Origin of the sequence: Caldimonas thermodepolymerans (assembly GCF_015476235.1) — a bacterium.
Lineage (GTDB): Bacteria > Pseudomonadota > Gammaproteobacteria > Burkholderiales > Burkholderiaceae_C > Caldimonas > Caldimonas thermodepolymerans.
In genome coordinates, this window is the sequence record NZ_CP064338.1 from 108,041 (window position 1) to 163,935 (window position 55,895).

At 70.2% G+C, this 55,895-nt stretch carries 52 protein-coding genes (2 of these 52 running past the window's edge); 25 read left to right on the top strand and 27 right to left on the bottom strand.

Annotated features, from left to right (window positions below; all coding sequences use genetic code 11):
* A protein-coding gene (locus IS481_RS00560; RefSeq protein WP_104357342.1) for a hemerythrin domain-containing protein crosses the window boundary here: on the bottom strand, nt 1-25 show its beginning. 461 nt of this gene lie to the left of the window's left edge; the window shows 25 of its 486 coding nt (coding positions 1-25); the start codon lies at nt 23-25; the stop codon falls past the left edge of the window.
* A gap of 79 nt (nt 26-104) precedes the next feature.
* Here IS481_RS00560 and IS481_RS00565 point away from each other — a divergent pair, with 79 nt between their 5' ends.
* On the top strand, nt 105-875 hold the full coding sequence (locus IS481_RS00565) for a hypothetical protein (protein WP_104357343.1): 771 nt from the start codon (nt 105-107) through the stop codon (nt 873-875).
* Between the two features lie 10 nt (nt 876-885).
* Here IS481_RS00565 and IS481_RS00570 read toward each other — a convergent pair whose 3' ends face one another.
* The 5 genes from IS481_RS00570 to IS481_RS00590 all read right to left on the bottom strand — a co-directional run bounded on the left by IS481_RS00570 (nt 886) and on the right by IS481_RS00590 (nt 5,543).
* A complete protein-coding gene (locus tag IS481_RS00570) occupies nt 886-2,103 on the bottom strand; it encodes an RtcB family protein (protein WP_104357344.1) in 1,218 nt (405 codons plus the stop codon).
* A gap of 91 nt (nt 2,104-2,194) precedes the next feature.
* Entirely contained in the window at nt 2,195-2,779 is a 585-nt protein-coding gene (gene metW / locus IS481_RS00575; protein ID WP_104357345.1) for a methionine biosynthesis protein MetW, read from the bottom strand.
* Nucleotides 2,776-3,918: a homoserine O-succinyltransferase MetX gene (gene metX, locus IS481_RS00580; protein ID WP_104357346.1), complete on the bottom strand. Its 1,143-nt coding sequence runs from the start codon at nt 3,916-3,918 to the stop codon at nt 2,776-2,778. Before metX ends, metW begins: the two co-directional genes overlap by 4 nt.
* 142 nt (nt 3,919-4,060) lie before the next feature.
* On the bottom strand, nt 4,061-4,810 hold the full coding sequence (locus IS481_RS00585) for a YecA/YgfB family protein (protein ID WP_165908728.1): 750 nt from the start codon (nt 4,808-4,810) through the stop codon (nt 4,061-4,063).
* A 112-nt stretch (nt 4,811-4,922) separates the two neighbouring features.
* On the bottom strand, nt 4,923-5,543 hold the full coding sequence (locus IS481_RS00590) for a glutathione S-transferase N-terminal domain-containing protein (protein WP_104357347.1): 621 nt from the start codon (nt 5,541-5,543) through the stop codon (nt 4,923-4,925).
* A 192-nt stretch (nt 5,544-5,735) separates the two neighbouring features.
* On the opposite strand from IS481_RS00590, the gene purB reads away from it, so the two are divergent.
* A complete protein-coding gene (gene purB, locus IS481_RS00595) occupies nt 5,736-7,109 on the top strand; it encodes an adenylosuccinate lyase (protein ID WP_104357478.1) in 1,374 nt (457 codons plus the stop codon).
* A gap of 10 nt (nt 7,110-7,119) precedes the next feature.
* Here the strand turns inward: purB and IS481_RS00600 are convergent, their stop codons facing one another.
* Nucleotides 7,120-7,842, bottom strand: coding sequence for a FadR/GntR family transcriptional regulator (locus tag IS481_RS00600; protein WP_104357348.1), 723 nt, complete (start codon nt 7,840-7,842; stop codon nt 7,120-7,122).
* Nucleotides 7,843-7,936: 94 nt separating this feature from the next.
* On the opposite strand from IS481_RS00600, the gene pyrF reads away from it, so the two are divergent.
* Nucleotides 7,937-8,782, top strand: a complete 846-nt coding sequence (gene pyrF, locus IS481_RS00605) for an orotidine-5'-phosphate decarboxylase (RefSeq protein WP_194963322.1) — start codon at nt 7,937-7,939, stop codon at nt 8,780-8,782.
* An 8-nt stretch (nt 8,783-8,790) separates the two neighbouring features.
* On the opposite strand, the gene IS481_RS00610 is transcribed toward pyrF, so the two are convergent.
* The 5 genes from IS481_RS00610 to IS481_RS00630 form a co-directional block, all read right to left on the bottom strand.
* Complete coding sequence (locus IS481_RS00610; protein WP_104357349.1) at nt 8,791-9,525, bottom strand: GntR family transcriptional regulator; 735 nt, start codon at nt 9,523-9,525, stop codon at nt 8,791-8,793.
* A 50-nt stretch (nt 9,526-9,575) separates the two neighbouring features.
* A complete protein-coding gene (locus IS481_RS00615; RefSeq protein ID WP_104357350.1) occupies nt 9,576-10,958 on the bottom strand; it encodes an NCS1 family transporter in 1,383 nt (460 codons plus the stop codon).
* An 80-nt stretch (nt 10,959-11,038) separates the two neighbouring features.
* Nucleotides 11,039-11,773 (bottom strand): aspartate/glutamate racemase family protein, encoded by a 735-nt coding sequence (locus IS481_RS00620; protein ID WP_104357351.1) that lies wholly within the window; start codon nt 11,771-11,773, stop codon nt 11,039-11,041.
* 156 nt (nt 11,774-11,929) lie between these two features.
* A complete protein-coding gene (locus tag IS481_RS00625) occupies nt 11,930-14,248 on the bottom strand; it encodes a xanthine dehydrogenase family protein molybdopterin-binding subunit (protein ID WP_104357352.1) in 2,319 nt (772 codons plus the stop codon).
* Nucleotides 14,245-14,745, bottom strand: a complete 501-nt coding sequence (locus IS481_RS00630) for a (2Fe-2S)-binding protein (protein ID WP_104357480.1) — start codon at nt 14,743-14,745, stop codon at nt 14,245-14,247. Before IS481_RS00630 ends, IS481_RS00625 begins: the two co-directional genes overlap by 4 nt.
* 213 nt (nt 14,746-14,958) lie before the next feature.
* Between IS481_RS00630 and IS481_RS00635 the strand changes: the two genes are divergently transcribed.
* Nucleotides 14,959-15,942 carry a porin gene (locus IS481_RS00635; protein WP_104357353.1) on the top strand — a complete coding sequence of 328 codons (984 nt, stop codon included), beginning with the start codon at nt 14,959-14,961 and terminating at the stop codon, nt 15,940-15,942.
* Nucleotides 15,943-16,077: 135 nt separating this feature from the next.
* Here the strand turns inward: IS481_RS00635 and IS481_RS00640 are convergent, their stop codons facing one another.
* The 4 genes from IS481_RS00640 to IS481_RS00655 form a co-directional block, all read right to left on the bottom strand.
* Nucleotides 16,078-16,836 (bottom strand): class II glutamine amidotransferase, encoded by a 759-nt coding sequence (locus IS481_RS00640; RefSeq protein ID WP_104357354.1) that lies wholly within the window; start codon nt 16,834-16,836, stop codon nt 16,078-16,080.
* 108 nt (nt 16,837-16,944) lie between these two features.
* Nucleotides 16,945-19,134 (bottom strand): malate synthase G, encoded by a 2,190-nt coding sequence (locus tag IS481_RS00645; protein WP_104357355.1) that lies wholly within the window; start codon nt 19,132-19,134, stop codon nt 16,945-16,947.
* Between the two features lie 46 nt (nt 19,135-19,180).
* Nucleotides 19,181-19,957, bottom strand: coding sequence for a sulfite exporter TauE/SafE family protein (locus IS481_RS00650; RefSeq protein WP_104357356.1), 777 nt, complete (start codon nt 19,955-19,957; stop codon nt 19,181-19,183).
* Nucleotides 19,954-20,673, bottom strand: a complete 720-nt coding sequence (locus IS481_RS00655; RefSeq protein WP_104357481.1) for a haloacid dehalogenase type II — start codon at nt 20,671-20,673, stop codon at nt 19,954-19,956. Before IS481_RS00655 ends, IS481_RS00650 begins: the two co-directional genes overlap by 4 nt.
* Before the next feature lie 213 nt (nt 20,674-20,886).
* On the opposite strand from IS481_RS00655, the gene IS481_RS00660 reads away from it, so the two are divergent.
* From IS481_RS00660 to IS481_RS00670, 3 genes are all read left to right on the top strand, one after another.
* Entirely contained in the window at nt 20,887-21,816 is a 930-nt protein-coding gene (locus tag IS481_RS00660; RefSeq protein WP_104357357.1) for a LysR family transcriptional regulator, read from the top strand.
* Between the two features lie 102 nt (nt 21,817-21,918).
* Nucleotides 21,919-22,374 (top strand): DUF2214 family protein, encoded by a 456-nt coding sequence (locus IS481_RS00665; RefSeq protein ID WP_104357358.1) that lies wholly within the window; start codon nt 21,919-21,921, stop codon nt 22,372-22,374.
* A 28-nt stretch (nt 22,375-22,402) separates the two neighbouring features.
* A complete protein-coding gene (locus IS481_RS00670; RefSeq protein WP_104357359.1) occupies nt 22,403-22,972 on the top strand; it encodes a DUF3617 domain-containing protein in 570 nt (189 codons plus the stop codon).
* Between the two features lie 69 nt (nt 22,973-23,041).
* On the opposite strand, the gene gatB is transcribed toward IS481_RS00670, so the two are convergent.
* Genes gatB through gatC form a run of 3 tightly spaced genes read right to left on the bottom strand, consistent with a single transcriptional unit; the run spans nt 23,042 to nt 26,291 of the window.
* On the bottom strand, nt 23,042-24,493 hold the full coding sequence (gene gatB / locus IS481_RS00675; RefSeq protein ID WP_104357360.1) for an Asp-tRNA(Asn)/Glu-tRNA(Gln) amidotransferase subunit GatB: 1,452 nt from the start codon (nt 24,491-24,493) through the stop codon (nt 23,042-23,044).
* 4 nt (nt 24,494-24,497) lie between these two features.
* On the bottom strand, nt 24,498-25,979 hold the full coding sequence (gatA, locus tag IS481_RS00680) for an Asp-tRNA(Asn)/Glu-tRNA(Gln) amidotransferase subunit GatA (RefSeq protein WP_104357361.1): 1,482 nt from the start codon (nt 25,977-25,979) through the stop codon (nt 24,498-24,500).
* Between the two features lie 12 nt (nt 25,980-25,991).
* Complete coding sequence (gene gatC / locus IS481_RS00685; protein WP_104357362.1) at nt 25,992-26,291, bottom strand: Asp-tRNA(Asn)/Glu-tRNA(Gln) amidotransferase subunit GatC; 300 nt, start codon at nt 26,289-26,291, stop codon at nt 25,992-25,994.
* Nucleotides 26,292-26,567: 276 nt separating this feature from the next.
* Here gatC and IS481_RS00690 point away from each other — a divergent pair, with 276 nt between their 5' ends.
* From IS481_RS00690 to rodA, 5 genes are all read left to right on the top strand, one after another.
* The gene (locus tag IS481_RS00690; protein WP_104357363.1) at nt 26,568-27,611 is read left to right on the top strand and encodes a rod shape-determining protein; all 1,044 of its coding nucleotides are present in this window, start codon (nt 26,568-26,570) and stop codon (nt 27,609-27,611) included.
* A 65-nt stretch (nt 27,612-27,676) separates the two neighbouring features.
* On the top strand, nt 27,677-28,597 hold the full coding sequence (gene mreC / locus IS481_RS00695; RefSeq protein ID WP_104357364.1) for a rod shape-determining protein MreC: 921 nt from the start codon (nt 27,677-27,679) through the stop codon (nt 28,595-28,597).
* Complete coding sequence (gene mreD / locus IS481_RS00700; RefSeq protein WP_104357365.1) at nt 28,594-29,112, top strand: rod shape-determining protein MreD; 519 nt, start codon at nt 28,594-28,596, stop codon at nt 29,110-29,112. Before mreC ends, mreD begins: the two co-directional genes overlap by 4 nt.
* A 36-nt stretch (nt 29,113-29,148) precedes the next feature.
* A complete protein-coding gene (gene mrdA / locus IS481_RS00705; protein WP_104357366.1) occupies nt 29,149-31,191 on the top strand; it encodes a penicillin-binding protein 2 in 2,043 nt (680 codons plus the stop codon).
* Nucleotides 31,188-32,345, top strand: a complete 1,158-nt coding sequence (gene rodA, locus IS481_RS00710) for a rod shape-determining protein RodA (protein ID WP_104357367.1) — start codon at nt 31,188-31,190, stop codon at nt 32,343-32,345. The genes mrdA and rodA overlap by 4 nt, the downstream gene beginning before the upstream one ends.
* Before the next feature lie 47 nt (nt 32,346-32,392).
* On the opposite strand, the gene IS481_RS00715 is transcribed toward rodA, so the two are convergent.
* The gene (locus tag IS481_RS00715; protein ID WP_194963323.1) at nt 32,393-33,055 is read right to left on the bottom strand and encodes an acyl-homoserine-lactone synthase; all 663 of its coding nucleotides are present in this window, start codon (nt 33,053-33,055) and stop codon (nt 32,393-32,395) included.
* A gap of 281 nt (nt 33,056-33,336) precedes the next feature.
* Between IS481_RS00715 and IS481_RS00720 the strand changes: the two genes are divergently transcribed.
* The gene (locus tag IS481_RS00720; protein ID WP_170067455.1) at nt 33,337-33,783 is read left to right on the top strand and encodes a DUF4902 domain-containing protein; all 447 of its coding nucleotides are present in this window, start codon (nt 33,337-33,339) and stop codon (nt 33,781-33,783) included.
* 20 nt (nt 33,784-33,803) lie between these two features.
* Here IS481_RS00720 and IS481_RS00725 read toward each other — a convergent pair whose 3' ends face one another.
* From IS481_RS00725 to IS481_RS00745, 5 genes are all read right to left on the bottom strand, one after another.
* Complete coding sequence (locus tag IS481_RS00725) at nt 33,804-34,514, bottom strand: autoinducer binding domain-containing protein (RefSeq protein ID WP_104357369.1); 711 nt, start codon at nt 34,512-34,514, stop codon at nt 33,804-33,806.
* A gap of 250 nt (nt 34,515-34,764) precedes the next feature.
* Nucleotides 34,765-35,547, bottom strand: a complete 783-nt coding sequence (locus IS481_RS00730) for a hypothetical protein (RefSeq protein WP_104357370.1) — start codon at nt 35,545-35,547, stop codon at nt 34,765-34,767.
* A gap of 43 nt (nt 35,548-35,590) precedes the next feature.
* Nucleotides 35,591-36,655, bottom strand: coding sequence for a TRAP transporter substrate-binding protein (locus tag IS481_RS00735; protein WP_104357371.1), 1,065 nt, complete (start codon nt 36,653-36,655; stop codon nt 35,591-35,593).
* Nucleotides 36,639-40,286 (bottom strand): hydantoinase B/oxoprolinase family protein, encoded by a 3,648-nt coding sequence (locus tag IS481_RS00740; RefSeq protein WP_104357372.1) that lies wholly within the window; start codon nt 40,284-40,286, stop codon nt 36,639-36,641. The genes IS481_RS00735 and IS481_RS00740 overlap by 17 nt, the downstream gene beginning before the upstream one ends.
* A gap of 40 nt (nt 40,287-40,326) precedes the next feature.
* A complete protein-coding gene (locus tag IS481_RS00745) occupies nt 40,327-40,866 on the bottom strand; it encodes a winged helix DNA-binding protein (protein WP_104357373.1) in 540 nt (179 codons plus the stop codon).
* 275 nt (nt 40,867-41,141) lie between these two features.
* Between IS481_RS00745 and IS481_RS00750 the strand changes: the two genes are divergently transcribed.
* From IS481_RS00750 to IS481_RS00760, 3 genes are read left to right on the top strand one after another with little or no spacing between them, the layout of a single operon-like run.
* On the top strand, nt 41,142-42,113 hold the full coding sequence (locus IS481_RS00750) for a TRAP transporter substrate-binding protein (protein ID WP_104357374.1): 972 nt from the start codon (nt 41,142-41,144) through the stop codon (nt 42,111-42,113).
* 2 nt (nt 42,114-42,115) lie between these two features.
* Complete coding sequence (locus IS481_RS00755; protein WP_104357375.1) at nt 42,116-42,625, top strand: TRAP transporter small permease; 510 nt, start codon at nt 42,116-42,118, stop codon at nt 42,623-42,625.
* Between the two features lie 10 nt (nt 42,626-42,635).
* Nucleotides 42,636-43,940, top strand: a complete 1,305-nt coding sequence (locus tag IS481_RS00760; RefSeq protein ID WP_104357376.1) for a TRAP transporter large permease — start codon at nt 42,636-42,638, stop codon at nt 43,938-43,940.
* Nucleotides 43,941-43,956: 16 nt separating this feature from the next.
* Here IS481_RS00760 and IS481_RS00765 read toward each other — a convergent pair whose 3' ends face one another.
* Together IS481_RS00765 and IS481_RS00770 are read right to left on the bottom strand one after the other, a co-directional pair.
* A complete protein-coding gene (locus tag IS481_RS00765) occupies nt 43,957-45,459 on the bottom strand; it encodes a sensor histidine kinase (protein WP_104357377.1) in 1,503 nt (500 codons plus the stop codon).
* A 27-nt stretch (nt 45,460-45,486) separates the two neighbouring features.
* Nucleotides 45,487-46,158, bottom strand: coding sequence for a response regulator (locus IS481_RS00770; protein WP_104357378.1), 672 nt, complete (start codon nt 46,156-46,158; stop codon nt 45,487-45,489).
* A gap of 192 nt (nt 46,159-46,350) precedes the next feature.
* Between IS481_RS00770 and recA the strand changes: the two genes are divergently transcribed.
* From recA to IS481_RS00815, 9 genes are all read left to right on the top strand, one after another.
* On the top strand, nt 46,351-47,466 hold the full coding sequence (gene recA / locus IS481_RS00775; RefSeq protein ID WP_104357379.1) for a recombinase RecA: 1,116 nt from the start codon (nt 46,351-46,353) through the stop codon (nt 47,464-47,466).
* Nucleotides 47,467-47,487: 21 nt separating this feature from the next.
* Complete coding sequence (gene recX / locus IS481_RS00780) at nt 47,488-47,937, top strand: recombination regulator RecX (RefSeq protein WP_104357380.1); 450 nt, start codon at nt 47,488-47,490, stop codon at nt 47,935-47,937.
* Nucleotides 47,938-48,030: 93 nt separating this feature from the next.
* Nucleotides 48,031-48,621: a DUF2889 domain-containing protein gene (locus IS481_RS00785; RefSeq protein WP_104357381.1), complete on the top strand. Its 591-nt coding sequence runs from the start codon at nt 48,031-48,033 to the stop codon at nt 48,619-48,621.
* Nucleotides 48,618-49,778, top strand: a complete 1,161-nt coding sequence (gene sucC, locus IS481_RS00790) for an ADP-forming succinate--CoA ligase subunit beta (protein WP_104357382.1) — start codon at nt 48,618-48,620, stop codon at nt 49,776-49,778. Before IS481_RS00785 ends, sucC begins: the two co-directional genes overlap by 4 nt.
* Before the next feature lie 21 nt (nt 49,779-49,799).
* On the top strand, nt 49,800-50,693 hold the full coding sequence (gene sucD / locus IS481_RS00795) for a succinate--CoA ligase subunit alpha (RefSeq protein WP_104357383.1): 894 nt from the start codon (nt 49,800-49,802) through the stop codon (nt 50,691-50,693).
* 184 nt (nt 50,694-50,877) lie between these two features.
* Nucleotides 50,878-51,597 carry a TerC family protein gene (locus tag IS481_RS00800; protein ID WP_104357384.1) on the top strand — a complete coding sequence of 240 codons (720 nt, stop codon included), beginning with the start codon at nt 50,878-50,880 and terminating at the stop codon, nt 51,595-51,597.
* Between the two features lie 133 nt (nt 51,598-51,730).
* The gene (locus IS481_RS00805; RefSeq protein WP_104357385.1) at nt 51,731-54,442 is read left to right on the top strand and encodes a CHASE2 domain-containing serine/threonine-protein kinase; all 2,712 of its coding nucleotides are present in this window, start codon (nt 51,731-51,733) and stop codon (nt 54,440-54,442) included.
* Between the two features lie 24 nt (nt 54,443-54,466).
* A complete protein-coding gene (locus IS481_RS00810) occupies nt 54,467-55,252 on the top strand; it encodes a Stp1/IreP family PP2C-type Ser/Thr phosphatase (protein ID WP_104357386.1) in 786 nt (261 codons plus the stop codon).
* Nucleotides 55,253-55,284: 32 nt separating this feature from the next.
* A protein-coding gene (locus IS481_RS00815; RefSeq protein WP_104357387.1) for an FHA domain-containing protein crosses the window boundary here: on the top strand, nt 55,285-55,895 show its 5' portion. Its footprint extends 67 nt past the window's final position; the window shows 611 of its 678 coding nt (coding positions 1-611); it begins with the start codon at nt 55,285-55,287; its stop codon lies off the right edge, out of view.

The window sequence follows — 55,895 nt, forward strand, 5'->3', positions numbered from 1 at the left end:
GGGTCAGCAGTTCGATGGCATCCATGTCCGGGCTTCCTGTGGGGTGATGCGGCAACCCAGCAGGCAGCGTGCCCGGTGCCCTTGGTGCGAAGATTCGGCTTCCCATGACCCTGCTGACCCGCCTCCACCACCGGCGCCTGCGCGAGATCTACCGCAGTGCCGGCTGGCCCTGCTGCGACGCGATCGAGATCGAGCTGCTCGCCGCCGGCCTGGTCGAGCGCGTGCCCGCGCCGGACGGGCGCGAGAGCCTGCGCGTGACCGCCGCCGGCATCGAGCTGCTGGCGCAGGCGCTGCAGCGCCACCGCGCCGCGCTGGGCCGGCACGAGCGGCTCGTCGAGCGCGTCGCCCACGAGCAGGTGCGCCTGGGGCGGCTGGCCTGGCGCGGCCTCGGCCTGCGCGCACGCATCGTCGTCGGTGCGGCCCCGGCGCTGGAGCCGCTGCCGCTGCTGCCGGACCTGGAGGCGCCCGCCCCGGCACCGGCCGGCCGCTGGTGCGTCGCGCGGCCGGACGTCTATTCGGTGCGTCACACCAGCGTCGAGGCCTACCTGCAACCCGTGGTGCACGAGATCAAGGTCAGCCGCGCCGACCTGCTGAGCGACATGCGCAACGAGGTCAAGCGCGCCGCCTACCTGGCGCTGGCCGGCGAGTGCTACTACGTGCTCGCTGCCGGCATTGCCGAGCCCGAGGAGATCCCGGCCGAGTTCGGCGTGATCGTCGCGCACGGCGAGCACTTCGACGGGCCGCTCGAGCTGCTGCGCCCGGCGCCGCGGCGCGCGCCGTTCCCGGACGGGCGCCTGCCGTTCGGCGTGTGGATGGCGCTGGCGCGCGCGGTGCCGGTCGAGCCGCCGCCGGAGGACCCGCAGGCGCGCTGGTGAGCGGGCGTGCTCAGCCCTTGACGCACACCACCTGCCGGAGCGTGTGCACCACCTCGACCAGGTCGCGCTGCGCCTGCATCACCGCGTCGATGTCCTTGTAGGCCATCGGCGTCTCGTCGATCACGTCCTTGTCCTTGCGGCATTCGATGCCGGCGGTGGCGGCGCGGTGGTCGGCCAGCGTGTAGCGGCGCTTCGCCTCGGTGCGGCTCATCACGCGGCCGGCGCCGTGCGAGCAGGACTCGAAGCTCTCCGGGTGGCCCCGCCCGCGCACGATGTAGCTGCGCGCACCCATGCTGCCCGGGATGATGCCCAGCTCGCCGCGCCGCGCGCTGACGGCGCCCTTGCGCGTGACGTAGACGTCCTGGCCGAAGTGGCGCTCGCGCTGCACGTAGTTGTGGTGGCAGTTCACCGCCTCCTGGTGCACCTCGAAGGGCTTGCCGATCACGCGGCGCGCGGCCTCGACCACGCGCCGCATCATCACCTCGCGGTTGAGCCGCGCATACTGCTGCGCCCAGCCGACCGCCCGCACGTAGTCGCCGAAGTAGCGCGAACCTTCCTCGAAGTAGGCCAGGTCGCGGTCGGGCAGGTTGGCCTGGTGGCGGCGTGCGTCCTCGCGCGCCAGCTCGATGAACATCGTGCCGATCGCGTTGCCCACGCCGCGCGAGCCGGAGTGCAGCATGAACCAGACACGCTCCTCCTCGTCGAGGCAGACTTCGATGAAGTGGTTGCCGGTGCCCAGCGTGCCGAGGTGGCGGCGGTGGTTGGTCTTCTCCAGCTTGGGGTAGTCGCGGCACAGGGCCTCGAAGCCGGGCGCGAGCCGCGCCCAGGCCGCGTCCACCTCCTGCGGCACCTCCTGCCACGCGCCGGGGTCGCGCGCGCCCGGGGCCCGCCCGTGCGGCACCGCGCGCTCGATCGCGCTGCGCAGCGGCGCGAGGTTGTCGGGCAGGTCCGCGGCGCGCAGCGTGGTGCGCGCGGCGATCATGCCGCAGCCGATGTCCACGCCGACCGCGGCCGGGATGATGGCCCTGACGGTCGGGATCACCGCGCCGACGGTGGCGCCGATGCCCACGTGAACGTCGGGCATCGCGGCGACGTGGCGGAACACCACCGGCAGCCGGGCGACGTTGGCGAGCTGGCGCTTCGCCTCGTCCTCGACCGGCACGCCGCGGGTCCACATCTTCACCGGCACGCCGCCGGGCACCTCCAGGGTCTGGAAGCTCGGGGTCATGGTCGTCGTCTCGTGCACAGCCCATGCAACGCGCCCGAATGTAGCCGGCCGGCAAGACCCTGCGGGGCGTGCCGGCAAGGCATCGGGCGCGTCAGCCGCGCTGGAACTTGAACACCGCGACGCTGGCCAGCAGGTTGGGCCGGAAGCGCACCACGCGGCCGCGCTGGATGCCGAAAGCGTCGAGCACCTGCAGGCCGTTCTTGCGCGCCAGCACCTCGAAGTCGGCGTAGGTGCCGACGCGGATGTTGGGCGTGTCGTACCACTCGTAGGGCAGCGCGCGGGTGACCGGCATGCGCCCGCCCATCACGCGCAGGCGGTTGGGCCAGTGCGCGAAGTTGGGGAAGCTGACGATGCCGATGCGCCCGACGCGCGCGGTCTCGCGCAGCATCGACTCGGTGTTGCGCAGGTGTTGCAGCGTCTCCAGCTGCAGCACCACGTCGAAGCTCTGGTCGGCGAAGATCGACAGGCCTTCTTCCAGGTTCAGCTGGATCACGTTGACGCCGCGCTCGACGCAGGCCAGCACGTTGGCGTCGTCGATCTCGATGCCGTAGCCGGTGCAGCCCTTGTGGTCGCGCAGGTAGGCCAGCAGCTCGCCGCGCCCGCAGCCCAGGTCCAGCACGCGCGAGCCCGCGGGCACGAGCTCGGCGATCAGCTCCATGTCCTTGCGTTCGCTCATGCGGCGGCTCCCGGCAGTTCCTGGGCGATGCGGTCGAAATAGGCGCGCACCACGGCGTGGTAGCGCGGGTCGTCGAGCAGGAAGGCGTCGTGGCCGTGCGGCGCGTCGATCTCGGCATAGGTGACGTCGCGCCGGTTGTCCAGCAGCGCCTTGACGATCTCGCGCGAGCGTGCCGGCGAGAAGCGCCAGTCGGTGGTGAAGCTGATGACGAGGAATTTCGCCCGGGCCACGGCCATCGCGCGCGCCAGGTCGCCGCCGTGCTCGCCGGCCGGGTCGAAGTAGTCCAGCGCGCGGGTGATCAGCAGGTAGGTGTTGGCGTCGAAGTAGTCGCTGAACTTGTCGGCCTGGTGGCGCAGGTAGCTCTCGATCTGGAACTCGATCTCCTGCGTGCTGTAGCCCAGCTCGGACGCGCGCAGCTCGCGGCCGAACTTCTCCTCCATCACGTCGTCGCTGAGGTAGGTGATGTGGCCGATCATGCGCGCCACGCGCAGCCCGCGCTTGGGCACCACGCCGTGCGCGTAGTAGTGGCCGCCGTGGAAGTCCGGGTCCGTGACGATGGCGCGGCGCGCCACCTCGTTGAAGGCGATGTTCTGCGCCGACAGGTTGGGCGCGGTGGCGATCGCGACGCAGTGGCGCATGCGCTCGGGGAACTGCAGCGTCCAGCTCAGCGCCTGCATGCCGCCCAGGCTGCCACCGATCACCGCGGCGAGCCGCTCGATGCCGAGGCGGTCCAGCAGGCGCGACTGGGCCAGCACCCAGTCCTCGACGGTGACCACCGGGAAGTCGGCCCCGTAGGGCTTGCCGGTGGCCGGATTGACGTGCATGGGGCCGGTCGACCCGAAGCACGAGCCCAGGTTGTTGATGCCGATGACGAAGAACTTGTCGGTATCGAGCGGCTTGCCCGGTCCGACCAGGTTGTCCCACCAGCCTTCGCTTTTCGGCACGCCCGCGTAGGTGCCGGCGACGTGGTGCGAGGCATTGAGGGCGTGGCACACCAGCACCGCGTTGCTGCGGTCGGCGTTGAGCGTGCCGTAGGTCTCGTAGACCAGGGTGTAGTCGCGCAGGCTCGCACCGCTGCGCAGCGGCAGCGGCTCGTCGAAGTGCATCGACTGGGGTGTGACGTGGCCGATGGATGTCATGACTGCAAAACAAAACCCGGCGCCACTGAAGGTGAGGCCGGGTTCTGCTTGCCCCCCTTTAGCTGCATTTGTTGAGCGCCCGCAAGCCGGAACAAATCGGCGCTGAAGCCGGCAGTATAGCCGCGTGCGGCTGAAAGGACGTTCAGCCTTGCCGCGACGGGTCGCCGTGGCACTTCTTGTACTTCTTGCCGCTGCCGCACGGGCAGGGGTCGTTGCGACCCGGCTCGGGGGCCTTGCGCACCGTGGCCACCGGGCGGCGCGAGGCGCGGTCGCGCCAGAAGTCGCGCAGGTCGTAGACCGCCCACAGCGCGTCGGCCAGGCGCTCGTCGCGGCTCATCTCGCGCACCTCGGGCGGCAGCTCGGCGTCCTCGCTGGCCAGCACCTCGAAGGTCTGCAGGCAGGCGTCGACGAACTCGTTGCCCTCGTCGTCGGCCGGCAGCAGCCACTCGTCCTCGCAGGCATCCACCGCCTGCAGGAAGCCGCTGGCCCACACCGCGCCCAGGCCGGGCACCTCGCCCAGGCTGGCGCGTTCTGCCTCGGGCATCTGCTCGAGCACGGACTGCCAGTCGGTCAGCAGCGGGTTGAGCGCGCGCTCGTCGTCCAGGCGCTGCACCGGCGCGTCGACCGCGCGCAGCACGTCCTGCCAGCGTCGCTCGACCAGGCCCATCACGGTGTCGCGCTGGGCGTCGTCGGCGAACGGCAGCGGCGCGCCCAGCACCTGCGGCAGGGCTTCGGCCGGCGGACGCGGGCGCGGGCCGCAGGCGATGGCAGCCAGCAGGCCGTCGAGCTGTTCGAGGTCGGGAACCGCCTCGCTGCGCTCGGCCAGTTCGGCCAGCAGCGCCTCGAGCTGGTCCAGCTCGTCGTCGGAAAGGGGGGTGACGTCAGGTTTCATGGGCATGTCCGGGAGCGATCCCGGATTGTCTCAGCATGGCGGCCGGCCTCGCGGAACGTGCCGCAAAGGCCCGCCTCGGCGCGTGCCCGGCCCATGGACGGGCGGCGTGCGCTCAGTCCTGCGGCGGCTGGGTGTCGACGAAGCTCGGCCGCTGCGCCAGCTTGTCGTACAGCTTGGCGAGGTTGGGATGATCGCGGCGCCAGTCGATCGCCGGGAAGCGGTAGTCCAGGTAGCCCAGCGCGCAACCGACCGCGATGTCGGCCAGCGTGAAGTGAATGCCCGCACACCAGGTGCGCTCGCCCAGGCCGAGGCTCATCGCCTTGACCCCGGCGTGGATCTTCTGCATCTGGCGCTCGACCCAGGCCTCGCAGCGCTGCGCGTCGCTGCGGCCGGGCCAGGTGCGTTCCAGGCGGGCCAGCACGGCCGCATCGAGCACGCCGTCGGCCAGCGCTTCCCAGGTACGCACCTCGACGCGCTCGCGGCCGCTGGCGGGAATCAGGCGCTGCACCGGCGACAGGGTGTCGACGTACTCGACGATGACGCGCGAATCGAACACCGCCTCGCCGCCTTCCATCACGAGGCAGGGGACCTTGCCCAGGGGGTTGGCGTCGCCGATGCGGGAATCGGGAGCCCAGACGTTCTCGAGTTCGAACTTGTAATCCAGCCTCTTCTCTGCCATCACGATGCGCACCTTGCGCACGTAGGGGCTGGTCAGCGATCCGATCAGTTTCATGGTGTCACAGCGAAGGTGTGGGGCCGATTCTAGGGGTTGTCGCCAGGGGGCACCGGGGCCCGATCCAGGGGGGAGAGCACCCGCGCACGCCCTGCGTCAGGCCGTGCCATCCCGGGCCGGTCCCTGCCCAGGACCTAAAATCTGCGTCTCTTTGCCCCTCAACCGTCCGGCCGCCCGGCCGGTATCGCCATGATGGATTTCTCCCCCCTCACCGCGCTGTCGCCGCTCGACGGCCGCTATGCCGCCAAGGTCGCGGCGCTTCGTCCGCTGCTGAGCGAATTCGGCCTCATGCATCGCCGCGTGCAGGTCGAGGTCGAGTGGTTCATCGCGCTGTCCGACGCCGGCTTCGCCGAGTTCAAGCCGCTGTCCGAGGCCTCGCGCCAGTACCTGCGCGCGCTGGTGAGCAACTTCTCCGCCGCCGACGCGCAGGCGATCAAGGACATCGAGAAGACCACCAACCACGACGTCAAGGCGGTCGAGTACTGGATCAAGTCGCGCTTCGAAGGCCACCCCGAGCTGCAGGCCGCCGGCGAGTTCGTGCACTTCGCCTGCACCAGCGAGGACATCAACAACACCTCGCATGCGCTGATGCTCAAGGCCGCGCGCGAGACCGTGCTGTTGCCGGCCCTCGACCGCCTGGTTGCCAAGCTCACCGCGATGGCGCACGAGCTGGCCGCGATCCCGATGCTCAGCCGCACCCACGGCCAGACCGCCAGCCCCACCACCGTCGGCAAGGAAATCGCCAACGTCGTGGCGCGCCTGCGCACCGCGCGAGAGCGCATTGCGGGCGTGGCCCTGCTGGCCAAGATGAACGGCGCGGTGGGCAACTACAACGCGCACCTGGCGGCCTGGCCCGAGTTCGACTGGGAGGCCTTCTCGCGCCGCGTGGTCGAGCAGCAGCTGGGCCTGACCTTCAACCCGTACACGATCCAGATCGAGCCGCACGACTACATGGCCGAGCTGTTCGACGCGGTCACGCGCGCCAACACCATCCTGATCGACTGGTCGCGCGACGTGTGGGGCTACATCAGCCTGGGCTACTTCAAGCAGCGCACCAAGGCCGGCGAGATCGGCTCGTCGACCATGCCGCACAAGGTCAACCCGATCGACTTCGAGAACGCCGAAGGCAACTTCGGCCTGGCCAACGCGGTGCTGACCCACCTGTCGCAGAAGCTGCCGATCAGCCGCTGGCAGCGCGACCTGACCGACTCCACCGTGCTGCGCAACATGGGCGTGGCGCTGGGCTACGCGGTGCTGGGCTACGACTCGCTCTCGCGCGGCCTGGACAAGCTGGAGGTCAACGAGGCCGCGCTGGCCGCGGACCTGGAGGCGGCCTGGGAAGTGCTGGCCGAACCCATCCAGACCGTGATGCGCCGCTACGGCCTGCCCAACCCGTACGAGCGCCTGAAGGAGCTCACGCGCGGCAAGGCCATCACGCGCGAGGCGATCCAGCAGTTCATCCAGACGCTGGAGCTGCCGCAGCACGAGAAGGAGCGCCTCGCCGCGCTGACCCCGGCGAGCTACACCGGCCGCGCGGCCGAGCTGGCGCGCCGCATCGGCGGCTGAGGCCGCCGCCTCAGCGCCCGCGCTTCGGCGCGGGCGGCGGCGCCGGCACCGGGTCCAGCGAATCGAGGATGGGCTGCAGCAGCGCGCGGGCGGCCTCCACCGCCGCCTGCTCGTTGCGCCGCGCGATCGCCTCGCACACCGCGACGTGGGCGGGGTAGTCCGGCTCGGGCAGGCCCTTGAGCTCCAGCGTCGCGCGCACGGTGGAGCGCACCGCGCGCTCGAAGAACTGGTAGAGCTTGGCCAGCGCCGCGTTGTGCGCGGCGGCGACCACCGCGCGGTGGAAGGCCAGGTCGTGCTCGACGAACACGCTGGGCCGGCGCCGGTTCAGGCGCTCGCCGCGCAGCAGCAGCGCGGCGCGGATCGCCTCCAGGTCTTCCGGCGTGCGCCGGCGCGCGGCCAGGCGTGCCGCTTCCACCTCCAGCATCGCGCGCACCTCCAGGTGCTCGCGCAGCGTCGCGCGGCTGAGCTCGTGTGGCACGTCGCTCGCGTCCACCGCCGAGCGCACGTAGGTGCCGTCGCCCTGGCGCACCTCCAGCACCCCGCTGTAGGCCAGCACGCGCACCGCCTCGCGCACCGTGTTGCGGCCCACGTCCAGCTGTGCGGCCAGCTCGGTCTCCACGGGAATGCGCGCGCCGACGCGCCACTCGCCGCGCTCCAGGCGCTCGCGCATCTTCTCGACCGCGACGTCGACCAGCGAACGCCGCGTCGGAGCCGAAGCGGAAACGGGGTTCATCGGACGGGTCATCGTGAGGCAGTCGAATTGATCGGATGATTCTAGGGCCCCCCTGCGTACGGCGAGCTGAATGCCGGCTCAATAGAATGCCGGGATGGACTTCATCGACATGCTGCGCCAGGCCGAGCGCCTGAACGATTCCCTGCTGTGCGTGGGCCTGGACCCAGAGCCGGCGCGTTTCCCCGGCGCCTGGAAGGACGATCCGGCGCGCATCTTCGACTTCTGCACCGCGATCGTCGATGCCACCCGGGACCTGGTGATCGCGTTCAAGCCGCAGATCGCCTACTTCGCCGCCCACGGGGCCGAGGCGCAGCTCGAGAAGCTGATGGCGCACATCCGCGCGGTCGCGCCCAAGGTGCCGGTGATCCTGGATGCCAAGCGCGGCGACATCGGCTCCACCGCCGAGCAGTACGCCAGGGAGGCGTTCGTGCGCTACGGCGCCGACGCGGTGACGCTGTCGCCCTTCATGGGCTTCGACTCGGTCGAGCCCTACCTGCGCTACCCCGGCAAGGGGGCCATCCTGCTGTGCCGCACCTCCAACCCGGGCGGCTCGGACCTGCAGAACCGGCGCCTGGCCGACGTCGAGGGCCAGCCGCGCGTCTACGAGCACCTGGCCGCCCTCGCGCAGGGGCCGTGGAACACCAACGGCCAGCTGGGCCTGGTGGTCGGCGCGACCTATCCGGACGAGATTGCCCGCGTGCGCGAGCTGGCGCCCACCGTGCCGCTGCTGATCCCCGGCGTGGGCGCGCAGGGCGGCGACGCGCGCGCGACGGTGCGCGCCGGCTACCGCTGCGCGGCCGACGGCACGCCCACGGGCCTGGTGATCGTCAACTCCTCGCGCGCGGTGCTCTATGCCGGCAGCGGCGCGGACTTCGCCGCGGCAGCGCGCCAGGCGGCGCAGGCCACGCGCGACGAGCTCAACGCCGCGCGGCGCGGCTGACGCCGGGGTCAGAGCAGCAGGGCCTTGACCAGGTCCAGCTGGCGGCGCGGCGGGCCGGCTTCGAGCTGCAGGCTGGCTTCGACGCGCTGCAGGTGCTCCAGCATGCAGCGCACCGCGGCGTCGGCGTCGCCGCTGCGGCACACGCGCAGGAACTCGGCGTGCTCGTCCGACGAGCAGTGCGGGTCGTTGGTGGACTGGTAGAGCATCGCGATCAGCGAACTGCGCGCGACCAGCTCGCGCACCAGTTCGCTCAGCACCTTGTGCCCGGTCAGCTCGGCCAGCACCACATGGAAGTCGCCGAGCAGCTTCTCCTGCACCGTGCCCGCGGCGGGCGACTGCAGCGTCGAGCGCTCGAAGCGGATGTGCTGCTCCAGCACGTCGTAGTCGCGCGCGGTGGCGCGGGCGACGAACAGCCGCACCACCTCGCTTTCCAGCACGCGGCGCACCGAGAACACCTCGCGCGCTTCCTGCACGCTGGGCTGGCTGACGAAGGTGCCCTTGTCGGGGATGGTCTCGACCAGCTTGTCCTTGGCCAGCATCAGCAGCGCGGCGCGCACCTTGGTGCGGCTGACCGCGTAGACGCGCCCGAGCGCCTCCTCGCGCAGCCAGGTGCCGGGTGGCAGGCGCTTCTCGACGATGGCCGCGGCAATGTCCTGCGCGATGCGCTCGACCGAGGCGCCCTGGGCTCCCTGCGCGCCTGCGGCGGGCGCAGGGGCAGGCGCGGTGCTCTTCTTGCGTGGCATGCCGGCATTCTAGGCAGTGCCACCGGCCACCCCGGCCTGCCTCGCGCCGCTCAGCCGGCGCGCGTGACGCCCTGCACGCCCACCGGCGCGGCCGGCGGGGCGTCGTCCAGGAAGCGGCGCGCGGGCGCCCAGTGCTTCATCAGCAGGTAGTAGGTCAGCCCGGCCGGGATCAGGCTGGCGTACCAGGAGACCGCCGAGAACGACAGCGCCACCGCCGCACCGACCACCGAGGCGACGATGCCCGCCCAGTTCACGCCGCGGTACGGGCCCTGCTCGTCGTAGAAGCGCTCCACCTGCAGCGTGCGGCGGCGCAGGATGTAGTAGTCGACCACCAGCACCGCGAAGATCGGGCCGAGGAAGGCCGAATAGGTCTGCACGAAGATCTGCAGCCCGACGGCCGATTCGTCCTTCACCAGCACCCAGGGGAAGGTGCAGAAGGCCAGCAGGCCGACCAGCACCGCCGAGGCCTTGAACGGCAGCTTGAACACGTCCATCAGCACGTAGGCCGGCGGCACCACGTTGTTCAGCACGTTGGTGGTGACCTGCGCGAAGGCGATGAACAGCAGCGTGATGACCAGCAGCGGCTTGTTGTCCACCGCGTTGGAGAACACCGCGATCGGGTCGGCGGTGCCGGTGGCGCCCGAGACCATCAGCCCGATCAGGCCCATGAACACGGTGGCCGGCAGGATCGACATCGCGTAGATGGTCGTCAGCGGCCCGGGACGCACGCCATGCTTCAGTTCGCGAGAGTAGTCGCTGACGTTGAGCATCATCGTGCTGTAGATGCCGAGGAACAGCATCGTCGCGCCCCAGAACGGCAGGCCCCAGCTGCCCTCGATCTGGGTGACCTTCTCGTCGATCGTGACACCGTACTTGTCGATCACCGACCAGAACATGTAGACCAGCGAGGCGACGATGAAGGCGCTGCCGATGTTCTCCAGCCACTTGATGCCCTTGAAGCCGTAGACCGACAGGGCGATCTGGATGAACTGGAAGATGATGAACCAGGCCACCAGGTTGTCGAAGCCGAACAGCGTGGCCGACACCGCGTTGAGCGCGCCGGCGCCGATCCAGCTCTGGAAGCCGTACCACACCACCGCCGGCACCGCGCGCACCAGGCCCGGGAAGCGCGTGCCGGCGAAGCCGAAGGCGCTGCGCGCCTGCACCATGAACGGGATGCCGTACTTGTGGCCGGCCGCGCCGTTGATGGTCAGCGCCACGCCGATCACGAAGCAGCCGATCGCGATCGCGATGATGGCCTGCAGCATGTTGAGCTGCCCGACCAGGCTGGAGCCCATCGCGAAGGTGCCGATGGACACGCATCCGCCCAGCCAGGCCATCAGGTAGGACCAGGGGTCCATGATGCGGGTGTGTTGCGGCGTCAGCGATTCCTCGCCCGCGGCCTTGGTCTGTGGTGCTTCTGCGCCTTGCATGCTTGTCTCCTCTCGTCGTGATGGGCCCGGTGCGTCGCCGGGCAGGTGTGCACTGCGGCGCCGGTGCGCCGGCCGCGGGCTCAGGTCCCGAGGTGGGCGTACCGGCCGATGAACGGCTTGGGCCGCGGGAAGTCCAGGTCGCCGTGCTTGCTGGTCTGCAGGCCCAGCCCGACCAGGCCCTCGGCCAGCTTGACCGCCGCGGTCACGCCCTCGACCACCGGCAGTCCGACGGTCTCGCTGATCTGCGCGCGCATGTGCGCCATGCCGCCGCAGCCGAGCACGATCGCGCCGATGCCGTCCTCGGCCTTGGCGCGCAGGCACTCCTCGACGATGCGCTGCACCGCCGCGTCGGGGTCGCGCTCCAGGTCCAGCACCGGCACCTCGGCGGCGCGCACGCGGCGGCAGTGGTGCGCGAAGCCGTAGGACTGCAGCAGGTGCTCGGCGATGATCCCGGTACGCGCCAGCGTCGTGACCACCGAGAAGCGCGTGGCGATCATCGTGGCGACGTGGAAGGCGGCCTCGGCGATGCCGATCACCGGCGCGCGGGTCAGCTCGCGCGCGGCGGCCAGCCCCGGGTCGCCGAAGCAGGCGATCACGTAGGCATCGATGCCGCCCTCGCGCTCGCCGGCGAGCACCGTCTCGGCCACGCCCACCGCGCTGACGGCCTCGTCGAAGTGGCCCTCGATCGACACCGGCCCGTGCTCGGGCTGGGTGGCGCTGATGCGGGTGCCGGGCGCGGCGACGCGCTGCGCGGCCTCGCCGATCGTCGCGGTCATGCTGGCGGTGGTGTTGGGGTTGATGATGCGGATGTGCATGGAGGGAACGAGGAAACGCAAGGGAGGGTGCGGCGCGGCAGGTGGCTGGATTGCACCCTTGTTTTGTATACAACTATAGGGCGCAATTGGATGCCGTCCAAGCGATGGCGGGTCGGGGTTTACCCCCGCGCGGCGCAGGCCGCGACGGGGGACGGCTCAGTTGCCGGGGTGCGGGGCCGACGCGGCGCCCAGCAGCGGCAGGCGGCGCAGGCGCTGCCCGGTCAGCGCGAACCAGGCATTGGCCAGCGCCGGGGCGACCGGCGGCGTGCCCGGCTCGCCCACCCCGCCCGGGGCGCGCTGGCTGCGCACGATGTGGGTCTCGATCACCGGCGTGTCGGCCAGCGTCAGCACCGGGTGGTCGGGGTAGTTACGTTGCTGCACGATGCCGCCGCGGATGTCGATGCGCCCGTGCAGCGCGGCGCTCAGCCCGAAGATCACGCCGCTTTCCATCTGCTGCGCGACGATGCCGGGGTTGACCACCGCGCCGCAGTCGATCGCGCAGACCACGCGGTGCACCTGCGGGCGGCCCTGCCGGGCCGAGACCTCGACCACCTCGGCCACGATGGAGCCGAAGCTCTCGTGCAGTGCGACGCCGCGCGCGCGCCCGGGCGGGGGCGGGCGGTCCCAGCCGGCGCGCTCTGCGGCCAGCCGCAGCACCGCCTGGTGGCGCGGCTTGTCGCGCAGCAGCGCCAGGCGATAGGCCACCGGGTCCTGGCGCGCCTCGAAGGCCAGCTCGTCGATGAAGGATTCGCTGAAGAAGGCGTTGTGCGAGTGGCCCACCGAGCGCCAGTAGCCGACCGGCACGCCGCTGTGCGTGGCCGCGTGCGCGATGCGCTGGTGCGGCACCTGGTAGGGCAGGTCGAACAGGCCCTCGCTGGCGGTCTTGTCGGGCAGGTCGACGGGTCCGGCGAACGCGGGCAGGCCGCGCTCCAGCCAGCGTGGCGTGATCGCGTCGCCGGCGCTGGCGATGCGCAGCGCGACCGGCAGCCCCTGCGCGTCCAGCGCCGCGCGCAGCACGGCCGCGCCGGCGGGACGGTAGAAGTCGTGCATCAGGTCTTCCTCGCGCGGCCAGATCAGCTGCACGGGCTTGCCGCCCGTCTCCATCGCGACGCGCACCGCCTGCCCCACGTGGTCGACCTCCAGCCGCCGCCCGAAGCCGCCGCCGACGAGCGTCACGTGCACCGTCACGCGCTCCGGCGGCACGCCGGCCACGCGCGCGGCGACCTGCCGCGCCAGCGTGGGCACCTGCGTCGGGGCCCACACCTCGACCTGGCCGTCCTGCACGCGCGCGGTGCAGTTGATCGGCTCCATCGTCGCGTGCGCCAGGTAGGGTGCGTGGTAGACCTGCTCGACGACGCGGGCCGCACCCTGCTCGGCGCGCGCCACGTCGCCGCGGCGGTGGAAGGCGTGGCCGCCGTCTTCGGCCAGGGCCTGGCGCGCCGCCTGCTCCAGCGCGGCGGCGATGGCGCTGCTGTCGAGCAGCCCGCGCTGCGGGTCGTGCGGCGGCGCGCGCCATTCGACCGGCATCGCGTCGACGGCCTGCAGCGCATGCCAGTAGGTGCGCGCCACCACCGCGACGCCGGCGGTGGACCCGGCGATCGGCCCCAGGCGCACGACGCGCTCGACGCCCGGGCGGCGCAGCGCCTCGTCGACGCCGATCCGGCCCGGGCTGCCGCCCAGCATCGGGCACATGCGCACGGCCGCATAGCGCATCCCGGGCAGGCGCACGTCGATGCCGTAGCGGGCGCTGCCGTCGACCTTGGCCGGCACGTCGGTGCGCGGCGCGCTGCGGCCGATCAGCCGCCAGGTCTGCGGCGGCTTGACCCGCACCTCCGAGACCGACAGGGCGGCGGCCCGGCGTGCCAGCTCGCCGAAGTGCGCGCTGGGCCCCGAGGCATGGCTGATCACGCCGTCGATGATGCGCAGCTCGTCGACGGGCAGCCGCCATTGCAGCGCGGCTGCCCCGAGCAGTTGCGCGCGCGCGGTGGCCGCGGCGGTGCGCAGCACGTCCCAGGCATCGGCCACGCTGCTGGAACCGCCGGTGACGTTGATGCCCATCTCGCGCGCCAGCTTGGTCACCATCCACTCGGTGAGTCGCACCGCGGCGCTCCCGTGGTCCGGTTCGCGCTCGGCCGGGTGGATGGGCAGGCTGCCGACGAACATCGCGACGTTGCCGTAGATGCTCTCGGGCCCGGCCGGCTCGAGCAGCACCTGGTCCAGCGGCACGTCCAGCTCCTCGGCCACCAGCATCGGCAGCGCGGTGTGCACGCCCTGGCCCATCTCGCTGCGGTGCATCGCCAGGATGACCCGGCCGCGCCGGTCGATCTTGATCCAGCCGTTCAGCCCCACCTGGCCGTCGCGCACCGGCAGGCTGTTGCGGCTGCCCAGCCGGCTGCGTGGCGGCAGCAGGCCCCAGCCGACCACCAGGGCCCCGCCGGTGCCGGCGGCGCTGAGCAGGAAGGTGCGCCGCTTCATGGCTGCCCCGGCAGGTAGCGCCGGCTGCGGCCGGGCGAGCGCAATTCGGCCGCGGCGCTCTTGATCGCGGCGCGCACGCGCGGATAGGTGCCGCAGCGGCACAGGTTGGTGATCGCCGCGTCGATCTGCGCGTCGGTCGGGTCGGGTTCGCGTGCCAGCAGGGCGGCGGCGGCCATCAGCATGCCGGACTGGCAGTAGCCGCATTGCGGCACCTGGTGTTCGATCCAGGCGCGCTGCAGCACGTGGCGCTCGGGCGGCATGCCCAGGCCCTCGATGGTGCGGACCGACCGGCCCTCGACGGCCGACACCGGCGTCACGCAGGACCGTACCGGCTGGCCGTCGACGTGCACCGTGCAGGCCCCGCAGGCGCCGATGCCGCAGCCGAACTTGGTGCCGGTCAGCTCCAGCACGTCGCGCAGCACCCACAGCAGCGGCATGGCCGGATCGACGAGGTCGTCGCGCACCCAGTGGCGTTGTCCGTTGATGTCGAGCTCCATCGGCATTGATTCTCCAGGCTTCGGGCGGCCGCTGCGCGCAGGCCGGGGGGCGATTGTCGCCCGCGATGCCCCCGGGCCGGGGTGTCGCGACCGGCCGTGCACAGAAATGCTGCACGCCCGGCGCGATTTCGGTGCACGCCACCGTGCCACCCCGTGGTCCGACATTTGCTTACAGGCCCGCCCGTTCCCTCAACACGCACTGGAGATCCCTGCATGAAGTTCTGCCATACCGTCGTGGCACGCGCTGCCGCGGCCTGCCTCGCCCTCGGCGCGTTCGGCGCACATGCGCAATCGAGCGTCCAGCTGTACGGGCTGATCGACATGTCCGTCGGCTCGTTCCAGAACAGCGGCGCCGATCGCCTCACCCGCGCCGAGAGCGGCCGCATGACCACCAGCTTCTTCGCCTTCAAGGGCACGGAAGACCTGGGCGGCGGCCTGAAGGCCATGTTCAACCTGGAGGCCTTCCTGGCGGCGGACACCGGCGCGGCGATCGGCCGCACGTTCTGGGATCGCCAGGCCAACGTCGGCCTGGGTGGCAGCTTCGGCAACGTGTTCCTCGGCCACAACACGACCTCGATGTTCGTGCAGGGCCTGATGTTCAACCCGTTCTCGAGCTCGATGACGTTCTCGCCGACGATGCGCTTCCTGTATTCGACCGCCGCGCCCTACGCGGTGTCGGCGGGCGGCACGGCCTGGACGAACTCCATCCTCTACACGACGCCGAACTTCAACGGCCTGAGCGGCACGCTGCAGGCCTCGATGAAGGAAGCCGCCGGCGGCAGCAACAGCTACGCCGCGAGCGTGCTGTATGCCGCCGGCCCGCTGGCCGCCGGCCTGGTCTACGAGAAGGAAGCCATCGGCGCGGCCGACCAGACCAACCTGCTGGTCAGCGGCAGCTACGACTTCGAGGTCGCCAAGCTGTACGCCCAGTACGGCCAGACCAAGGACGACGCGGCCGACGAGAAGTACAAGATGGTCCAGGTGGGCGCCACGGTGCCGCTGGCCGGCGGCTCGGTGCTGGCCTCCTACGGCCAGCAGAACGCCGACGAGGCCGACGTGAAGGTCAAGACCTTCTCGCTGGGCTACGACTACTTCCTGTCCAAGCGCACCGACCTGTACGCCGTGTACATGTACGACAAGGCCACCGGCCTGGACAAGGGCAACACCTTCGCGGTCGGGGTGCGTCACCGCTTCTGACGTGACCCCGTGCGGCGGCCCGGCATCCCCTGGATGCGGGCGGCCGCCGCACCCTGCATGCCGCCTGGCCCCCCGTGCCCCCGCACGGGCGGCCAGGCGGTCGCGCATGCGCACGCCGCGGCGCCGGGCCGGCGCTCAGGTCGCGAGCAGCTGCCCGTCCAGGAAGGCCTTGATCTCGCCCGGCGCGAACGGCACCCAGGTCTCGTTCGCGGTCAGCGGCTCGGTCACGATCACCGCGACCCGGTCCTGCGGCGTGGTGACCTCGGCGAAGTTCACCGTCATGTCCTCGTCCTGCAGGCGTGCCGTGCTGAACGGGTGCTGGCGCACCAGGTAGTGCAGCCGTGTCGAGCAGTGCGCCCACAGCGCGTGCCCGTTGCTGAGCATGAAGTTGAAGGTGCCGTGCTTCGAGACCACCGGCACCAGCTCGCGCAGCGTCTCGGTCAGCTGCTCGGGCGTGGGCACCGAGGCGTGGTTCTTGGCCAGCTCCTGCATCAGCCAGCAGAACGCCAGCTCGCTGTCGGTGTCGCCCACCGGGCGGAACGCGGCGTGCAGCCGCGGCGAGAAGCCCTTGAGGTCGCCGTTGTGCGCGAACACCCAGTAGCGACCCCACAGCTCGCGCACGAACGGGTGGCAGTTCTCCAGCGCGACCCGGCCCTGCGTGGCCTTGCGGATGTGGGCGATGACGTTGGTGCTCTTGATCGGGTAGCGGCGCACCAGCTCGGCCACCGGCGAGTGCAGCGCGGCCTGGTGATCGACGAACAGCCGCACGCCGGCGCCTTCGAAGAACGCGATGCCGAAGCCGTCGGCATGCTCCTGCGAGCGGTGCGCGAACCCCGTGAAGCTGAACACGATGTCCGTCGGGGTGTTGCAGTTCATGCCGAGCAGCTGGCACATGGCGGGCGGAAACGGGAAGTCGCAGGAAGGCGTCCGATCCTACCGCGCGCCGGCGGCAAATGAAAAAGGCGGGCACCGGGCCCGCCTTGCATGCGGTGCGATCGCCGCTCAGCGCTGCGCCGCCTTGACCTTCAGGCGCCAGGCATGCAGCAGCGGCTCGGTATAGCCGCTCGGCTGCTCGACGCCCTTGAACACCAGGTCGCGCGCGGCCTGGTAGGCGAACGAGGTGTCGAAGTGGCCCGCCATCGGACGGTAGTTCGGGTCGCCGGCGTTCTGCTGGTCCACCACCGCGGCCATGCGCTGGAAGGTCGCCTCGACCTGCTCCCTGGTCACCACGCCGTGCAGCAGCCAGTTGGCCACGTGCTGGCTGGAGATGCGCAGCGTCGCGCGGTCTTCCATCAGGCCGACGTTGTGGATGTCCGGCACCTTGGAGCAGCCGATGCCCTGGTCGATCCAGCGCACCACGTAGCCCAGGATGCCCTGGATGTTGTTGTCCAGTTCCTGCTGCTTCTCGGCCTCGCTCCAGTTGGCCTGCTCGGCCACCGGCACGGTCAGCAGGTCGGTCAGCAGCGCGTCGCGCTCGGCGTTCGCGTCGGTCTTCTCCAGCTCCTGCTGGATCGCGAACACGTCGACCTGGTGGTAGTGCAGCGCGTGCAGCGTCGCGGCGGTCGGCGAGGGCACCCAGGCGGTGTTGGCGCCGGCCTTGGGGTGCGCGATCTTCTGCTGCAGCATCGCGGCCATCAGGTCCGGCATGGCCCACATGCCCTTGCCGATCTGCGCCCGGCCGCGCAGGCCCATCGCCAGGCCCACCAGCACGTTGCTGCGCTCGTAGGCGGCGATCCACTTGGTCGACTTCATGTCGTTCTTGCGGATCATCGGGCCGGCGTGCATCGCGGTGTGCATCTCGTCGCCGGTGCGGTCCAGGAAGCCGGTGTTGATGAAGGCCACGCGGCTCTTCGCCGCGGCGATGCAGGCCTGCAGGTTGACGCTGGTGCGGCGCTCCTCGTCCATGATGCCCAGCTTCACGGTGCTGTCGGGCAGGCCCAGCATCTGCTCGACGCGGCCGAACAGCTCGTTGGCGAAGGCCACCTCGGCCGGGCCGTGCATCTTGGGCTTGACGATGTAGACGCTGCCGGTGCGCGAGTTGCGCAGCCCGCCCTGGCGCTTGAGGTCGACCAGCGCGATGGTGGTCGTGATGACCGCGTCCATGATCCCTTCCGGGATCTCCTTGCCGCCGTCGTACAGGATGGCCGGGTTGGTCATCAGGTGGCCGACGTTGCGCACGAACAGCAGCGAGCGGCCGTGCAGCACCACCGGCTTGCCGTTGGCGCCGGTGTACTCGCGGTCGGGGTTCATGCGCCGCGTGAAGGTCCTGCCGTTCTTCGTGACCTCCTCGGTCAGCGTGCCCTGCAGGATGCCCAGCCAGTTGCGGTAGGCCTGGGTCTTGTCCTCGGCGTCCACTGCGGCCACCGAGTCCTCCAGGTCCAGGATGGTCGACAGCGCCGCTTCCAGCACCACGTCGGCCACGCCGGCGGCATCGGTCTTGCCGATCGGCGAGTTGCGGTCGATGCGCACGTCGATGTGCAGCCCGTTGTGCCGGAGCAGCACCGACGACGGCGCCGCCGCGTCGCCCTGGTAGCCGACGAACTGCGCCGGGTCCTTCAGGCCCGCGGTCGCGCCGTTCTTCAGCGCGACCACCAGGCGGCCGTTGTCGACCTGGTAGGCGGTGGCGTCCTTGTGCGAGGCGCCGGCCAGCGGGGCGGACTGGTCGAGGAAGTTGCGCGCGAACTCGATCACCTTGGCGCCGCGCGCCGGGTTGTAGCCGCTGCCCTTCTCGCAGCCGTCGCTCTCGGGGATCGCGTCGGTGCCGTACAGCGCGTCGTACAGCGAACCCCAGCGCGCGTTGGCCGCGTTGAGCGCGTAGCGGGCGTTGAGGATCGGCACCACCAGCTGCGGGCCGGCCTGCTGGGCGAGCTCGGCATCGACGTTCTCGGTGGTGGCCTTCACGCCCTGCGGCGCCGGCACCAGGTAGCCGATCTTCTCGAGGAAGGCGCGGTAGGCCGCCATGTCACGGATCGGGCCGGGGTGGGACTTGTGCCAGGCGTCGATCTCGGCTTGCAGGCGGTCGCGCTCGGCCAGCAGCGCGGCGTTCTTCGGGGCCAGGTCGTGCACGATGGCATCGAAGCCCGACCAGAACGCGGCGCTGTCCACGCCGGTGGCGGGCAGCACCTCGTCTTCGATGAAGCGGTACAGCTCGGTGGCGACTTCGAGCCGGTGGACGGTCGTACGTGCGGTCATGGTCGGGTCCTCTCGAGGGTCTGTGGACAATGAAAAGGGAAACGGGTCAGGCGGCGGCCACGCGGTGGAAGTAGTACGCGGTCAGGAACACGCCGACGGCGATCACCAGCCGGCGCAGCCACTGCGCGGGCACCTTGCGCGCCATGCTGGCGCCCCAGTAGCCGCCCACCGTCGCGGTGGCGATCATCAGCAGCGTGTGCGGCCAGCTGACCGCCCCGGCGACGATGAAGGTCACGACAGTGACGCTGTAGATCACCGCCGACAGCAGGTTCTTGATCGCGTTGATCTCCTGCACGTCGTCGTGGCCGGAGATCGCCAGGCTGGCCATCATCAGGATGCCCATGCCGGCGCCGAAGAAGCCGCCGTAGACGGACACCAGCAGCTGGGTCAGCCAGCCGGCCGGCGAGCCGCCCTCGTGCGCGCTGCGCCGGCGCGTGCGCCAGCGCGCCAGCAGCGCCGACAGCTGCGGGCTGAACGCGAACAGCAGCGTCGCAAAGCCCAGCAGCCAGGGGATCAGCCGGGCGAACTGGCCGTCCTGGGTCTGCAGCAGCAGCAGCCCGCCGGCGACGCCGCCGACCAGCGAGGCGATGCCCATCGGCACCAGGTAGCGCGCCAGCGGCGCCAGCTCGCGCTTGTAGGCCCAGGCACCCGACAGGCTGCCCGGCCACAGCGAGACGGAGTTGCTCGCGTTGGCCACCACCGGCGGCACGCCCACCGCCAGCAGCGCGGGGAACGAGAAGAAGGTGCCGCCGCCGGCCACCGAGTTCACCGCGCCGGCCACGAAGGCGCCGACGCCGATCAGCAGGGCATCGAACAGCGTCATGCCGCACCTCCGGTGCCGCCGCGCAGCAGCGGCAGCAGCTCGTGCAGGCTGCGCCCCTCGTGGGTGGGGCGGGTGCCCAGCGGCTCGGCCGGCAGCCCGGCGCGATTGAGCCAGAAGGTCGTGAAGCCGAACCAGGTCGCGCCGATCGCGTCCCAGCCGTTGCTGGAGACGAACAGCACCTGCTTCGCGCTGGCGTCCGGCCGGCGGCGGCGCACGGCGTCCAGTCCCAGCTGGTAGACGCGCGGGTCGGGCTTGAAGCAGCGCACCGGCTCCACGCTGATCACCTCGTCCAGCAGGCCCTGCAGCCCGGCGCTCTTGACCGCCACCTCCAGCATCGCCGGGTCGCCGTTGCTCAGGATCCCGGTGGGCAGCCCGAGCGCACGGATCTGCGCCAGCACCTCGTGGTTCTCGGGGAAGGCGCTCAGGTGCCGGTACTGGTTCATCAGGCGTTCTTCATGCGCCGGCGGCAGCTCCAGCCCGAGCAGCGCGCACGCCTGGCGCAGCCCGGCGCGGGTCAGGTCCCAGAACGGGCGGTAGCGGCGTCCGGCCGGGTCGGCCATGCTGACCAGGCGGGAGTACTCGATCTGCTTGTCGCGCCACAGGCGGGCCAGCGTCTCTCCGCGGCCCGGGTACAGCTGCTCGGCCAGCAGGGCGACGCTGTAGACGTCGAACAGCGTCCCGTAGGCGTCGAACAGCACGGCATGGACGGGGGGCATCGTCATGCCCGCACTTTATTCGGAACCGACGCATCGATTCATGCCACCAGACGGGGATCATTTTTTACTTTTCTGCAGGTAATCACCCCGCCCGGCCGTCCTCGGGCGGGCGCCGGCTGGCTTGAGCAGCCGCGAGATTCGATATCCAACCCGCTGCAAAACCTGACAGCTTCGATTGAGTTTTGACTTCCGTTCGCGTAATCTCGCCGCCCTGTGGACAAGTTCAGGCAGATCCAGTCGTTCGTGGCGGTGGCGCAAAAGGGCAGTCTGACGGCTGCCGCCAAGGCGGAGGGCGTCGCGCCTGCGGTCATCGGTCGTCGCATCGATGCGCTCGAGGCCCGGCTGGGCGTCAAGCTGCTGTTGCGCACCACCCGGCGCATCACGCTCACCCATGAAGGCGCGGCCTTCCTGGAGGATTGCCAGCGGGTGCTCATCGACCTCGCCAACGCCGAGGCCAGCGTGTCCGAAGGCGGGGTCAAGGCCAGCGGCCACCTGCGCGTCACCGCGCCGGCAGGCTTCGGGCGCCGCCACGTGGCGCCGCTGGTGCCCCGCTTCCTGTCCCTGCACCCGGACGTGTCGTTCTCGCTCAACCTGAGCGACCGGGTGGTGGACATCGTCAACGAGGGCTTCGATTGTGCCGTGCGCGTCGGCGACCTGCCGGACTCCAGCCTGGTCAGCGTGCGCCTGGCAGACAACCGCCGGCTGTGCGTGGCTGCGCCGGACTACCTGCGCCGCCGCGGCACGCCGCGCCACCCGTCGGAGCTGAACCAGCACGACTGCCTGACGCTGAGCTCCGACGCCAGCCAGGCGCGCGGCTGGGCCTTCGTGATCGACGGCGAGCTGACCTACCTGCGCCCGCCGGCGCGCCTGGACTGCTCGGACGGCCAGGTGCTGCACGACTGGTGCCTGGAAGGCCTGGGCATCGCCTGGCGCTCGACCTGGGAAGTGGGCGAGGCGATCCGGGACGGACGCCTGGTCAGCGTGCTGGACGACTACGCCGCGCCGCCCAACGGCATCTACGCGGTGTTCCCGCAGCGCCGGCACCTGCCGTTGCGGGTGCGGCTGTGGATCGACTACCTCAAGCACACCTACGGCGACCTGCACTACTGGAGCCGGCGCGTGCCGCTGCAGGCGGTGGCCTGAGCGGCGGCACCCCCAACGGAGGGGCCCGGGCGCGCTTGTCAGTGTGGCCGGCCTGGGCCCACAATGGCCCGCTTTCGCAACCCCTGCGGGGAGGACCCTGCCATGCTTGCAGAAGCCCTGCTGGCCTACGCGCACCTCCTGGCCATCCTGTCGCTGGTGGTGTTCCTGACCAGCGAGGCCGCGCTGTGCCGTCCCGAGTGGATCAATGCCGCCGTGGTGCGGCGGCTGGCGCGCGTGGACTTCATCTACATGCTGACCGCCATCGCGGTGCTCGCCACGGGGCTGGCGCGCACCTGGTGGGGCGCCAAGGGCATGGGCTGGTACTGGAGCCAGCCGCTGCTGCACCTGAAGGTCACGCTGTTCGTCGTGATCGGGCTGATGTCGATCCGCCCGACCCGGGCCTTCCTGCGCTGGCGCAAGGCGGTGGAGGCGGGCGGCGCCCTGCCGCCCGAGGACGAAGTGCGCCAGGTGCGCCGCTGGGTGATGGTGCAGGCGCACCTGATGCTGCTGATTCCGTTGGCCGCCACGCTGCTCGCGCGTGGCGTGTGGACCAAGTGATTGCCGACCCGTCCCGAAAGGAGTACCGATGACCGTCGTTCGCCCCCGCCTGTCCCTGGCCCTGTGGCTGGCCTGCGCCTGTGCCGCGGTGCAGGCCCAGGACCTCGTCAAGCGCAAGCCGGGCCTGTGGGAGGTGCAGACCCGGCAAAGCGGCGAGGCCGCCGGCCAGAAGCTGCCCTCGCAGGCCGAGATGCAGGCCATGCTGGCCCGGCTGCCGGCCGCACAGCGCGCGCAGATGGAGAAGATGATGCGCGAGCAGGGCGTCGGGCTGACCGACAGGCCCGACGTGATGCGCTACTGCCTGTCGCCGGAGATGGCCGCGCGCGACATCACCGCGCAACCGTCCGACCCGAACATGAAGTGCGAGCACAAGCTGACCCCGGTGTCGGCCACCGAGGTGAAGTTCAGCTTCACCTGCACCAGCCCGCACGGCAACAGCCGCGGCGACGGCCGGGCCTGGGACATCACGCCCGAGGCCTACCGGACCTCGATGACCATGCAGGGCACGATGAACGGCCAGCCGATGAGCATGAAGATGGACCAGACCGCGAAGTGGCTGGGCTCGGACTGCCGCGGCATCAAGCCGCTGCCGAACTGAGGCCCGCGGCGGCCACGGTGAAAAAAGGCCGGCGTGCTGCCGGCCTTCCCGTCGGGCGACGCCTGCGCCTCAGCCGAGCTTCTGCTTCAGCAGCGCGTTGACCTGCGCCGGGTTGGCCTTGCCCTTGGTGGCCTTCATGCACTGGCCGACCAGCGCGTTGAAGGCCTTCTCCTTGCCGGCGCGGTACTCCTCGACCGACCTGGCGTTGGCGGCGATCACCTCGTCGATGATCTTCTCCAGCTCGCCGGTGTCGGACATCTGCTTCAGGCCCTTGGCCTCGATGACCGCATCGACGTCGCTGCCCTCGCCGCTCCACAGTGCCTCGAACACCTGCTTGGCGCCGTTGTTCGAGATCGTGCCGTCGGCGATGCGCCCGATCAGCTTCGCCAGCGTCTCGGGGCCCACCGGGGCCGACTCGATGGTCCGGCCCTCGGCATTGAGCCGGCGCGAGACCTCGCCCATCAGCCAGTTGGCCACCAGCTTGGGCGCCGCACCGGCGCGCTTGGCCGCCTCGTAGTAGTTCGCGAACGCCAGGCTCTGCGTCATCATCGTGGCGTCGTAGGCGGGCAGCCCGTCCTCGCGCTGGAAGCGCTCGGCCATCGCGCCGGGCAGCTCGGGCATGCCGGCCTGCACGCGCTCGACCCATTCCGGCGCGATCACCAGCGGTGGCAGGTCGGGGTCGGGGAAGTAGCGGTAGTCGTGCGCGTCTTCCTTGGTGCGCATCGCCCGCGTCTCGCCGGTGTCGGGGTTGAACAGCACCGTGGCCTGCTCGATCGCCAGGCCGTCCTCGAGCTGGTCGATCTGCCAGTTCACCTCGTAGTCGATGGCCTGCTGCAGGAAGCGGAAGCTGTTGAGGTTCTTGATCTCGCGGCGCGTGCCGAACGGCTCGCCGGGGCGGCGCACCGACACGTTGGCGTCGCAGCGGAAGCTGCCTTCCTGCATGTTGCCGTCGCACACGCCCAGCCACACCACCAGCGCGTGCAGCGCCTTGGCGTATTCCACCGCCTCGGCCGAGGAGCGCATGTCGGGCTCGGAGACGATCTCCAGCAGCGGCGTGCCGGCGCGGTTCAGGTCGATGCCGGTCTGGCCGTGGTAGTCCTCGTGCAGCGACTTGCCGGCGTCTTCCTCCAGGTGCGCGCGGGTCAGCCGCACCGTGTGCTTCTCGTCGCCGACGTAGAACTCCACCGTGCCGCCCTGCACCACCGGGATCTCGTACTGGCTGATCTGGTAGCCCTTGGGCAGGTCGGGATAGAAGTAGTTCTTGCGCGCGAAGATCGACAGCGGCGCGATGCGGGCGCCGACCGCCAGGCCGAACAGGATGGCACGCTCGACCGCGGCCTTGTTCAGCACCGGCAGCGTGCCGGGCAGCGCCAGGTCCACCGCGCAGGCCTGGGTGTTGGGTTCGGCGCCGAAGCGCGTGCTGGCGCCGGAAAAGATCTTCGACTGCGTGGACAGTTGCGCGTGGGTCTCGAGGCCGATCACCACCTCGTAGCCGCGCACCAGTTTGCTCTTGCTGCTCATCGTCTCAATACCCTTGCGGTGCGCGTGCATGGAAATCGGTCGCCTGCTGGAAGGCGTGCGCGGCGTGCAGCAGCGCGCCTTCCTGCCAGTAGTTGCCGATCAGCTGTAGGCCCACCGGCAGGCCGCCCTCGCCGAAGCCCGCCGGCACGCTCATGCCGGGCAGGCCGGCCAGGCTCGCGGGCAGCGTGAAGATGTCAGCCAGGTACTCCTGCACCGGGTCGGTCTGGCTGCCGATCGGGCGTGCCACGGTGGGCGTCACCGGGCCGGCGACCAGGTCGCACTGCGCGAAGGCGGCCTGGAAGTCGTCGGCGATCATGCGGCGCAGCTTCTGCGCCTGCAGGTAGTAGGCGTCGTAGTAGCCGTGCGAGAGCACGTAGGTGCCGATCATGATGCGCCGCTTGACCTCGGGGCCGAAGCCTTCCGCCCGGGTCTTGCAGTACATGTCGAGCAGGTCCTTGTACTCCCTGGCGCGGTGGCCGTAGCGCACGCCGTCGTAGCGGCTGAGGTTCGAGCTGGCCTCGGCCGGGGCGATGATGTAGTAGACCGGGATCGACAGCTCGGTGCGCGGCAGCGACACGTCCACCAGCGTCGCGCCCAGCTTCTCGAACTCGGCCAGCGCCGCGCGCACCGCCTGGGCGACGTCGGGCGCCACGCCCTCGCCGAAGAACTCCTTCGGCAGGCCGATGCGCAGGCCCTTGAGCGGCTGGCCGGCCGTCGCGCCCTCGCGCGGGGTGCGCAGCGCGGTCACGTAGTCGTCCACCGGGCGCTCGGCCGAGGTCGCGTCGCGCGGATCGAAGCCGCTCATCGCCTGCAGCAGCAGCGCGCAGTCCTCGGCGGTGCGCGCCATCGGGCCGGCCTGGTCCAGGCTGGAGGCGAAGGCGATCATCCCGTAGCGCGAGCAGCGGCCGTAGGTCGGCTTGATGCCGGTGACGTTGCACAGCGCGGCCGGCTGGCGCACCGAGCCGCCGGTGTCGGTGCCGGTGGCCGCCGGCACCAGCCCCGCGGCCACGGCCGCGGCCGAGCCGCCCGAGGAGCCGCCGGTGATGCGGGCGGTGTCCCAGGGGTTGCGCGCCGGGCCGAAGGCGGAGTTCTCGTTGCTGCCGCCCATCGCGAACTCGTCGCAGTTGAGCTTGCCCAGCGTCACGGTGCCGGCGGCGGCCAGCTTCTCGACCACGGTGGCGTCGAACGGGCTGCGGTAGCCGGCCAGCATCTTCGAGGCCGCGGTGCTGGGGAAGTCGCGCGTGACGAAGATGTCCTTGTGCGCCAGCGGCACGCCCAGCAGCGGGGTGGCCTCGCCGGCCGCGCGCCGGGCGTCGGCCGCCTCGGCCTGCTTCAGCGCAACCGCCTCGTCGGTGCACAGGAAGGCGCCAAGTTGTTGATGTTCGGCAACGCGTGCAAGAAAGTGCTTCGCGAGTTCGACGCTCGAGACGGCCTTGGCCTCGAGCTGGCGGCCCAGTTCGGCCACCGTCATGCGGTGCAGTTCCATCGCCCGGCCTCCTTACTCGATGACCTTGGGCACCAGGAACAGCCCGTCCGCGACGGCCGGGGCGCTGCGCTGGTTGGCCTCGCGCTGGTCGTCTTCCGTGACCACGTCCTCGCGCAGGCGCAGGGCCACGTCCTGCACGGCCGACAGCGGGGTGTACAGGGGCTCGACACCGCTGGTGTCGACCGCGCGCATCTGTTCGACGATGGAGAAAAAGCCGTTGAGCTGCTGCAGCATCGCGGCCCGTTCGTCCTCGCTCAGCTCCAGCCGGGCGAGAAGGGCGATGCGGCTGACGTCATCTGAAGTCAGGGCCATGTAAATAAGTTGGATCTTGTGGGCTTCCCGCAGGGAAAAGCGCGGGGTTGATCAGGTATTATCGCCCGTTATCCACAGCCGGCCCGATAGCTGAGCGCCGGGGGTCCGGAGAGCTCCCGCGCTTTGGGCAACCCGTGCCGGCTTCGTGCTGAAAAGCGCAAAAGGGCGCCTGGGATGCGCCCCCGAGCGGTTCCGGAGAAACCCCCGAAAAACACCAGGTCGCCCTGCTGCCACGCCAGTTGCTCACAGCCCGGGTCGGCCTTCTCGACACTCAACATGTTCGAATCCATTCGTCGCTACTTCTCGACGGACCTCGCCATCGACCTCGGCACCGCCAACACCCTGATCTACGTGCGCGGCAAGGGCATCGTCCTGGACGAGCCCTCGGTGGTCGCGATCCGTCATGAAGGCGGGCCCAACGGCAAGAAGACCATCCAGGCGGTCGGCGCCGAGGCCAAGGCCATGCTGGGCAAGGTGCCCGGCAACATCGAGGCCATCCGCCCGATGAAGGACGGCGTGATCGCCGACTTCACCGTCACCGAGCAGATGCTCAAGCAGTTCATCAAGATGGTGCATCCGCGCTCGGTGCTCAAGCCCAGCCCGCGGATCATCATCTGCGTGCCCTGCGGCTCGACCCAGGTCGAGCGCCGCGCGATCCGTGAGTCGGCGCTGGGTGCCGGCGCCTCCGAGGTCTACCTGATCGAGGAGCCGATGGCCGCGGCGATCGGCGCCGGCCTGCCGGTGTCGGAGGCCTCCGGCTCGATGGTGGTGGACATCGGCGGCGGCACCACCGAGGTCGGCGTGATCTCGCTGGGCGGCATGGTCTACAAGGGCAGCGTGCGTGTCGGCGGCGACAAGTTCGACGAGGCCATCATCAACTACATCCGCCGCAACTACGGCATGCTGATCGGCGAGCCCACCGCCGAGGCGATCAAGAAGGAAATCGGCTCGGCCTTCCCCGGCTCCGAGGTCAAGGAGATGGAGGTCAAGGGCCGCAACCTCTCCGAAGGCGTGCCGCGCAGCTTCACGATCAGCTCCAACGAGATCCTCGAGGCGCTGACCGATCCGCTGAACCAGATCGTCTCCAGCGTGAAGAATGCCCTGGAACAGACCCCGCCCGAACTGGGCGCGGACATCGCCGAACGCGGCATGATGCTCACGGGCGGCGGGGCGTTGCTGCGCGACCTGGACCGCCTGCTCGCCGAGGAGACCGGCCTGCCGGTGCTGGTGGCCGAAGACCCGCTGACCTGCGTGGTCCGCGGCTGCGGCACGGCCCTGGAGCGCATGGAGCGCCTGGGCGCGATCTTCACCTCGGAGTGAGCTTGGGCCACCCGCAGCCTGGCCGGCCCGATGCGGCCGGCCGGCTTCGTCTGTAAAGTCCCGACATGCCGCTGGGCACCCTGGACCGGACTCCACCGCCTTTCTTCAAGCAAGGGCCGTCGGCGTTCACGCGCCTGATGATCTTCTCCGCCCTGGCGGTCTTCCTGATGGTGGCCGACACGCGGCTGCACATCACCCAGCCCCTGCGGGCCGTGATCGCCACCGTGCTGCACCCGATCCAGCGCGCCCTGCTGGTGCCGGTCGAGCTGGTGGCCACCGGCGGCGCCTACCTGGACGGGGTCAAGGAAGCGCGTGCCGCCGAGGAGCTGGCGCGCCGCCAGCTGGTCGAGCAGGCCGCCCGCATTGCCCGCATGGAGTTGCTCGAGCGCGAGAACGCCCAGCTGCGTGCGCTGCTGGAGCTGCGCCCGGCGGTGCAGGCCCGCACCCGTGCGGCCGAGGTGCTCTACGACGCGCCCGACCCGTTCAGCCGCCGCGTGGTGGTGGACATCGGCAGCACCCACGGCGTGGTCCTGGGCTCGCCGGTGATCGACCAGAACGGCGTGCTGGGCCAGGTCACGCGGGTGTATCCGCTCACTTCGGAAGTGACCCTGCTGACCGACCGGCAGGCGCTGATCCCGGTGCTGAACACGCGCACCCTGGTGCGCGGCGTGGCCTACGGCGACCCGGCCCATGACGCGATGGAGCTGCGCTTCATGGCCGCCAACGCCGACGTCGCCGAGGGCGACCTGCTCAGCACCTCGGGCGTGGACGGCGTCTACCCGCCGGGCCTGGCGGTCGCGCGCGTGACCAAGGTGGACCGCCGCTCCGACTCCCCCTTCGCCAAGATCACCCTGCAGCCGGTGGCCTCGCCCGGCAGCGCGCGCCACGTGCTGATCGTCGACCCGATCGGCGGCCACCTGCCGCAGCGCCCGCCCGAGGACGAGGCGCCGTCCGAGACCCGCAAGAAAGCGAGGGCCGCCCGATGATGCCGCGCGGTTCCGACCAGCTGCTGCTGCCGGTCAACCCGGTGTTCATGTGGGCCTCGCTGCTGGCGGCCTTCGCGCTGAACCTGGTGCCCGTCGGCCAGACCACCGCGGTGCCGGACCTGCTGGCGCTGGTCCTGGTGTTCTGGAACGTGCACCAGCCGCGCCGCGTCGGCGTGGGCGCCGCCTTCGCCTTCGGCCTGATGATGGACGTGCACGAAGGCGCGCTGCTCGGCCAGCACGCGCTGGCCTACACGCTGCTGTCCTATTTCGCGATCACCATCCACCGGCGCCTGCTGTGGTTCAGCGTGCTGTCGCAGGCGGTGCAGATCCTGCCGCTGTTCTTTGCCGCCCACGTGGTGTCGGTGCTGATCCGCATGATCGCCGGCGGCGTCTTCCCCGGCTGGGAACTGCTGCTCGCGCCGGTGTTCGAAGCGGTGTTGTGGCCGCTGGCGACCTGGGTGCTGCTCGCGCCGCAGCGCCGCCCGCCGGACCCCGACGCCAACCGGCCGCTGTAGCCACCGCCCGCGAGGCCCTGCCGCGCCCCCACGCGCATGACCGAACTCAAGAACGTCGAACTCGAGCTGTCGCGCTTTCGCGCGAGGGTGCTGTTCGCCGCGGCCATGGTGCTGGTGTGCTTCGGGCTGATCTTCGCGCGCCTGGCCTACCTGCAGGTGATCCGCTACGACGAGCTGTCCACGCGCGCCGAGAACAACCGCATCGCCGTGGTGCCCATCGTCCCCAACCGCGGGCTGATCGTCGACCGCAACGGCGTGGTGCTGGCCAACAACTACTCGGCCTACACGCTGGAGCTGACGCCGTCGAAGATCGCCGACCTGGACGCCACCATCGACGCCCTGTCCGAGGTGGTCGAGATCACCAACTACGACCGGCGGCGCTTCCGCCGGCTGATGGACGAGTCCAAGAGCTTCGAGTCGCTGCCGATCCGCACCCGCCTGACCGACGAGGAGGTGGCGCGCTTCTCGGTGCAAGCCTACCGCTTTCCCGGCGTGGAGATCAAGGCACGGCTGTTCCGCCACTACCCGCTCGGCGAGATCGGCAGCCACGTGATCGGCTACATCGGCCGCATCAACCAGGCCGAGAAGGAGAAGATCGAGGACTCCGAGGACGCGGCCAACTACCGCGGCACCGACTACATCGGCAAGCTGGGCATCGAGCAGAGCTACGAGCGCGAGCTGCACGGCATCACCGGCTTCGAGGAGGTGGAGACCAGCGCCGGCGGGCGCGCGGTGCGGCGGCTGCGCTCCAGCCCGGCGATCCCGGGCAACACCGTGGTGCTGTCCATCGACATCAAGCTGCAGGCGCTGGTCGAGCGGCTGTACGGCAACCGGCGCGGCGCGCTGGTGGCGATCGACCCCAAGACCGGCGAGCTGCTGGCCTTCGTCAGCAAGCCGACCTTCGACCCCAACCTGTTCGTCGAGGGCATCGACGTCGAGAACTGGCGCGCGCTCAACGAGTCGCCCGACAAGCCGCTGCTCAACCGCGCGCTGCGGGGCACCTACCCGCCCGGCTCCACGTTCAAGCCGTTCATGGCGATGGCCGCGCTCAACAGCGGCAAGCGCGGGCCGAACGAGGCCATCCTCGACACCGGGGTGTTCCTGTTCGGCAACCACCGCTTCCGCAGCCACGGCGACGTCGGGCTGGGCATGGTCGACATGCACCGCTCGATCGTCAAGTCGAGCAACGTCTACTACTACTCGCTGGCCAACGAGATGGGCGTGGACCTGATCCACGCGCAGCTCGCGCCGTTCGGCTTCGGCCAGATCACCGGCATCGACATCGAGGGCGAGGTGCGCGGCGTGCTGCCGTCCACCGAATGGAAGCGCCGTGCCTACAAGAAGCCCGAGCAGCAGCGCTGGTACGCCGGCGAGACCATCTCGCTGGGCATCGGCCAGGGCTACAACAACTTCACGATGCTGCAGCTGTCGCATGCGCTGGCCACGCTGGTCTCGGGCGGCGAGCGCCACGTGCCGCACCTGGTGCGCGAGATCCGCGACGTGGTCACGCGCGAGCGTCGCCCGGTGGGCGGCCAGCGCCTCGAGCCGCTCGACCTGAAGGCGCAGCATGTCGAGATCATCAAGCGCGCGATGCACGCGGTGACGCAGGAAGGCACCTCGACCCGCGTGTTCGCCGGTGCGCCCTACGCGAGCGGCGGCAAGACCGGCACCGCGCAGGCCGTCACGATCCGCCAGAACGAGAAGTACAACGCGGCCAAGATGGCCGAGTACCTGCGCGACCACTCGCTGTACATCGCCTTCGCCCCGGTCGATGATCCGCAGATCGCGGTCGCGCTGATCGTCGAGAACGCCGGCTTCGGCGCGCAGGCCGCCGCGCCGATCGCGCGCCGGGTGCTGGACTACTGGCTGGCCGGCATCTATCCCAGCGAGGAAGACATCCTGGCCGTGCAGAACGGCCAGGCGGCCGCCCCGATCGGCACGCCGCGGCGCGCCTCCGAGGTGCAGCTGCCCGCGCCGGTGCTGCCGGCCACCGGCAGCACCGTGCTGCCCGTCCCGGCCCAGGCCGTGCCGGCCTCCGCGGTGGCCCCCGTGTCCCTCAACCCCGAGCCCGCCCGATGAACGTCGCCTTCGAACGCCCCTCCCTGTGGCAGCGCGCCAGGCCGGTCTTCACCGGCTTCGACGGCTGGCTGGCACTGGCGGTGCTGCTGCTGTGCAGTGCCGGGCTGGTCATCATGTACTCGGCCGGCTACGACCACGGCACCCGCTTCTACGACCATGCGCGCAACATGCTGATCGCCGCGCTGGTGGTGTTCGTCGTCGCGCAGGTGTCGCCGCAGAAGCTGATGGCGATCGCCGTGCCGCTGTACGTGCTGGGCGTGGTGCTGCTGCTGGGCGTCGAGTTCTTCGGCATCACCCGCAAGGGGGCGACGCGCTGGCTCAACGTCGGCGTCACCGTGATCCAGCCCAGCGAGCTGCTCAAGTTCGCGGTGCCGCTGATGCTGGCCTGGTGGTTCCAGCGCCGCGAGGGGCAGCTGCGCACGCTGGACTTCATCGTCGCGGCGGGCATCCTGGCGCTGCCCGTGGGCCTGATCATGAAGCAGCCCGACCTGGGCACCGCGCTGCTGGTGCTGGCCGGCGGGCTGTTCGTGATCTTCTTCGCCGGCCTGTCGTGGAAGCTGATCCTCCCGGTGCTGGTCGGCGGTGCGATCGGCATCACCGCGCTGGTGCTCGCCGAGGACCGCATCTGCCAGCCCGACGTCGAATGGCCGGTGCTGCACGCCTACCAGAAGGGGCGCGTGTGCACGCTGCTCGATCCGGGCAAGGACCCGCTCGGCAAGGGCTTCCACACGCTGCAAGGCATGATCGCGATCGGCTCCGGGGGGCTGACCGGCAAGGGTTTCATGAAGGGCACGCAGACCCACCTGGAGTTCATCCCCGAGCGCACCACCGACTTCATCTTCGCCGCCTATTCCGAGGAGTTCGGGCTGGCCGGCAACGTCGCCCTGCTGCTGGGCTTCATCTTCCTGGTCTTCCGCGGGCTGGTGATCGCCACCGAGGCGCCGACGCTGTTCTCGCGCCTGCTCGCGGGGGCGGTGTCGCTGATCTTCTTCACCTATGCCTTCGTCAACATGGGCATGGTCAGCGGCATCCTGCCCGTGGTGGGCGTGCCCCTGCCCTTCATCAGCTACGGCGGCACCGCGATGGTGACGCTGGGGCTGGGCATCGGCATCCTGATGTCGATCGCCAAGAGCCGGCGACTGATGGTCTCCTGAGCGGCGCCCTGGTCACCGGGCGGCCCGGAAGGCGCAGCCTGGTCCGTTCAGGTCCAGCTGCGGGTCGTGTCCGCCGTGGCGGCGGGGGCATTGGCGCGCAACGCGGGCGCGACGCGCTCGCGCGGCGGCACGTAGTGCGCCAGCAGGCGCAGCGAGTGGGCGTCCACCTCGATCCAGCAGGCAAACAGCGGGTGGCCGCCGACCATCACCGGCGGCCCGGCGCGGTGGATGTGCAGGCCGGCGCGGCGCAGCAGGCGCTCGACGCCCAGCGGCGAGACCGTGACGAAGCGCTCCACGCCATGGCGGGCCGCGAAATGCAGCGCGGTGGCGAACACGTGCTCGGCCACCTTCAGTTCCATCTGGCGCGACAGCTGGTGGGGCGCGCCGCAGTTCATCGACGCGAAGCGCGACAGCTCCCAGATCCGTTCGTGGCGCGGCACCGGCGCGCCGTGCAGCAGCTGCGGGAACACGTCGGCCAGCAGGTAGGGGCCGGTGGTGGGCAGCAGGCGGGCGCAGCCGCAGATCGCGCCCGTCTCGTCGCGCGCGATCACGTAGCCGGTCTGCGGGCCGTCGAACTGGTCCTGCTCGCGGCCGTTCTCGGTGGGCAGGTCCCATTTCAGGGTCTCGATGAAGATACGGTGGCGGTAGACCGCCAGCTCGTCGAGCAGACTGGGGGCAAGGGTGGCTCCGGTTCCACAGATGACGTCCACAAGAGCCTCCTTCGTCAGTTACGGCAGCCGGGACGACCGATTTCAGAGCAGGGCATGGGGGGTCACAACTGTCAGGGTTGACAGAAATTCGCGCCCCGAACCGGGGATTGTCGGCTGGGGGCAACTGCGGCACTGTTCACCGCCTTGCAACGTGCTTAGCATGAAACGTCCATCCTGGCGCGACCCGGTCGCGCGGGACTACACCGACAGGCAGTTCCGTGGCGAGAAGACTCCGTAACGCGCGTGCCGGCCGCGTCCCCGCCTCGTGCGGGGCGCCCCTCGTGACCCTGCCCGGCCGGGGTCGCAGCCCCTGGTCCGGCCCCCGGCCCGGTCGCCTGTCGTTCCTGCCTGCCGTGGCCGCCGGCCCCGCCGAGGACGGCTACCTGCGCGTCACCTGGGGCGAATTGTGCGCCGCCGAGTTCGCCCACCTGTGTTCCGGCCTCGATCCGGACGAGCCCCGCCTGCCCGACAGCCTCTGGGTCGTGAGCGGCTACACCGAATGGGTCAGCGGCCCCGAGCCGCTCATCTCGCTGGGCTGGGACTGGCGCCTCAACGGCATCACCGGGGTGCTCGAGCTGGCCTCGGCCACGGTGCGCAGCAACCTGATGCTGATCGGGCAGGACCGCATCGACCTGGGCTGCCAGGTCACCGAACAGCTGCTGAGCCGGCGCCTGAGCCGCATGGACTGGCAGCCGGTGGTGGCCTCGGCGGTGGGCCTGCGGCAGTAGGCGCGGCCGCGCGCGCACGCTCAGAGCAGGCCGAGCACCGCGGCGCGCAGCACCGCCGCGGTCTTGTTGCTCGCGCCCAGCTTGAGCATCGCGTTGTTGATGTGGAAGTTGACCGTGCGCTCGGAGATGCCGAGGATGTCCGCGACGTCGTTGGAGGTCTTGCCGTCGCCGGTCCAGCGCAGCACCTCGGCCTCGCGGTCGGACAGGCGCACGTCGATCTCGGGCATCAGCTTGCTGGCCAGCCACTGCGTCATGCCCAGGTGGGCGACCTCGGTCAGCCAGTACATCTGGGCGCGGCGGGCGGCCAGCTCGCTGCGGGTGATCTCGTCCTTGGAGCGCGACAGCGTCAGCAGGCTGGACAGCCCCTGGTGGTCGCGCATCGGCAGCGCCAGCCCCACCTTGAGGCCGTGGGCGTGCGCGTCTTCCCAGAACTCCAGCGTCGAGGCCGGCATGCACTCCGACCACAGCACCGGCCCGGCCGAGCGGGCGGCGCGCCGCACCGTCGGGTCGATGGCCAGATAACCCATCTCCTGGTAGCGCTTCTGCCAGGCCTCGGGATAGTTGTTGAACATCGTCACCCGCGGGTTGGACAGCGGCAGCGCCACCTTCATCCCGTAGGCGCAGTACTCGAAGCCCAGGTCCCGCGCGGCTTCCGACAGGCGCGCGAACAGCTCCTTCTCGGACGAGGCCGTCAGCAAGGACTGGATGTCTTCCTCCTGCCACGCCTTCATAGGGCCTCCTCTGCCACCGATGCAACTCCCAGGGCCATCGCGTACTGTCTTTGCAGGATCGGAGTGTAGAGGCTCACCTTTCGCGCAGCATCCGCGGCAACGCTGAAAGGTCGAATTATGTCGGGATGCTGCGGGTTGTACGTGCCTGTGACAGGAAAAAGCCGGACGGCCGGCGGGCCTGTCCGGCCGGGCGGCGGCGCGTGCCGGCACCCGGCCGCCGTCCCGCATCCGGCCGTCCTGGAAGTGGGCACTAGCGTCGGGTGAGGTGCCGGTGCAGCGCGTGCGCCGTCAGGGCGGTGCCGAGCGCCGCCAGCAGGGCCGCCAGCGCCGCCAGCAGCGCGCCGCGGGGCAGCAGCAGGTGCAGCACGATGAAGAAGGCGGCAAAGCCGAACATCCCCCGCACGAAGCCGGCCAGCAGGGCTGCCGTCGCCGCGGCACCGTAGCGCGGCAGCGTGAAGCAGGGCAGCACGTTCCCGGCAATGGGAACGGCCAGCAGCAGCCCGCTGACCATGGGCGGCAGCGCATCGGCCCCCAGCATGACGGCCGCGGCCATGGCCACCGCCACCGCGACGCGCCACGCCAGCTCGCTGCGCGGGATGGCCACCGGCCCGCCCGGGGCCAGCCGGGTGCCGGCGCGGCGTGCGCAGAGCTGCAGCGCCTTGAGCCCGGCCAGCGGCGCGGCCACCGCCAGCGCGTAGGTGCCGGCCGCAGGCAGGGGCAGTTGCCCCAGTGCCCAGCCGCCGCCGACGATGGTGGCGTTGGCCGCGACCAGCCCGGCCCACCATGGCAGGCCCGAGACGGCGCACAGCCCGAACACGACCAGGTGCGCAATCGTGGCCGGCAGGCACACCAGCGTGGCCAGCGCGATCGGCCCGGCCTGCGCCGGCTGCTGCGCCAGCACGAACAGCATGATGGGGGCGGCGATCACCGGCATCCCGGCCAGCGTCCCGGCCACGCCGTGGCCGTAGCGCCGGGCGGCCAGCGTGGCCAGCAGCACCGAGGCGACGACCAGTCCCAGCTTCAGCGCCAGCACGGGGCCTCCGGGGCATCGTCGCGGCGGCGTCGCATCGTGCGCCTCACCGGCTCGCCGCCTGCGTGAAGTACGGCAGGAACACCGCGTTGCCGCGCCCGGCGGTGCCGCGGATCCATTCCAGCGAGAACTTCTCGCCCAGGCGCTTGAGCTCGCGCGCCAGGATGGCGCCGGGCGGCTCCACCGTCATGCCGCGCGCGGCCAGCGCCTGCCGGGCGGCGCCGGCCTCGTCCTGGCTCATCTGCCAGCCGCGCTGCTGCGCGACGGCCGCCGCGTCCAGCACGCGGCCCTGGTGCTCGGGCGGCAGCGCGTCGAACGCGGCCAGGCGCACCAGCACCGCGTTCTTCGGGATCCAGGCGTGGATGTCGTAGAAGTGTCTCAGTCCGTTCCAGGCCTCGCTGTCCACGCCGGTGGCCGCCGAGGTCAGCATCGCGTCGATGCGGCCGGTGCGGATCGCCTCGGGCAGCTCCACCGCGCCGATCTCGACCGGCTGCGCCTGCACGTAGGCGGCGAAGCGCCGCGTGGTCTCGTTGTAGACCCGAAAGCGCATGCCGCGCAGGTCGGCGATGCTGCCCACGGGACGGCGGGCATAGAGCCCTTGCGGTGGCCAGGGCACGTCGAACAGCAGCCGCAGCCCCAGCGCGCGGGCGTCCTGGTCGATGAAGGCGCGCGAGATCCCGGCCAGCCGCCGGGCGTCCTCGTAGCCGGAGACGACGAAGGGCACGGCGTCGACGTCGGCCAGCGGCAGCTGCGCCGCGCTGCCGCTGAGCAGCACCTCGCCGGCCTCGAAGCGGCCGGCGCGCAGGCCGTCGAGGATCTCCGGCAGCGGGGCCAGCTGGCCGCCCGCATGCACGTCGATGCGCAGCGCACCGCCGGTGGCGGCTTGCACGTCCTGCGCGAAGCGCTCGATGTTGCGCGCATGGAAGCCGTGCGCCGGGTAGCCGGTGGCGAGCTGCCAGGTGCGCACGCGGTCGGCGGAGGCCGCGCGCACCGGCCCCCGGCCTGCGGCGATGGCGGCGGCTGCCAGGGCCTGCAGCCAGGCGCGCCGGCTGCACCGGCGGGCCGGCACGGGCATCCGGCCGGCCCCGTCGACCTCAGGCCTGCGGTCCATAGCCGCCGCCTCCGGGGGTCTCGATCACGAAGCAGTCGCCGGGGCCCATCTCGACCGACCCGATGTGCGTCAGCGCCTGCACGCTGCCGTCGGCGCGCAGCACGTAGTTGCGTCCCGGCTCGCCGGGGGCGCCGCCGGCCAGGCCGAAGGCCGCCGTCGAGCGGCCGTTGGAGAGGATGGAGGCGGTCATCGGCTCGAGGAAGCGCACCACGCGCGTGCCGCCGTCGCCGCCGCGGAAGCGGCCCGCCCCGCCGGAGCCGGCGCGGATCTCGAAGCGCTCCAGCCGCACCGGGTAGCGGAACTCCAGCACTTCCGGGTCGGTGAGCCGCGAGTTGGTCATGTGCGTCTGCACGACGCTGGTGCCGTCGAAGCCCTGCAGCCCGGGGCCGTCGGCGCCGATGTGGATGCCCGCGCCGGAGCCGCCGGCGATGGTCTCGTAGTACTGGTACTCGTCGTTGCCGAAGGTGAAGTTGTTCATCGTCGGCTGGCTGCCGGCCAGCACGCCCAGCGCGCCGTACAGCGCGTTGGTCACGCAGGTCGAGACCTCCACGTTGCCGGCCACCACCGCCGCCGGCGGGCGCGGGTTGAGCATCGAGCCCTCGGGCACGATCACCTCGATGGGCTTGAGGCAGCCGGCGTTGAGCGGGATGTCGTCGTCCACCAGGGTGCGGAACACGTAGAGCACCGCGGCCATCGTGACCGCCTTCGGCGCGTTGAAGTTGTTGGGCATCTGCGCGCTGGTGCCGGTGAAGTCCACCACCGCCGAGCGCTTCTCGCGGTCGATCGTGACGGCGACCCGGATGCGCGAGCCGTTGTCCAGCGGCAGCTCGAAGCGCCCGCCCTGCGACAGCGACGGATCCAGCCGCGCGATGGCCATGCGCACGCTTTCCTCGGCGTTGTCCTGCACGTGCTTCATGTAGGCGCGCACGGTGTCCAGCCCGAACTGCTGCACCATCGCGCGCAGCTCCTGCACGCCCTTCTCGTTGGCCGCGATCTGGGCGCGCAGGTCGGCAAGGTTCTGCTGCGGGTTGCGCGCAGGGTACGGTCCGCCGGACAGCAGGGCGAGGATCTCCGCCTCGCGCAGGCGCCCGCCCTCGACCAGCTTGACGTTGTCCAGCAGCACGCCTTCCTCGTCGATGGTCCGCGAGAACGGCGGCATCGAGCCCGGCGTGGTCCCGCCGATGTCGGCATGGTGGCCGCGCGAGGCCACGTAGAACAGCACCTCGGTGCCCGCCTCGTCGAACACCGGCGTGACCACCGTGACGTCGGGCAGGTGGGTGCCGCCGTGGTACGGGTCGTTGAGCACGTAGACGTCGCCCGGGCGCATGTCGGGATTGCGCGCGATCACGGTCTTGATCGACTCGCTCATCGAGCCCAGGTGCACCGGCATGTGCGGCGCGTTGGCGATCAGGTTGCCCTCGGCGTCGAACAGCGCGCAGGAGAAGTCCAGCCGCTCCTTGATGTTGACCGAGTAGGCGGTGTTCTGCAGGCGCAGCCCCATCTGCTCGGCGATGTTCATGAACAGGTTGTTGAACACCTCCAGCATCACCGGGTCGACCTCGGTACCCACCGCGTGCTGCCGGCGGCGCGGCTGCACGCGCTTGAGCTCGAGGTGGTCGCGCCCGGTGAGCGTGGCCTGCCAGCCCGGCTCGACCACGGTGGTCGCGTTGCGCTCGGCGATGATGGCCGGCCCGTCGATCACGGCGCCGCGCGCCAGGTCCTCGCGCCGGTACAGCCCCGCGTCCTGCCAGCCGTCCTCGGTGTACATGCGCACCACCGCGTGCGCGGCGGGTCGGGAGGGCGGCGCCGGCTGCCCGGCTTCCTCGGGTGCCTCGCCCGGGCCGATCGCCTCCACCGAGACCGATTCGATGACCAGCGCCTTGTCCGGCATCAGGAACGCGAAGCGCTTGCGGTAGGCTGCCTCGAACGCGGTGCGGATCTCGTCCAGGCGGCCCAGCGGCACCACCAGCGCGGTGTCGGTGCCGTCGTAGCGCACGTGCACCTTGGGCAGCAACCGCACCTGCGCGGGCGCGAAGCCCTGGCGCACGATCTCCTCGCGCGCCTCGGCGCCGATGCGCTCCAGCGCGTCGCGCGCGGCGTCCAGGCCCGCCTCGTCGAGCGGGCGCTCGACCGAGGCCTCGCGCATCGCGATCTGGTCGGCCAGGCCCATGCCGTAGGCCGACAGCACGCCGGCCAGCGGGTGTACGAACACGCGCGACATGCCGAGCGCGTCGGCCACCAGGCAGGCGTGCTGGCCGCCGGCGCCGCCGAAGCACTGCAGCGTGTACTGCGTGACGTCGTAGCCGCGCGCCACCGAGATCTTCTTCACCGCGTTGGCCATGTTCTGCACGGCGATCTGCAGGAAGCCCTGCGCCAGCTCCTCGGGGCTGACGGCACGTCCCGTGCGCTGCCGCACCTCCTCGGCCAGCGCGGCGAACTTCGCCACCACCACGTCGCGGTCCAGCGGCTGGTCGGCATGCGGGCCGAACACCTTGGGGAAGTAGTCGGGCTGGATCTTGCCGAGCATCACGTTGGCGTCGGTGGTGGCCAGCGGCCCGCCGCGGCGGTAGCAGGCCGGGCCCGGGTTGGCGCCGGCCGACTCGGGGCCGACGCGCAGGCGCGCGCCGTCGAAGCTCAGCAGCGAGCCGCCGCCGGCGGCCACCGTGTGGATGCTCATCATCGGCGCGCGCATGCGCACGCCGGCCACCTGGGTCTCGAAGGCGCGCTCGAACTCGCCGGCGTAGTGCGACACGTCGGTCGAGGTGCCGCCCATGTCGAAGCCGATCACCTTCTGGTGGCCGCCGGCCAGCGCGGTGCGCACCATGCCGACGATGCCGCCGGCCGGGCCCGACAGGATCGCGTCCTTGCCCTGGAAGCGGTCGGCCTGCGTGAGGCCGCCGGAGGACTGCATGAAGTACAGCGGCACGCCGGGCATCTCGCGCGCCACCTGCTCGACGTAGCGGCGCAGGATGGGCGACAGGTAGGCGTCGACCACCGTGGTGTCGCCGCGCGAGACGAACTTCATCAGCGGGCTGACCTCGTGCGAGACCGACACCTGCGTGAAGCCGATCTCGCGCGCCAGCGCCGCGGCGCTGTGCTCGTGCCGGACGTAGCGGTAGCCGTGCATGAAGACGATCGCGCAGGCGCGGATGCCGTCGTCATGGGCACGCTGCAGGGCCGCGCGCAGCGCCTCGAGGTCCAGCGGGCGCACCACCTCGCCGTGCGCGCCGATGCGCTCGTCGGCCTCGATGACGCGCTCGTAGAGCAGCTCGGGCAGCACGATGTGGCGATCGAACAGGCGCGGACGGTTCTGGTAGGCGATGCGCAGCGCGTCGCGGAAGCCGCGCGTGGTCACCAGCACCGTGCGGTCGCCCTTGCGCTCCAGCAGCGCGTTGGTCGCCACCGTGGTGCCCATCTTGACGCACTCGACCCGCTCCGGCGTGATCAGCTCGCCCGGCTGCAGGCCGAGCAGCCGGCGGATGCCCTCGACGGCGGCGTCGCGGTACTGCTCGGGATTCTCGGACAGCAGCTTGGCGGTGGTGATCGTGCCGTCGGGCCGCTTGGCCACGATGTCGGTGAACGTGCCTCCGCGATCGATCCAGAACTGCCAGCGGTTCGTCGAAGTGGTCATGGAGGGCTCCCTGGTCGGAGGTCTGCGCGTGGGGCCGCGCTCAGAGCGAGGCGGCCGCGCGTGCCGCCTGGTCGTACACGCCGGAGAGCACGCGCAGCAGGCGTGCCAGCTCGCCGATCTGCTGGTTCAGCGCGTCGTCGGCCTTGAGCGCGCTGATCAGGCAGGACTCGCGGATCTCGCGGTAGCGCTCGACGTAGTGGCGGCCGAGGTCGGTGGTGGCGTAGGTGACGTCCTTGCCGTTGCGGCTGGACTGCACGACGCCCAGGTTCTGCAGCTTCTTGAGCGAGTAGTTGATGAGGTGCGTGTCCTCGACGTTCATGATGAAGCAGATGTCCGACAGCCGCTTGTCGCGCGCGCGGTGGTGCACGTGGTGCAGCACCAGCACGTCCAGCGGCGTCAGCTCGCGCAGGCCGGCGGCCGACATGCAGTGGACGACCCAGCGCGAGAACGCGTTGTTCGAGACGATCAGGCCGAACTCGAACTCGCTCAGCTCGCGGCTGCGGGGGGAGACCAGGTGCGCCGAGGAGACGATCCTCTCTGGCGCGATTTCTGCGCTGGCGACGGGCTCGGTGCTGCTCATCCTGTTCTTTCGGGCCATGGCGAACCTTTCCGGGTCCTCGTGCGCACCCGCGCGGTGCGCGGCGACCCGCCACGGGGCGCCGCCAGCACGGGTGACGGAGGAAACTCTAGCTCAGTTTGAAAACAAAATGTCGACAAATCGTTGATAGATCGGGAAAGTACTGATATCACATCGTCGTCAGATCCTTACATTTGCGTTGGCAAGGTCTGGCCTCGATCTTGCATTTTTCGTGGCCATCCGCGGCAAGCGCCGCGTCCTACCTGCAAGGAGCTTCCATGTTCAAGAGATCACTTGCTGCACTCGCTCTCGGTGGCCTGGCGCTCGGCGCCGCGGCCCAGACCAAGTGGGACCTGGCGTCCGCCTATCCGCCGAACAACTTCCACACCGAAAACCTGGTCCAGTTCGGCAAGGACGTGGCCGAGGCCACGGGCGGGAAGCTGCAGATCACCGTCCACTCCAACGCCTCGCTGTTCAAGGCGCCCGAGATCAAGCGCGCGGTGCAGGGCAACCAGGTGCAGCTGGGCGAGATCCTGCTGGTCAACTACCAGAACGAATGGCAGCTGTTCGGCGTCGACGGCCTGCCTTTCCTGGCCACCAGCTACGCCGAGGCGCGCAAGCTCCACGTCGCGCAGAAGCCGGTGCTGCAGAAGCGCCTCGCCGACCAGGGCATGGTGCTGCTGTACACCGTGGCCTGGCCGCCGCAGGGCCTGTTCTCGAAGAAGCCGATCAGCTCGCTGGACGACCTCAAGGGCTCCAAGTGGCGCGCCTACAGCCCGTCGACCTCGCGCATCGCCGAGCTGATCGGCGCGCAGCCGGTCACGGTGCAGGCGGCCGAACTCTCGCAGGCGCTGGCCACCGGCGTGGTCGAGTCGTTCATGACCTCCGGCGCCACCGGCTACGACAGCAAGGTCTTCGAGCACCTGAAGTACTACTACAACTTCCAGGCCTGGCTGCCCAAGAACGCGGTCATCATGAACAAGCGTGCCTTCGACGCGCTGGACAAGGCCACGCAGGACGCGGTGCTCAAGGCCGCCGCCGCCGCCGAGGAGCGCGGCTGGAAGGTCTCGGAGGAGAAGGACCGCGAGTACCTCGACCTGCTCAAGAAGAACGGCATGGAGATCGTCGAGCCCTCGCCGCAGCTCAAGGAGCAGCTGCGCAAGCAGGTCGGCGAGCCGATGCTCAAGGAGTGGCTCGAGAAGGCCGGTCCCGAGGGCAAGGCCGTGGTTGAGGCCTTCCAGAAGTCCTGACGATGCGCCGCCTGCTCGATGCGCTCTACGACGGCGCGGCCTGGCTGGCGGCCCTGCTGATGGTCGGCACGCTGCTGGCGGTGCTCGCCAGCATGCTCGACCGCATCGTCACCCTGCCGGTGCGCGGCCTCGATGCGTACGCAGGCTACTGCATGGCCGGCGCCGGGTTCCTGGCGCTGGCCCACACCCTCAAGCGCGGCGAGCACATCCGGGTCACGCTGCTGCTCAACAGCGTGCGCCCGGCCGCGCGCCGCGTGCTGGAGCTGTGGTGCCTGGTCATCGCGGTGGTGCTCAGCGGCGCGTTCGCCTTCTACAGCGCGCGCCTGGTGTGGGAGTCGTACCAGTTCAACGACATCTCCACGGGTTTCGACGCCACGCCGCTGTGGATCCCGCAGCTGTCGATGGCCGTCGGCGGGCTGGTGTTCTTCATCGCCTTCGTCGACGAACTGGTCCTGGAGCTGCTGCACAAGCGCGAGCGTCCGGCTTCGGCCGAGCTGAAGTTCAACGAATGAGCGCACCACGATGAACAACGACCTGGTGATCACGGTCCTCTTGATCTTCAGCCTGTTCGCGCTGCTGGGCAGTGGCGTGTGGATCGGGCTCACGCTCACCGGCGTGGCCTGGATCGGCATGCAGCTGTTCAGCGCGCGTCCGGCCGGCGACGCGATGGCCGTGACGATCTGGGGGTCGGCTTCGTCCTGGACGCTCACGGCGCTGCCGCTGTTCGTCTGGATGGGCGAGATCCTGTTCCGCACCAAGCTCTCGGAGGACATGTTCAAGGGGCTGGCCCCCTGGATGAACCGGCTGCCCGGCCGCCTGCTGCACACCAACGTGATCGGCTGCACCATCTTCGCGGCCGTCTCGGGATCGAGCGCGGCCACCTGCGCGACCATCGGCAAGATGGCGCTGCCCGAGTTGAAGTCGCGCGGCTATCCCGACGGCATCAGCATCGGCACGCTGGCCGGCGCCGGCACGCTGGGGCTGCTGATCCCGCCGTCGCTGATCATGATCGTCTACGGCGTCACGGCCGACGTCTCGATCGCGCGGCTGTTCGCCGCGGGCGTGCTGCCCGGGCTGATGGTGGCGGCACTGATGATGGGCTACGTGATGATCTGGGCGCTGCTGAACCCGCAGAAGGTGCCCGCGGCCGACGCCTCGATGCGCTTCGTCGACAAGCTCCGGGCCTCGCGCAGCCTGATCCCGGTGGTGCTGCTGATCCTGGCCGTGCTCGGCTCGATCTACACGGGCCTGGCCACCGCGACCGAGGCCGCGGGCCTGGGCGTGGTCGGCGCGCTGGTCCTGTCGGCCTGCCAGGGGTCGCTGAACTGGCGCACCTTCCGCGACTCGCTGATGGGCGCCACGCGCCTGTACTGCATGATCGCGCTGATCCTCTCGGGCGCGGCCTTCCTGACGCTGGCGATGGGCTACATCGGCCTGCCGCGGCACCTGGCCGAGTGGATCGCCTCGCTCGGGCTGTCGCCGTTCATGCTGATCATGGCCCTGATGGTGTTCTACATCGTGCTGGGCTGCTTCCTCGACGGCATCTCGGTGATCGTGCTGACCATGGGCGTGGTGCTGCCCATCGTGCAGACCGCCGGCATCGACCCGATCTGGTTCGGCATCTTCCTGGTGCTGGTGGTCGAGATGGCGCAGATCACGCCCCCGGTGGGCTTCAACCTGTTCGTGCTGCAGGGCATGACCGGCAGGGAGCTGCCGTGGATCGCGCGCGCCTCGGCGCCGATGTTCGTGCTGCTGGTGGCGGCGGTCGGGCTGCTGTACCTGTTTCCCGGGCTGGCGACCTGGCTGCCCCGCCACATGATGGGCTGAGCGCCCGCCGAGCCGCTCAGGCGCCGGGGGCGCGGGCGGCCTCGGCTGCCGCGGCCTCCGCGGGGAAGCGCACCGTCACCCGCGTGCCGCGCGACTGCCCGTCGACGGCCGGGCGCGCGTCGTCGATCACGACCACCGCCTCGTGCTGCTGCGCGATCTCGCGCACGATGGCCAGGCCCAAGCCGCTGCCGTCGACGTCGGTGCCCAGCGCCCGGTAGAACGGCTGGAACACCTTCTCGCGCTCGGCCTCGGGAATGCCCGGCCCGGTGTCCTCCACCTGCAGCACGCTGACCTGGCCGAACGGGTCGTTGTACATGCGCACCGTCACCGTGCCGCCCTCGGGCGTGTAGAGGATCGCGTTGTCGACCAGGTTGCGCGCCAGCTCCTTGACCAGCAGCGGGTTGCCCAGCACGCGCGGGCCGCGCGCGTCGGCCTGTTCCGGGTCGGGGCCTTCGTAGCCGAGGTCGATGCGCTTTTCCATCGCGCGCGGGAAGAACTCGTGCACCGCATCCATCGCGATGCGTGCCAGCGGCACCTCGTGGCGGTGCGCCAGCTGTCCCTGGTTCTCGGCGCGCGCCAGCGACAGCAGCTGGTTGACCATGTGCGCGGCGCGCTGGCTGGAGCGCGCGATCTGCCGCAGCGACTTCTTCAGCTCCTGCGGGTCGCGCTGCCCGGCGTCGATCTCGCGCTGCGCGAGCTCGGCCTGCATGCGCAGGCCCGCCAGCGGGGTCTTGAGCTGGTGCGCCGCATCGGCGAGGAAGTGCTTCTGCGTCTGCAGCGACTGGTCCAGCCGCGCCAGCAGGTCGTTGATCGAGCGCACCAGCGGCGCCACTTCCTCCGGCGCCTCGCGCTCGTCGATCGGGCTCAGGTCGTCGCTGCGGCGGCGCCGGATGCGCTGCTGCAGCTCCGACAGCGGCGCGATGCCGCGCGACAGCGCCAGCCACACCAGCAGCACCGCCACCGGCAGGATCAGGAACTGCGGCAGGATCACGCCCTTGATGATCTCGGTGGCCAGCTGCGAGCGCTTGTTCAGCGTCTCGGCCACCTGCACCAGCGCCGGGCCGTCGTCGGGCGCGCTGGCCAGCTGCACCCAGACGTAGGCCACCCGCACCGGCTCGTGGTGCGTCTCGTCGTTGCGCAGCAGCACCTCGCCGGGGCGCGCCGGCCCGTCATCCGGCACCGGCAGCTCGCGGTCGCCGCTGACGTACTCGCCGCGCGTGCCGAGCACCTGGAAGTAGACGGTGTCGACGTTGTCGGCGCGCAGGAACTCCGACAGCACGCCGGGCAGCTGTCCCATCGCCCCTTCGGAGGACGCGATGTGGTGCGCCAGCGCCCGCGCGGTCTCGCGCAGCGCGTGGTCGAACGGGCGGTTGGCGATGTTCTCTGCCACCAGCCAGGTCAGCGCCACGCTCATCGGCCACAGCATCAGCAGCGGGGCGAGCATCCAGTCCAGGATCTCGCCGAACAGCGAACGCTGCTCGCGCGGACCGGGGCCGGTCGCGAAGGGTTTGGGCGGCATCAGGAGACGGGTCGCAGCGGCGGACGGTCAGTTGGGGATCTTCTCCAGGCAGTACCCCAGGCCGCGCACGGTGGCGATGCGCACCGGCCCCTGCTCGATCTTCTTGCGCAGGCGATGGATGTAGACCTCGATCGCGTTGTTGCTGACTTCCTCGCCCCACTCGCACAGCCGCTCGACCAGCTGGTCCTTGCTGACCAGCCGCCCGGCGCGCTGCAGCAGCACTTCCAGCAGGCTCAGCTCGCGCGCCGACAGCTCGATCATCTGGTCGTTCATGTAGGCGACCCGGCCGGTCTGGTCGAAGGTCAGCGGCCCGTGGCGGATCACGCTGGAGGCCACCCCCAGCCCGCGGCGCGTCAGCGCGCGCACGCGCGCTTCCAGTTCCGCCAGCGAGAACGGCTTGGCCATGTAATCGTCGGCGCCCAGGTCCAGGCCCTTGACGCGCTCCTCGACGCTGTCGGCCGCGGTGAGGATCAGCACCGGGGTGGTGGCGCCGCGCGCGCGCAGGCGCTTGAGCACTTCCAGCCCGTGCATCTTGGGCAGGCCGAGGTCCAGGATGACGAGGTCGAATTCGTGCGAGGACAGGGCGGCGTCGGCCTCGGTGCCGGTGCCGAGCTGGTCGACCGCGTAGCCCGAGCTGCGCAACGAGCGCAACAGCCCGTCGGCGAGCACTTGATCGTCTTCGGCGATCAGGATGCGCATTCCTTGTCTCCTGCAGCTTGGGTATCGTCGTTGGCGTGGGCGCTGCAATGGCCGATTGTAGGTGCCGCGCCGCCGGCTGCACGTTGCGGCGCCGCAAGGCCGTGCCGGCCCGTGTGCGGCATGTCCCTGGCGCCCGATTACTGTACAAACATCCAGCTTCTGCGATAATGCACCGGATCTTTGGAGAACCGAATGGACGCACCGAACAAATCCGCTCTCAGCACTGAAAAGGCCAAGGCCCTGCAGGCCGCGCTGGCCCAGATCGAAAAGCAGTTCGGCAAGGGCTCCATCATGCGCCTGGGCGAGGGCGACGCGGCCGAGGACATCCAGGTCGTCTCCACCGGCTCGCTGGGCCTGGACATCGCGCTGGGCGTGGGCGGCCTGCCGCGCGGCCGCGTGATCGAGATCTACGGCCCCGAATCCTCGGGCAAGACCACGCTGACGCTGCAGGTCATCGCCGAGATGCAGAAGCAGGGCGGCGTGTGCGCCTTCATCGACGCCGAACACGCGCTGGACGTGCAGTACGCGCAGAAGCTGGGCGTCAACCTGCAGGACCTGCTGATTTCCCAGCCCGACACCGGCGAGCAGGCGCTGGAGATCGTCGACGCGCTGGTGCGTTCCGGCTCGGTGGACCTGATCGTGGTCGACTCGGTCGCGGCGCTGACGCCCAAGGCCGAGCTCGAAGGCGAGATGGGCGACGCGCTGCCCGGCCTGCAGGCCCGCCTGATGAGCCAGGCCCTGCGCAAGCTGACCGCCACGATCAAGAAGACCAACTGCATGGTCATCTTCATCAACCAGATCCGGATGAAGATCGGCGTGATGTTCGGCAGCCCGGAGACCACCACCGGCGGCAACGCGCTGAAGTTCTATTCCTCGGTGCGCCTGGACATCCGCCGCGTCGGTTCCATCAAGAAGGGCGACGAGGTCATCGGCAGCGAGACCAAGGTCAAGGTGGTCAAGAACAAGGTGTCCCCGCCGTTCAAGACCGCCGATTTCGACATCCTCTACGGCGAGGGCATCAGCCGCGAGGGCGAGATCATCGACCTGGGCGTGAACGCCCGGGTGATCGAGAAGTCCGGCGCCTGGTACGCCTACAACGGCGAGAAGATCGGCCAGGGCAAGGACAACGCGCGCGAATTCCTGAAGGAAAACCCCGACCTCGCCTTCGAGATCGAGAACAAGGTGCGCGCCGCGCTGGGCGTGCCGCTGCTGGCCGGCGCCGAGAAGCCCGCCGCGGCCGAGAAGCCCAACGGCAAGGGGGGCAAGGCCGCCAAGGAAGCCAAGGACGCCAAGGACGCCGGCGAGTAAGCCGGGCCGCCCGGCTGCGCGATGGGGTTCGGCAAGCTCTCGCTCAAGGGCCGGGCGCTCAAATACCTGGCCGCGCGCGAGCACTCGCGCGCCGAGCTCGAGCGCAAGCTGCGTCCCTACGAGGAAGAGCCCGGGCAGGTCGAAGCCGCGCTGGACGAACTGCAGGCCAAGGGCCTGCTGTCCGAGGCGCGTTTCGTCCAATCGCTGGTCCACCGCAAGGCCGCACGCTACGGCGCGGCCCGCATCCGCCAGGAGCTGAACGCCCACGGGCTGGACGACGAGGCCGTCGGCGCGGCGGTGCGCCAGCTGCAGGCCACCGAGTACGAGCGCGCGCTGGCCGTGTGGCAGAAGAAGTTCGGCCAGCCGGCCGACGACCCGGCCGGGCGCGCGAAACAGATGCGGTTCCTGGCCGGTCGCGGGTTCTCGCCGGAGGTGATCCGGCGCGTGGTGCGTGGGGTCGATCCCGATTGACCGCGGCACCCGTCAGGTTTGGTGCAGCGCACCATGATAAAGTCACGGGTTCGCCGAAACAGGCCTGAAACCCGCCAGCATCCGCCGCTGACAATGGCACTTCCCCCGGCTGCCCCGCACCGCCAGCTGAAGCATCGCCGCAGCATCGACCTTGCCGTCTATGCGCGCGGCGACGGGCTTTGGGAAGTCGATGCCCGCCTGACCGACGTGAAGACGCGCGACTTTCCGCTGGCCAGCGGCGTGCGTGCGGCCGGCGAGCCGGTGCACGACATGACGCTGCGCCTGGTGGTCAACGAGCGCTTCGACATCCTCGAAGCCGGCGCCGAGTCGCACAGCGTGCCGTATCCGGGCCATTGCGAGGCCTACGGCGACGCCTATGCCCGCCTGGTCGGGCTCAACCTGCTCAAGGGATTCCGCCACGCCGTCAAGGAGCGCCTGGGCGGCGTCCAGGGCTGCACCCACATCACCGAGCTGGCCCAGGTGCTGCCCACCGCCGTGATCCAGGCCTTTGCCGGCGAAGTCATCCACACCCAGGAAAGCAGCGAGACTCGGCCGTTCCAGATCGACCGCTGCCACGCGCTGCGCGCCGACGGCGAGACAGTGCGCCTGTATTACCCGCGCTGGTACCGGCAACCGACCGGGCCGGGCATTTCCGTAGACGACCCAGAGAGAGTCACACCATGAAGATTCATGAGTACCAAGGCAAGGAGATCTTGCGCAACTTCGGTGTGCCGGTGCCGCGCGGCTACCCCGCCTTCACCGTGCAGGAAGCGATCGAAGCAGCCCAGAAGCTGGGCGGCCCGGTCTGGGTCGTCAAGGCGCAGATCCACGCCGGCGGCCGCGGCAAGGGCGGCGGCGTGAAGCTGGCCCGCTCCATCGACGAGGTCAAGACGCTGGCCGAGCAGATCCTCGGCATGCAGCTGGTCACGCACCAGACCGGCCCCGAAGGCCAGAAGGTGCGCCGCCTGCTGATCGAGGAAGGCGCCGACATCAAGAAGGAATACTACGTCGCCGCCGTGACCGACCGCGGCACGCAGAAGGTCGCGATGATGGCCTCCAGCGAAGGCGGCATGGAGATCGAGGAAGTCGCCGCCAAGACCCCCGAGAAGATCATCAAGGTCTTCGTGGACCCGCTGGTGGGCCTGACCGACGAGCAGGCCAAGCAGCTGGCCACCGGCATCGGCGTGCCCGAGGGCTCCGTCGCGCAGGCGGTCGAGGTGTTCAAGAACCTGTACCGCTGCTACATGGAGACCGACGCCTCGCTGGCCGAGATCAACCCGCTGATCCTGGAAGGCAACGGCAACATCAAGGCGCTGGACGCGAAGTTCAACTTCGACAGCAACGCCCTGTTCCGCCATCCCGAGGTCGTCGCCTACCGTGACCTGGACGAGGAAGATCCCGCCGAGGTCGAGGCGTCCAAGTTCGACCTGGCCTACATCAGCCTGGACGGCAACATCGGCTGCCTGGTCAACGGCGCGGGCCTGGCGATGGCCACGATGGACACCATCAAGCTGTTCGGCGGCGAGCCGGCCAACTTCCTGGACGTGGGCGGCGGCGCGACGGCCGAGAAGGTGACCGAGGCCTTCAAGATCATGCTGAAGAACCCGAACGTGAAGGCCATCCTGGTCAACATCTTCGGCGGCATCATGCGCTGCGACGTGATCGCCGACGGCGTCATCACCGCCAGCCGCGCGGTGGGCCTGAAGGTGCCGCTGGTGGTGCGCATGAAGGGCACCAACGAAGACCTGGGCAAGAAGATGCTGGCCGAATCCGGCCTGCCCATCATCTCCGCCGACACGATGGCCGAAGCCGCGCAGAAGGTCGTGGCCGCGGTGCAGTAATTGCCCTGAGAGGAATCCGAAATGAGCATCCTGATCAACAAGGACACCAAAGTCATCACCCAGGGCATCACCGGCAAGACGGGCCAGTTCCACACCCGCATGTGCCGTGACTATGCCAACGGCAAGAACTGCTTCGTCGCCGGCGTGAACCCGAAGAAGGCCGGAGAGGACTTCGAGGGCATCCCCATCTACGCCACCGTCTCCGAAGCGGCCAAGGCCACCGGTGCGACGGTCAGCGTGATCTACGTGCCGCCCGCGGGCGCTGCTGCGGCGATCTGGGAAGCCGTCGAGGCCGACCTGGACCTGGTGATCTGCATCACCGAAGGCATCCCGGTGCGCGACATGCTGATGGTGCGCAACAAGATGAAGCAGAAGGAAGCCGCCGGCGGCAAGAAGACGCTGCTGCTGGGCCCCAACTGCCCGGGCCTGATCACGCCCGACGAGATCAAGATCGGCATCATGCCCGGCCACATCCACAAGAAGGGCCGCATCGGCGTGGTGTCGCGCTCCGGCACGCTGACCTATGAAGCCGTGGCGCAGCTGACCGAGCTGGGCCTGGGCCAGTCCAGCGCGGTGGGCATCGGCGGCGACCCGATCAACGGGCTGAAGCACATCGACGTGATGAAGATGTTCAACGACGATCCGGACACCGACGCCGTCATCATGATCGGCGAGATCGGCGGCCCGGACGAGGCCGAAGCCGCGCGCTGGTGCAAGGACAACATGAAGAAGCCGGTGGTCGGCTTCATCGCCGGCGTCACCGCGCCTCCGGGCAAGCGCATGGGCCACGCCGGCGCGCTGATCTCGGGCGGCGCCGACACCGCCGAGGCCAAGCTCGCCATCATGGAAGAGTGCGGCTTCAAGGTCACGCGCAACCCGTCCGAGATGGGCAAGCTGCTCAAGAGCGTGCTCTGAGCCCGCGCCCGTCCCGATCCACGAAAGGCCGCTTGCTGCGGCCTTTTTCGCTGCCGATGACCGCGGCCGGGGCGGTGCGTACGTAGTTGTCGCAGCGCCTGCCGGAAGCGCCCGCCTACACTAACAGGTTCGCTCGCGGGGCAACATGCCGGCCCGGGCGCCACGAGATGCAAGAGGACAGAACATGGAGCAATTCCTGACACCCGAGTTCTGGGTGGCCGTCGGGCAGATCATCATGATCGACATCCTGCTCGGCGGCGACAACGCCGTCGTGATCGCCCTGGCCTGCCGCAAGCTGCCGCCGGCACAGCGCAAGATGGGCATCTTCTGGGGCACCTTCGGCGCCATCGCCCTGCGCGTGGTCCTGATCTTCTTCGCCCTGACCCTGCTGCAGATCCCCTACCTGAAGATCGTCGGCGCGCTGCTGCTGCTGTGGATCGGCGTCAAGCTGCTCGCGCCCGAGGACGACGACGAACACGCCAACATCCAGGCCAGCGACAAGCTCTGGGCGGCGGTCAAGACGGTGATCGTGGCCGACTTCGTGATGAGCCTGGACAACGTCATCGCGATCGCCGGCGCGGCCGAGACCGCGGCCGACCACCACCAGATGCCGCTGGTGATCTTCGGCCTGCTGGTGTCCATCCCCATCATCGTCTGGGGCAGCCAGATGGTGATCAAGCTGATGGACCGCTTCCCGGTCATCATCACGCTGGGCGGCATGCTGCTCGGCTGGATCGCCGGCACGATGATGATCGGCGACCCCGCCGTGGCCGCGCACCTGCCGCAGACCGACATGCTCAAGTACGCCTTCGGCATCGGTGGCGCGCTGCTGGTGCTGGTCGTCGGCAAGCTGCGGGCGGCGCGCACGAAGAAGGCCGAGGAGGCCTCTTCCGACGCCGCCTGACCCTTCTCCGCACCCTCCCGTCTTCCCCGAGGCGGGGGCATCCACCCCTGTGGGGGGCTCCCTTGTGCGCCTCGGGGGGCTCTGCTAACGTGCCAAGTCACTGCCACGAAAGGCACAGAAGCAGGGCATTCCAATGACCAAGAGGAAGGGTGGCGTCTGGCGGGCCGACTGGTTCGTCGGCGTCTGGGTGGTGCTGGGCGTGCTCCTCCTGCATGCCGCGACCGACTTCATCGGCGGCATGGAGCGCCGCTACTACGACTTCGGCATGGCCGGCGCCTCGCGCACGCCGTCCGAGCGCATCGCGGTCATCGCGATCGACGACCAGAGCATCGCCAACATCGGCCGCTGGCCCTGGTCGCGCGACGTGCACGCCCGGCTCATCGACAAGCTCGCGGCGGCCGGCGCCAAGACCATCGTCCACACCGCCTTCTTCTTCGAACCCCAGCAGGACCGCGGCCTGGGCTACATCCGCCGGCTGCGCGAGGTGCCCGGGGTGAGTGAGAACCCACAAGCGGCGCAGCTGCTGCAGGAAGCCGAGGCCGCACTCGACACCGACACCCGGCTGGCCGCCAGCATGAAGAACGCCGGCAACGTGCTGCTGGCGGCCGACCTGCGTCTGGGCGACCCGCTCGGCCGCCCCGACCGGCCCCTGCCCCCGTACGCGCAGGCCAGCACGCTGGACCCGGCCGGCGCCTTCCTCGTCACCGCGATCGAGACCCAGCAGCCCATCGCCCTGCTGGGCGCGGCCTCGGCCGGCATCGGCCACCTGCGCCAGCTGCAGGACCCGGACGGCGCGGTGCGCCGCGACGCGCTGCTGATCGACTACTACGGCCGCGCCGTGCCCTCGCTGCCGCTGCTGGCCGCCGCCAGCAGCCTGAACCTCGGCATCGGCGACGTGCGCGTGGGCTCCGGCGACGTGATCGAGCTCGGGCGCCTGAGGATCGTCACCGACGGCGCGGCGTTGATGCGTCCTCACTTCTACGCCAGCGACGGCCGGCCGGCGTTCCCGATCGATTCCTTCTTCGACGTCCTGAACGACAAGATCCCCGCCTCCAAGTACGCCGGCAAGATCGTGCTGATCGGCGCCACCGCGGCCGGCGTGGGCACCACGCTGCCGACGCCGGTGGCCGCGTCGATGACGCCGGTCGAGACGATGGCGCACATCACCTCCAGCATCCTGTCCGAGCACTTCGTCACCTCGCCCGGCTGGGCGCAGGGCCTGTCGCTCGGTGCGGTGGTGCTGGTCGCGCTGTACCTGATCGTGCTGCTGCCGCGGCTGTCCGCCGGGGTCGGCGCCACCGCCACCGCGGTGGTGCTGCTGGTGCTGCTGGCCGGCGAGCTGCTGCTGCTCAACCGCCTGGCGGTGTGGGTGCAATTCGTGCTGCCGGCCGCGCTGCTGCTGATCGGCCACCTGCTGCTGACCACCAAGCGCTTCCTCGTCACCGAGGCCGGCAAGATCCGCTCCGACGAGGAATCGGCCGAGACCAACCGCATGCTCGGGCTGGCGCTGCAGGGCCAGGGCCAGCTGGACATGGCCTTCGACAAGTTCCGCCGCGTGCCGCTGTCGCCCGCGGTGATGGACAACCTCTACAACCTGGCGCTGGACTTCGAGCGCAAGCGCCAGTTCAACAAGGCGCTGGCCGTCTACGAGCACATGGCCGGCTACGACCGCACCTACAAGGACCTGGAAGCCAAGCTGGCGCGGGCCAGGAACCTGTCCGAGACCGTGATGCTGGGCGCCGGGGCCTCGTCGCCGGGCGGCACCGTGCTGCTGGCCGACGGCCAGGTCGAGAAGCCCATGCTGGGCCGCTACCAGGTCGAGAAGGAGCTGGGCAAGGGCGCGATGGGCGTCGTCTACCTGGGCCGCGACCCCAAGATCGGCCGCATGGTCGCGATCAAGACCATGGCCCTGAGCCAGGAGTTCGAGGGCGCCGAGCTGGAGGACGCGCGCCAGCGCTTCTTCCGCGAGGCGGAGACCGCGGGGCGCCTGCAGCACCCGAACATCGTCACCATCTTCGATGCCGGCGAGGAACACGACCTGGCCTACATCGCGATGGAGTTCCTCAAGGGCCAGGACCTGGTGCCCTACACCCGCGCCGGCGCGCTGCTGCCGCCGGCCACGGTGCTGTCCATCATCGCCCGCGTCGCCGACGCGCTGGCCTACGCCCATGCCCAGGGCGTGGTGCACCGCGACATCAAGCCGGCCAACATCATGTACGACCCGGCCAGCGACACCGTCAAGGTGACGGACTTCGGCATCGCGCGCATCACCGACTCGTCGCGCACCAAGACCGGCATGGTGCTCGGCACCCCCTCGTTCATGTCGCCCGAGCAGATCGCCGGGCGCAAGATCGACGGGCGCAGCGACCTCTATTCGCTGGGCGTGACGCTGTTCCAGCTGCTGACCGGCCAGCTGCCGTTCCGCGGCGAGTCGATGGCCGAGCTCATGTACAAGATCGCCAACGAACCGGCGCCGGACATCCGCACGCTGCGCCCCGACCTGCCCGAGGCGCTGGCCGACATCGTCGCGCTGGCGGTCGAGAAGCGCGCCGAGGTCCGCTACGCCGACGGCCGCCAGCTGGCCGAGGACCTGCGCAAGGTGGCCGAGAGCCTGCAGCAGGCCCAGCCGGGGCCGGCCGCGGCCGACGACGCCACCACCGTGCTGCCCCCCGGGGCGGGTCTCGCGGCGGTGGCGGGGGCGGCGCAGGCGGCCGGCGGCGCGCTGGAACCCACGCTGTGCCTGTCCCCCCGCGACCAAGGGGGCATGCCTTCTGTGGCCGGCGGCGATCCGCGGCACAATCCAGCCCACCCGGCCGCGGCTCCCGCTTCCAAGCCCCGCAACTAGGTGCCGGCTTTGCTTTCCGCTCCCATGCTTTTCGAGTTCTTTTGCCTTACCGACCCGGGTCGAGCCCGCGACAACAACGAGGATTCGGTCGCCGTGGACGAACAGGCAGGCCTGGCCGTCCTGGCCGACGGCATGGGCGGCTACAACGCGGGCGAGATCGCCAGCGGCATGGCCACGGCCTTCATCAAGTCCGAGCTGGGGCGCTGGCTGACCGAGGCCGCGGCCAACGCGTCGGACACCGACGTGCGGCGTGCGATGGACATCTGCGTCGACAACGCCAACCGGGCCATCTTCAACGCCGCCAACTCCAACCCGCAGTACGCCGGCATGGGCACCACGCTGGTGGTGGCGGTGCTGCGCGAGGGGCGGCTGCTGCTGGGGCACATCGGGGACTCCCGGGCATACCGTTTTCGCAACGGCAAGCTGACGCAGATCACGAAGGACCACTCGCTGCTGCAGGAGCAGATCGACGCCGGCCTCATCACCCAGGAGCAGGCGGCATACTCGGCCAACAAGAACCTGGTGACGCGGGCGGTCGGCGTCGAGGACAACGTGCTGCTGGAAACCCACATGCACGACGTGCTCGCCGGCGACGTGATCCTGCTGTGTTCGGACGGGCTGTCCGACATGATCAGCGACGAGCAGATCGCGGCCTTGTTACAAAGTGCCACCGACCTGCGCGAGGCGGGCACCGGGTTGGTCGCAGCGGCGAATGCCGCAGGCGGACGGGATAATATCGCCGTCGTGCTCGTGAGGGCTCAAGGGTCCCCGAACGCCGGCGGTCGTTCCTGGTGGCCGTTCAGGCGCTGAGCGCCGCAGTGTCATTTCAACAGAGGTCAAGCATGGGGAAACTTGTCGTTTCGCTCGACGGAGTGGTGATCAAGGAAGTCCAGCTCACCAAGGACAAGACCACCCTGGGCCGGCGTCCCTACAACGACATCGTCATCGACAACCTGGCCGTCAGCGGCGAGCACGCGGTGCTGCAGATGGTCGGGCAGGACGTCTTCATCGAGGACCTCAACAGCACCAACGGCACCTACATCAACGGCAAGGCCATCAAGAAGCAGCTGCTGGCGCACAACGACACCGTCGAGATCGGCAAGTACAAGATCAAGTACCTGACCGACGAGGCCACCGACTACGAGAAGACCATGGTCATGAAGCCCGGCTCGGCCGGTGCGGCCGCGGGCGGGTACGCGCCGTCGCCGTCGCCGCTGAGCACGCCCTCCGGCTTCGGCGGCCTGGGCACCTCGCCGGTCCCGGCGGCCTCGATCCGGGTGCTCAACGGCGCGGCGGCCGGCCGCGAGGTCAGCCTGACCAAGGTGGTCACCACGGTCGGCAAGCCCGGCGTGCAGGTCGCCTCGATCACCAAGCGCCCGGGCGGCTACGTCTTCGCCCATGTCGAAGGCGCGATGAAGCCCTCGGTCAACGGCAACGTCGTCGGCAGCGACCC

Bases quoted from the DNA above. Each gene is read 5' to 3' on its own strand.
- IS481_RS00650 (WP_104357356.1), bottom strand. From the start codon at position 19,957: ATGACGCTGTTCGATGCCCTGCTGATCGGCGTCGGCGCCTTCGTGGCC.
- mreD (WP_104357365.1), top strand. From the start codon at position 28,594: ATGATGCCGCGCGGTTCCGACCAGCTGCTGCTGCCGGTCAACCCGGTG.
- IS481_RS00630 (WP_104357480.1), bottom strand. From the start codon at position 14,745: ATGGAGCTCGACATCAACGGACAACGCCACTGGGTGCGCGACGACCTC.
- gatC (WP_104357362.1), bottom strand. From the start codon at position 26,291: ATGGCCCTGACTTCAGATGACGTCAGCCGCATCGCCCTTCTCGCCCGG.
- IS481_RS00690 (WP_104357363.1), top strand. From the start codon at position 26,568: ATGTTCGAATCCATTCGTCGCTACTTCTCGACGGACCTCGCCATCGAC.
- recA (WP_104357379.1), top strand. From the start codon at position 46,351: ATGGACGCACCGAACAAATCCGCTCTCAGCACTGAAAAGGCCAAGGCC.
- metW (WP_104357345.1), bottom strand. From the start codon at position 2,779: ATGAGCGAACGCAAGGACATGGAGCTGATCGCCGAGCTCGTGCCCGCG.
- purB (WP_104357478.1), top strand. From the start codon at position 5,736: ATGGATTTCTCCCCCCTCACCGCGCTGTCGCCGCTCGACGGCCGCTAT.
- IS481_RS00740 (WP_104357372.1), bottom strand. From the start codon at position 40,286: ATGACCACTTCGACGAACCGCTGGCAGTTCTGGATCGATCGCGGAGGC.
- pyrF (WP_194963322.1), top strand. From the start codon at position 7,937: ATGGACTTCATCGACATGCTGCGCCAGGCCGAGCGCCTGAACGATTCC.
- IS481_RS00570 (WP_104357344.1), bottom strand. From the start codon at position 2,103: ATGACCCCGAGCTTCCAGACCCTGGAGGTGCCCGGCGGCGTGCCGGTG.
- mreC (WP_104357364.1), top strand. From the start codon at position 27,677: ATGCCGCTGGGCACCCTGGACCGGACTCCACCGCCTTTCTTCAAGCAA.
- recX (WP_104357380.1), top strand. From the start codon at position 47,488: ATGGGGTTCGGCAAGCTCTCGCTCAAGGGCCGGGCGCTCAAATACCTG.
- IS481_RS00665 (WP_104357358.1), top strand. From the start codon at position 21,919: ATGCTTGCAGAAGCCCTGCTGGCCTACGCGCACCTCCTGGCCATCCTG.
- IS481_RS00565 (WP_104357343.1), top strand. From the start codon at position 105: ATGACCCTGCTGACCCGCCTCCACCACCGGCGCCTGCGCGAGATCTAC.
- IS481_RS00760 (WP_104357376.1), top strand. From the start codon at position 42,636: ATGAACAACGACCTGGTGATCACGGTCCTCTTGATCTTCAGCCTGTTC.
- IS481_RS00610 (WP_104357349.1), bottom strand. From the start codon at position 9,525: ATGCCACGCAAGAAGAGCACCGCGCCTGCCCCTGCGCCCGCCGCAGGC.
- IS481_RS00640 (WP_104357354.1), bottom strand. From the start codon at position 16,836: ATGTGCCAGCTGCTCGGCATGAACTGCAACACCCCGACGGACATCGTG.
- IS481_RS00620 (WP_104357351.1), bottom strand. From the start codon at position 11,773: ATGCACATCCGCATCATCAACCCCAACACCACCGCCAGCATGACCGCG.
- IS481_RS00600 (WP_104357348.1), bottom strand. From the start codon at position 7,842: ATGAACCCCGTTTCCGCTTCGGCTCCGACGCGGCGTTCGCTGGTCGAC.
- IS481_RS00755 (WP_104357375.1), top strand. From the start codon at position 42,116: ATGCGCCGCCTGCTCGATGCGCTCTACGACGGCGCGGCCTGGCTGGCG.
- IS481_RS00645 (WP_104357355.1), bottom strand. From the start codon at position 19,134: ATGACCGCACGTACGACCGTCCACCGGCTCGAAGTCGCCACCGAGCTG.
- gatB (WP_104357360.1), bottom strand. From the start codon at position 24,493: ATGAGCAGCAAGAGCAAACTGGTGCGCGGCTACGAGGTGGTGATCGGC.
- IS481_RS00735 (WP_104357371.1), bottom strand. From the start codon at position 36,655: ATGGACCGCAGGCCTGAGGTCGACGGGGCCGGCCGGATGCCCGTGCCG.
- mrdA (WP_104357366.1), top strand. From the start codon at position 29,149: ATGACCGAACTCAAGAACGTCGAACTCGAGCTGTCGCGCTTTCGCGCG.
- IS481_RS00765 (WP_104357377.1), bottom strand. From the start codon at position 45,459: ATGCCGCCCAAACCCTTCGCGACCGGCCCCGGTCCGCGCGAGCAGCGT.
- sucD (WP_104357383.1), top strand. From the start codon at position 49,800: ATGAGCATCCTGATCAACAAGGACACCAAAGTCATCACCCAGGGCATC.
- IS481_RS00805 (WP_104357385.1), top strand. From the start codon at position 51,731: ATGACCAAGAGGAAGGGTGGCGTCTGGCGGGCCGACTGGTTCGTCGGC.
- IS481_RS00655 (WP_104357481.1), bottom strand. From the start codon at position 20,673: ATGCCCCCCGTCCATGCCGTGCTGTTCGACGCCTACGGGACGCTGTTC.
- metX (WP_104357346.1), bottom strand. From the start codon at position 3,918: ATGACATCCATCGGCCACGTCACACCCCAGTCGATGCACTTCGACGAG.
- IS481_RS00770 (WP_104357378.1), bottom strand. From the start codon at position 46,158: ATGCGCATCCTGATCGCCGAAGACGATCAAGTGCTCGCCGACGGGCTG.
- IS481_RS00800 (WP_104357384.1), top strand. From the start codon at position 50,878: ATGGAGCAATTCCTGACACCCGAGTTCTGGGTGGCCGTCGGGCAGATC.
- IS481_RS00615 (WP_104357350.1), bottom strand. From the start codon at position 10,958: ATGCAAGGCGCAGAAGCACCACAGACCAAGGCCGCGGGCGAGGAATCG.
- rodA (WP_104357367.1), top strand. From the start codon at position 31,188: ATGAACGTCGCCTTCGAACGCCCCTCCCTGTGGCAGCGCGCCAGGCCG.
- IS481_RS00590 (WP_104357347.1), bottom strand. From the start codon at position 5,543: ATGAAACTGATCGGATCGCTGACCAGCCCCTACGTGCGCAAGGTGCGC.
- IS481_RS00745 (WP_104357373.1), bottom strand. From the start codon at position 40,866: ATGAGCAGCACCGAGCCCGTCGCCAGCGCAGAAATCGCGCCAGAGAGG.
- IS481_RS00810 (WP_104357386.1), top strand. From the start codon at position 54,467: ATGCTTTTCGAGTTCTTTTGCCTTACCGACCCGGGTCGAGCCCGCGAC.
- IS481_RS00785 (WP_104357381.1), top strand. From the start codon at position 48,031: ATGGCACTTCCCCCGGCTGCCCCGCACCGCCAGCTGAAGCATCGCCGC.
- gatA (WP_104357361.1), bottom strand. From the start codon at position 25,979: ATGGAACTGCACCGCATGACGGTGGCCGAACTGGGCCGCCAGCTCGAG.
- IS481_RS00635 (WP_104357353.1), top strand. From the start codon at position 14,959: ATGAAGTTCTGCCATACCGTCGTGGCACGCGCTGCCGCGGCCTGCCTC.
- IS481_RS00585 (WP_165908728.1), bottom strand. From the start codon at position 4,810: ATGAAACCTGACGTCACCCCCCTTTCCGACGACGAGCTGGACCAGCTC.
- IS481_RS00750 (WP_104357374.1), top strand. From the start codon at position 41,142: ATGTTCAAGAGATCACTTGCTGCACTCGCTCTCGGTGGCCTGGCGCTC.
- IS481_RS00725 (WP_104357369.1), bottom strand. From the start codon at position 34,514: ATGAAGGCGTGGCAGGAGGAAGACATCCAGTCCTTGCTGACGGCCTCG.
- IS481_RS00625 (WP_104357352.1), bottom strand. From the start codon at position 14,248: ATGAAGCGGCGCACCTTCCTGCTCAGCGCCGCCGGCACCGGCGGGGCC.
- IS481_RS00670 (WP_104357359.1), top strand. From the start codon at position 22,403: ATGACCGTCGTTCGCCCCCGCCTGTCCCTGGCCCTGTGGCTGGCCTGC.
- sucC (WP_104357382.1), top strand. From the start codon at position 48,618: ATGAAGATTCATGAGTACCAAGGCAAGGAGATCTTGCGCAACTTCGGT.